The 57671-nt window shown below is 72.2% G+C and carries 39 protein-coding genes (1 of these 39 running past the window's edge); 21 read left to right on the top strand and 18 right to left on the bottom strand.

Annotation, left to right across the window (positions count from 1 at the left end; translation table 11 throughout):
• On the top strand, positions 1 to 122 hold the end of the coding sequence (truA, locus tag BCD48_RS24410; protein WP_071050707.1) for a tRNA pseudouridine(38-40) synthase TruA. It extends 715 nt beyond the left edge of the window; only the last 122 of its 837 coding nucleotides appear in the window; the start codon falls outside the window, past its left edge; its stop codon occupies positions 120 to 122.
• Between the two features lie 25 nt (positions 123 to 147).
• Here the strand turns inward: truA and BCD48_RS24405 are convergent, their stop codons facing one another.
• On the bottom strand, positions 148 to 1749 hold the full coding sequence (locus tag BCD48_RS24405; RefSeq protein ID WP_071050706.1) for a hypothetical protein: 1602 nt from the start codon (positions 1747 to 1749) through the stop codon (positions 148 to 150).
• A 300-nt stretch (positions 1750 to 2049) separates the two neighbouring features.
• Here BCD48_RS24405 and rplM point away from each other — a divergent pair, with 300 nt between their 5' ends.
• The 4 genes from rplM to glmS all read left to right on the top strand — a co-directional run bounded on the left by rplM (position 2050) and on the right by glmS (position 7098).
• Positions 2050 to 2493: a 50S ribosomal protein L13 gene (rplM, locus tag BCD48_RS24400; RefSeq protein ID WP_071050705.1), complete on the top strand. Its 444-nt coding sequence runs from the start codon at positions 2050 to 2052 to the stop codon at positions 2491 to 2493.
• Positions 2494 to 2709: 216 nt separating this feature from the next.
• The gene (rpsI, locus tag BCD48_RS24395) at positions 2710 to 3117 is read left to right on the top strand and encodes a 30S ribosomal protein S9 (protein ID WP_071050704.1); all 408 of its coding nucleotides are present in this window, start codon (positions 2710 to 2712) and stop codon (positions 3115 to 3117) included.
• A gap of 490 nt (positions 3118 to 3607) precedes the next feature.
• A complete protein-coding gene (gene glmM, locus BCD48_RS24390; RefSeq protein ID WP_071050703.1) occupies positions 3608 to 4975 on the top strand; it encodes a phosphoglucosamine mutase in 1368 nt (455 codons plus the stop codon).
• 143 nt (positions 4976 to 5118) lie between these two features.
• Entirely contained in the window at positions 5119 to 7098 is a 1980-nt protein-coding gene (gene glmS / locus BCD48_RS24385; RefSeq protein WP_071050739.1) for a glutamine--fructose-6-phosphate transaminase (isomerizing), read from the top strand.
• Between the two features lie 72 nt (positions 7099 to 7170).
• Here glmS and BCD48_RS24380 read toward each other — a convergent pair whose 3' ends face one another.
• On the bottom strand, positions 7171 to 7695 hold the full coding sequence (locus tag BCD48_RS24380; RefSeq protein ID WP_071050702.1) for an SWIM zinc finger family protein: 525 nt from the start codon (positions 7693 to 7695) through the stop codon (positions 7171 to 7173).
• A gap of 561 nt (positions 7696 to 8256) precedes the next feature.
• Here BCD48_RS24380 and BCD48_RS24375 point away from each other — a divergent pair.
• From BCD48_RS24375 to BCD48_RS24360, 4 genes are all read left to right on the top strand, one after another.
• Positions 8257 to 8748, top strand: coding sequence for an Lrp/AsnC family transcriptional regulator (locus BCD48_RS24375; protein WP_071050701.1), 492 nt, complete (start codon positions 8257 to 8259; stop codon positions 8746 to 8748).
• Complete coding sequence (locus BCD48_RS24370; RefSeq protein WP_071050700.1) at positions 8745 to 9899, top strand: aminotransferase class I/II-fold pyridoxal phosphate-dependent enzyme; 1155 nt, start codon at positions 8745 to 8747, stop codon at positions 9897 to 9899. Before BCD48_RS24375 ends, BCD48_RS24370 begins: the two co-directional genes overlap by 4 nt.
• A 197-nt stretch (positions 9900 to 10096) precedes the next feature.
• Entirely contained in the window at positions 10097 to 12598 is a 2502-nt protein-coding gene (gene alr, locus BCD48_RS24365) for an alanine racemase (protein WP_071050699.1), read from the top strand.
• A gap of 479 nt (positions 12599 to 13077) precedes the next feature.
• Complete coding sequence (locus tag BCD48_RS24360; RefSeq protein WP_071050698.1) at positions 13078 to 15609, top strand: D-alanine--D-alanine ligase family protein; 2532 nt, start codon at positions 13078 to 13080, stop codon at positions 15607 to 15609.
• A 132-nt stretch (positions 15610 to 15741) separates the two neighbouring features.
• On the opposite strand, the gene BCD48_RS24355 is transcribed toward BCD48_RS24360, so the two are convergent.
• Complete coding sequence (locus BCD48_RS24355) at positions 15742 to 17340, bottom strand: hypothetical protein (RefSeq protein ID WP_071050697.1); 1599 nt, start codon at positions 17338 to 17340, stop codon at positions 15742 to 15744.
• A gap of 232 nt (positions 17341 to 17572) precedes the next feature.
• On the opposite strand from BCD48_RS24355, the gene BCD48_RS24350 reads away from it, so the two are divergent.
• From BCD48_RS24350 to tsaD, 5 genes are all read left to right on the top strand, one after another.
• The gene (locus tag BCD48_RS24350; RefSeq protein WP_071050696.1) at positions 17573 to 17869 is read left to right on the top strand and encodes a hypothetical protein; all 297 of its coding nucleotides are present in this window, start codon (positions 17573 to 17575) and stop codon (positions 17867 to 17869) included.
• Between the two features lie 138 nt (positions 17870 to 18007).
• Positions 18008 to 18544, top strand: coding sequence for a tRNA (adenosine(37)-N6)-threonylcarbamoyltransferase complex ATPase subunit type 1 TsaE (gene tsaE, locus BCD48_RS24345; protein ID WP_071050695.1), 537 nt, complete (start codon positions 18008 to 18010; stop codon positions 18542 to 18544).
• Positions 18545 to 18644: 100 nt separating this feature from the next.
• Positions 18645 to 19349 carry a tRNA (adenosine(37)-N6)-threonylcarbamoyltransferase complex dimerization subunit type 1 TsaB gene (gene tsaB, locus BCD48_RS24340; protein WP_071050694.1) on the top strand — a complete coding sequence of 235 codons (705 nt, stop codon included), beginning with the start codon at positions 18645 to 18647 and terminating at the stop codon, positions 19347 to 19349.
• Positions 19346 to 19972, top strand: a complete 627-nt coding sequence (rimI, locus tag BCD48_RS24335) for a ribosomal protein S18-alanine N-acetyltransferase (RefSeq protein ID WP_083419125.1) — start codon at positions 19346 to 19348, stop codon at positions 19970 to 19972. Before tsaB ends, rimI begins: the two co-directional genes overlap by 4 nt.
• Positions 19969 to 21054 (top strand): tRNA (adenosine(37)-N6)-threonylcarbamoyltransferase complex transferase subunit TsaD, encoded by a 1086-nt coding sequence (gene tsaD / locus BCD48_RS24330; protein WP_071050693.1) that lies wholly within the window; start codon positions 19969 to 19971, stop codon positions 21052 to 21054. Before rimI ends, tsaD begins: the two co-directional genes overlap by 4 nt.
• Here the strand turns inward: tsaD and BCD48_RS24325 are convergent.
• The 3 genes from BCD48_RS24325 to BCD48_RS24315 form a co-directional block, all read right to left on the bottom strand.
• Positions 21031 to 22251, bottom strand: coding sequence for an alpha/beta fold hydrolase (locus tag BCD48_RS24325; RefSeq protein WP_083419124.1), 1221 nt, complete (start codon positions 22249 to 22251; stop codon positions 21031 to 21033). The two genes, tsaD and BCD48_RS24325, sit on opposite strands and share 24 nt — an antisense overlap.
• 128 nt (positions 22252 to 22379) lie before the next feature.
• Positions 22380 to 24026, bottom strand: a complete 1647-nt coding sequence (locus BCD48_RS24320; protein ID WP_071050691.1) for a bifunctional ADP-dependent NAD(P)H-hydrate dehydratase/NAD(P)H-hydrate epimerase — start codon at positions 24024 to 24026, stop codon at positions 22380 to 22382.
• 43 nt (positions 24027 to 24069) lie between these two features.
• Positions 24070 to 25737 carry a hypothetical protein gene (locus BCD48_RS24315; protein ID WP_131804099.1) on the bottom strand — a complete coding sequence of 556 codons (1668 nt, stop codon included), beginning with the start codon at positions 25735 to 25737 and terminating at the stop codon, positions 24070 to 24072.
• A gap of 216 nt (positions 25738 to 25953) precedes the next feature.
• Between BCD48_RS24315 and BCD48_RS24310 the strand changes: the two genes are divergently transcribed.
• Positions 25954 to 26658 carry a DNA alkylation repair protein gene (locus BCD48_RS24310; RefSeq protein WP_083419123.1) on the top strand — a complete coding sequence of 235 codons (705 nt, stop codon included), beginning with the start codon at positions 25954 to 25956 and terminating at the stop codon, positions 26656 to 26658.
• Positions 26659 to 26926: 268 nt separating this feature from the next.
• Positions 26927 to 29500 carry a DNA helicase PcrA gene (gene pcrA, locus BCD48_RS24305; protein ID WP_071050689.1) on the top strand — a complete coding sequence of 858 codons (2574 nt, stop codon included), beginning with the start codon at positions 26927 to 26929 and terminating at the stop codon, positions 29498 to 29500.
• Between the two features lie 252 nt (positions 29501 to 29752).
• Here the strand turns inward: pcrA and BCD48_RS24300 are convergent, their stop codons facing one another.
• On the bottom strand, positions 29753 to 31033 hold the full coding sequence (locus BCD48_RS24300) for a threonine ammonia-lyase (protein WP_083419122.1): 1281 nt from the start codon (positions 31031 to 31033) through the stop codon (positions 29753 to 29755).
• Between the two features lie 582 nt (positions 31034 to 31615).
• Positions 31616 to 33199, bottom strand: a complete 1584-nt coding sequence (guaA, locus tag BCD48_RS24295) for a glutamine-hydrolyzing GMP synthase (RefSeq protein WP_071050688.1) — start codon at positions 33197 to 33199, stop codon at positions 31616 to 31618.
• A gap of 614 nt (positions 33200 to 33813) precedes the next feature.
• On the opposite strand from guaA, the gene BCD48_RS24290 reads away from it, so the two are divergent.
• From BCD48_RS24290 to BCD48_RS24275, 4 genes are read left to right on the top strand one after another with little or no spacing between them, the layout of a single operon-like run.
• Positions 33814 to 37662, top strand: coding sequence for a nitrate- and nitrite sensing domain-containing protein (locus tag BCD48_RS24290; protein WP_071050687.1), 3849 nt, complete (start codon positions 33814 to 33816; stop codon positions 37660 to 37662).
• Entirely contained in the window at positions 37659 to 38081 is a 423-nt protein-coding gene (locus BCD48_RS24285) for a roadblock/LC7 domain-containing protein (protein WP_071050686.1), read from the top strand. Before BCD48_RS24290 ends, BCD48_RS24285 begins: the two co-directional genes overlap by 4 nt.
• 55 nt (positions 38082 to 38136) lie before the next feature.
• Complete coding sequence (locus BCD48_RS24280; RefSeq protein WP_035925779.1) at positions 38137 to 38484, top strand: DUF742 domain-containing protein; 348 nt, start codon at positions 38137 to 38139, stop codon at positions 38482 to 38484.
• Positions 38465 to 39061, top strand: coding sequence for a GTP-binding protein (locus tag BCD48_RS24275; RefSeq protein WP_007518658.1), 597 nt, complete (start codon positions 38465 to 38467; stop codon positions 39059 to 39061). Before BCD48_RS24280 ends, BCD48_RS24275 begins: the two co-directional genes overlap by 20 nt.
• A gap of 199 nt (positions 39062 to 39260) precedes the next feature.
• Here BCD48_RS24275 and BCD48_RS24270 read toward each other — a convergent pair whose 3' ends face one another.
• From BCD48_RS24270 to BCD48_RS24240, 6 genes are all read right to left on the bottom strand, one after another.
• On the bottom strand, positions 39261 to 40799 hold the full coding sequence (locus BCD48_RS24270; protein ID WP_071050685.1) for an ABC transporter substrate-binding protein: 1539 nt from the start codon (positions 40797 to 40799) through the stop codon (positions 39261 to 39263).
• Between the two features lie 165 nt (positions 40800 to 40964).
• Positions 40965 to 42416, bottom strand: coding sequence for a hypothetical protein (locus BCD48_RS51530; RefSeq protein WP_071050684.1), 1452 nt, complete (start codon positions 42414 to 42416; stop codon positions 40965 to 40967).
• Positions 42417 to 44951: 2535 nt separating this feature from the next.
• A complete protein-coding gene (locus BCD48_RS24255) occupies positions 44952 to 46601 on the bottom strand; it encodes a hypothetical protein (RefSeq protein WP_071050682.1) in 1650 nt (549 codons plus the stop codon).
• A gap of 77 nt (positions 46602 to 46678) precedes the next feature.
• A complete protein-coding gene (locus BCD48_RS24250) occupies positions 46679 to 47803 on the bottom strand; it encodes a GuaB3 family IMP dehydrogenase-related protein (RefSeq protein WP_071050681.1) in 1125 nt (374 codons plus the stop codon).
• 477 nt (positions 47804 to 48280) lie between these two features.
• Complete coding sequence (gene guaB / locus BCD48_RS24245; protein WP_071050680.1) at positions 48281 to 49921, bottom strand: IMP dehydrogenase; 1641 nt, start codon at positions 49919 to 49921, stop codon at positions 48281 to 48283.
• Positions 49922 to 50161: 240 nt separating this feature from the next.
• Positions 50162 to 50569, bottom strand: a complete 408-nt coding sequence (locus BCD48_RS24240) for a DUF5319 domain-containing protein (protein WP_116271645.1) — start codon at positions 50567 to 50569, stop codon at positions 50162 to 50164.
• Positions 50570 to 50967: 398 nt separating this feature from the next.
• Between BCD48_RS24240 and BCD48_RS56835 the strand changes: the two genes are divergently transcribed.
• Positions 50968 to 51453, top strand: coding sequence for a WhiB family transcriptional regulator (locus BCD48_RS56835; RefSeq protein ID WP_083419120.1), 486 nt, complete (start codon positions 50968 to 50970; stop codon positions 51451 to 51453).
• Between the two features lie 645 nt (positions 51454 to 52098).
• On the opposite strand, the gene groL is transcribed toward BCD48_RS56835, so the two are convergent.
• From groL to BCD48_RS24220, 4 genes are all read right to left on the bottom strand, one after another.
• Complete coding sequence (gene groL, locus BCD48_RS24235) at positions 52099 to 53742, bottom strand: chaperonin GroEL (RefSeq protein ID WP_071050679.1); 1644 nt, start codon at positions 53740 to 53742, stop codon at positions 52099 to 52101.
• Positions 53743 to 53953: 211 nt separating this feature from the next.
• Entirely contained in the window at positions 53954 to 54259 is a 306-nt protein-coding gene (groES, locus tag BCD48_RS24230) for a co-chaperone GroES (RefSeq protein ID WP_007517139.1), read from the bottom strand.
• A gap of 522 nt (positions 54260 to 54781) precedes the next feature.
• Positions 54782 to 55780, bottom strand: a complete 999-nt coding sequence (locus BCD48_RS24225; RefSeq protein ID WP_083419119.1) for an alpha/beta fold hydrolase — start codon at positions 55778 to 55780, stop codon at positions 54782 to 54784.
• 100 nt (positions 55781 to 55880) lie between these two features.
• Positions 55881 to 57527, bottom strand: a complete 1647-nt coding sequence (locus BCD48_RS24220) for a carboxyl transferase domain-containing protein (protein WP_198543369.1) — start codon at positions 57525 to 57527, stop codon at positions 55881 to 55883.
• Between the last annotated feature and the right edge of the window lie 144 nt (positions 57528 to 57671).

The following is a 57671-nucleotide window of genomic DNA, read 5'->3' as shown; positions in this document are numbered from 1 at the left end:
TCACCGTCCTCCCCGCGCACGGGCTCACGCTCGTCGAGGTGCGCTACCCGCCCGACTCCGCGCTGGCGGCCCGCGCGGAGGCCACCCGCGCGTTCCGCGTCTCGCCGACCCTGTCGGGCTGAGGGCGCGGGGGCTGAGGGCGCGGGGTCAGCCTCGGTAGCCGCGGCCGAGCAGCATCCGCTCGTCGAGCGGCTGCTTCGCCAGCGCGTGCAGGGCGGTGGCGGCGTCGGATGGCTGCTTGTCGTTCGCCGCGCCCTGGCTCCCGTCGGAGTAGGCCAGCTGAACCATGATCGCGTAGTGGCCGTCCCGGTACGAGGCCCGCAGCTCGTTGTCACCGTTCGGCCCGGTGATCTTCGCGCCGGGCAGCGCCCCGTCGGGCAGCGGCAACGGGCTCACCCCGCCCTGGCGCGTCCCGAGCATCTGGGCGGTCTGCTTCGCGGTGTCGGCGTTGTCGACGACAAGGACACTCACGCCGGCGAGCAGCCGCCGCCCGTTCTTGTCGGGCTCACCGAGGTAGAGTGCCCGGACCTCCTGGCGGCAGGCCGGCCCCGTGAGCGTGGGCGCCGCCGAGGGCGGCGCGGCCGACGCCGGCCCGGCCGACGCCGGCCCGGCCGACGAGGCGGGTGCCGCTGCGGCGGCCACGGAGGTGGGCCCGGGGGTCGGGGCGGCGGCCGGCATCGGCGCGGCCGGGTGGTCGAGCGCGCTCCCGAGCTGGCCGGTGAGGTCGGGACAGCCGGCGTCGAGCTTGCGGGCGATCCTGGTGTAGGTGTGGCTTCCAGCTGTGACCGTGGCGTCCCGGAAGAACTCGTTCTCGGTCACGGGGTCGGCATCCGTCGCGGCGGAGTTCAGGAAGTCGGCGGGAACCGCCTTGGCCGTGGGAATCGGGGCCGCCGGGGTGTCATCGCCCTGGGAGCCCGTCATCGTCCGGTACGTCACGCCGGCCACCGCCAGGACAGCGGCCGCGATGAACAGGAGCTGCCACTTCCGCCGCGGCTTCCCGCCGGCCCCTTCGGCACGCGGCTCATCCGCGTCGCCATATGAGTCCTCGTCGGACGGGCCGTCCGACGAGCGCTGGGCCGCGAAACGCGCGCCACGGGCGCCGAACCGGCCGCCGGTCCTGGACCGACCACCGAGACTCCCGCCGCCTGTTCGGACGTACGGGTTTTCGTCCTCGTCATGACCCTCGTCGAAACCGGTTACGCGCGAGGCTGTCTCGCCGTCGAACTCCTCGTTGGCGAACGGTTCGTCACCGAAGCCGTCCTCATCGAAACCGTCGTCTCCAAAGCCGTCGCCGCCCGGCCCGTCGTCAGCGAACCCCTCGTCGAGGCTCGCCTGGTCGTCCTGGCCCTCGTCGCCTCGGCGGAGGCCGCCGCGGTTGTGCCAGGCACGGGCGAAGCCGGGGCCGGCTTCGCGCGGTCCGTCGGGCCTGGCACGGTCCCCGCCGGCGACCGCGTCGCCGCCGAAGCGGCCGGGCGTCCTGGGCAGGCCGCCCGTGGTGGGTCCTGAGGGCATCGGGCCGAACAGCGGGTCATCGCCCGGCGTCCAGCCGCCGGGCGGAGCCTGGTGGCCCTGAGACGCCACCCACCTGTCTCGCCGGGCGTCCCGCGAGGCCCGGCCGCCGCGCGGCGACGGCCCGCCCATCGGGTTCTGGTCCGCGGAGGCCGCCGTGTCGTAGGTCCCGCCGCCGTGACCGACAGGTCTCGCGCTGTCGTACCGATCGGCGTCCGGCCATGGATCCGTGCCGCTCATTCGACTGACGGTAGCTGACGATTCTGATCATTCAGACGTCGGTTCCGCTGCCGGACATGTCCGGCGATGGCTCGCGCCGGCCATCGAGCACCGGATCGAGCACCGGAACGGGCGGCGCGGGAGACGCCGCCGGCAGGAGATGTCCGAAGCCTGGTAACCTCAAAGACTGCGACGCGTGACATGACTGTCGACGTGTCCGTTCCTCACATTCTCGACGCGCTCGCCGCCGGGGCGGCAGATCCAGTTGGGTCGGACCCGGGTGGATATCGCGAGTGTCGTCCCGACCAAGAAGGCAGATCTGTGCGCACGTACCAGCCCAAGCCCGCGGATGTCCAGCGTGCGTGGCATGTCATTGACGCCAGCGACGTCGTCCTCGGCAAGCTGGCGAGCCAGGCTGCCCAGCTGCTGCGTGGCAAGCACAAGGCGTACTACGCCCCGCACCTCGACACGGGTGACTTCGTGATCATCATCAACGCCGGCAAGGTGTCGCTGTCGGGGGCGAAGCGGGAGCAGTCGCAGTACCACCGCCACTCGGGCTACCCGGGCGGTCTGCGTAGCACCAGCTACGGTGAGCTCCTCGACACCCGGCCGCAGCTGTTGGTCGAGAAGGCCATCAGGGGCATGCTCCCGAAGAACAAGCTCGGCCACGCCCAGGTGCGCAAGCTGAAGGTCTACGCGGGTCCGACGCATCCGCACCAGGCGCAGCAGCCGCAGCCGTTCGAAATCGTCCAGGTCGCGCAGTAACCGCGGACCGAGCCGGCCTGCCCTGTTCGCCGAAGGGGTCCCCGCTGATCAGCGAAGCTGATCTGTTGGGGAACGCTCGCGGTCAGTTTCGCGGGGGGCCGCAATGTCTGCCCGGGGGAGCACCTCCCCCGGAGATCCGCTAGCGCGGATCCCCGGAACCCCGGACCCCCGATGTCGCGCCTCGCGCGACCACCAATCGTAAGGAAGGAACGCGACGTGGCTGTCGTGACCGACGTCCAGGGCAACCCGCGGGCGACCGGCCGCCGCAAGGAGGCCGTTGTCCGCGTACGCCTGCTGCCAGGCACGGGGAAATGGTCCCTCAACGGGCGCACCCTCGAGAACTACTTCCCGAACAAGGTGCACCAGCAGCTGGTCAACGAGCCGCTGAAGGCTCTCGACCGGGCCGAGACGTACGACGTGGTCGCCCTGCTGCACGGTGGTGGCATCTCCGGCCAGGCCGGCGCGCTGCGGCTCGCGGTGGCTCGGGCGCTCCTCCTCGCCGAGGAGGAGTCCCGGCCGACCCTGAAGAAGGCGGGCTTCCTCTCCCGCGACTCCCGGGTCAAGGAGCGCAAGAAGTACGGCCTCAAGAAGGCCCGCAAGGCCCCGCAGTACAGCAAGCGCTGAGCCCGGCCTGTTCGTCGCGCTGAGAGGCGCTTCGGCGGGCTTGTGGCCATATCGCTTGCTGGGTGTTCGCTCCGAGGGTTCGTTCCCGTCGGTTTCGAGGCTGGGATCGACAGGACACCCAGATCCCGCCGAGTCTCGCTCGACGGGCAGGGCGCGGATCGGCCGGGACGCAGGCGGCACGGTCTACAGGCACGGCAAAACCGCCCGTCGCTCGACGGGCGGTTTTGCTATGCCTGCCACCGGGTCTGCCCGCGTGACGCGACTCGTGGCGGGGCTCGGTAGGAAGCGGGAGCCAGGTCGGCGAAGATGTGGCGAGCCTGGTTCCGCCCACGGTTCCAGCGTGGGCCCTGACGTCAGGGCCCGACGGGGCGGGCCGGGCTTCGGGACGGGCCGGCGAGAGGCGCGGGCGCTGCCACGGATGCGGCAGCCCGCGCGCCGCCGGTGTCCTTGAAGGTGCTCGGCGATGTGCGACTGGTTTTGGGGGACCCCCATGGGGCGGCTGTTCGGTACCGATGGCGTTCGTGGCGTGGCCAACGCGGACCTGACCGCGGAGCTGGCCCTGCGGCTGGCGGAGTCAGCGGTCGAGGTACTCACGGAACACCGGGCGCCGGACGCGGACCGGCCCGTGGTGGTGGTCGGGCGCGACACCCGGCCGTCGGGCGAGTTCCTGGAGGCGGCGGTCGTCGCCGGGCTCGCGTCCAGAGGCGCGGATGTCGTCCGCGTCGGCGTAGTGCCGACGCCGGCGGTCGCGCACATCGTCGCCGCGACCGGCGCGGACCTCGGCGTGATGCTCTCCGCCAGCCACAACCCCATGCCCGACAACGGGATCAAGCTGTTCGCCGCGGAAGGGCACAAGCTGCCCGACGAGGTCGAGGACGCCATCGAGGCCCGGCTCGCGGCCCCGCCAGCGCGGCGCCCGACCGGGGCCGCCGTCGGGCGCGTCCGCGACGAGCCCGGCTACATCGCCAAGGTCGTCGACGGCTATGTCGAGCACCTGCTGTCCACCTTGCCAGTCCGGCTCGGCGGCCTGCGGGTCGTCGTCGACTGCGCCCAGGGAGCCGCGTCGGCGCTCGCGCCGCGGGTGCTGCGTGCCGCCGGCGCCGAGGTCGTCGCGCTGCACGCCGACGGCGACGGCGAGCGGATCAACGACGGCTCAGGCGCCACGCACCTCGACAGCCTGCGGGCCGCCGTGCTGGAACACGGCGCGGACGTCGGTATCGCGCACGATGGCGACGCGGACCGCTGCCTCGCCGTCGACGCCCTGGGCGAGGTCGTCGACGGCGACCAGATCATGGCCGTGTGCGCGCTGGCGCTGGCCGAGCGCGGCGAGCTGGCCGACCGTCGGGTGGTCGTGACCGTCATGTCCAACCTGGGCTTCCACCACGCTATGCGGGAGGCCGGGATCGAGGTGCTCGCCACCCCGGTCGGCGACCGGTACGTCCTCGCCGAGATGCGCCGCCAGGGCATCGCGCTGGGAGGCGAGCAGAGTGGCCACGTGGTGTTCCTGCGCCACGCCACCACCGGCGACGGCCTGCTCACCGCGCTCGTGCTGCTCGGGCGGATGCGCGAGACCGGCCAGCCGCTCGGCGAGCTGGCCAAGACGATGACCCGGCTGCCGCAGATCCTGGTCAACGTGCGCGGGGTGGACCGGGCCCGCGCGTCGACGTCCCCCGGACTCGCCGCCGCGGTCCGTGCCGCCGAGGCGGAACTGGGCGACGAGGGCCGGGTGCTGCTTCGCCCTTCCGGCACCGAGCCGCTGGTGCGGGTGATGGTCGAGGCGCCCACCGATGCCCAGGCCCGCGCGATCGCCACCCACCTCGCCGAAGCGGTCGAACGGGAACTCGCGATCATCGCCTAGGGGCTATGGCGGCGGGAGCCGTAAGAAAAGTGACGGACACGACTGGGGTCTTCGCCGCTTCTGGTCCGGACTGTTCGTGGAACCGCTCGCAGACTCGCGGGTCCGTCGGCGCGGCGGCGGCCAGGCTGCGTACGCTGAGCCGCATGTGCGGGATCATCGGCTACGTGGGGGAGCAGTCCGCTCTCGAGGTCGCCCTCGGTGGACTGCGCCGGCTCGAATACCGAGGGTACGACTCGGCGGGAATCGCCGTGGTCGGCGCGGGCGCGCTGCGGGTCGTCCGCCGCGCCGGGAAGCTGGCCAACCTCGAGAAAGCACTCGCTGAGAGCGACGACGGCGCCGTCGTCGGCGACAGCATGGCCGGCACGACCGGCATGGGCCACACCCGGTGGGCGACGCACGGCGGCCCGACGGACGTGAACGCCCACCCGCACACCGACTGCACCGGAGCCATCGGCGTCATCCACAACGGCATCATCGAGAACTTCACCGCGTTGCGCGCCGAGCTGTTCGCCGCCGGGCACGAGCTGGTCAGCGAGACCGACACCGAGGTCGTCGCGCACCTGCTGGAGGCCGAACTCGGCCGGCCGGGCTCGGGCGAGACGAACCTCGCCGCGTCGGCTGGCAGGCTGGCCATCGGCCAGTCGGCGCGGGGCTCCAACGGTATGGCCGCGGCGGCCGAGGGCGCCGACGGCGGGCGCCACCCGCTCACCGAGGCGGTGCGCCGGGTCTGCCAGCGGCTGTCCGGCGCGTTCACCCTGGTGGTGCTGCACCGGGACTTCCCGGACGTGGTCGTCGGCGCCCGGCGCAACAGCCCGCTGGTGATCGGGCTCGGCGAGGGCGAGACGTTCCTCGCCAGCGACGTCTCCGCCTTCATCGCGCACACCCGCGACGCGCTGGAGATCGGGCAGGACCAGATCGTCGAGGCCCGCCGCGACGGTGTGAGCGTCATCGACTTCAGCGGTGAGCTGGTCGAGGGCCGCCCGTACCACGTCGACTGGGACGCGAGCGCCGCCGAGAAGGGCGGCTACCCGTACTTCATGCTCAAGGAGATCAGCGAGCAGCCGGCGGTGCTCGCCGACACCCTGCGCGGGCGGCTGTCGCCCGACGGGGCGATCGTCCTCGACGAGGAACGTCTCTCCGGCGAGGACTTCCGCGACATCGACAAGGTGTTCATCGTTGCCTGCGGCACCGCCTACCACGCCGGGCTGATCGCCAAGTACGCGATCGAGCACTGGACCAGGCTGCCCTGCGAGGTCGAGATGGCCTCGGAGTTCCGCTACCGCGACCCGGTGCTGGACCGTTCGACGCTCGTGGTGGCGATCAGCCAGAGCGGCGAGACGCTCGACACGCTGATGGCCGTCAAGCACGCCCGCGAGCAGAAGGCCCGGGTCCTGGCGATCTGCAACACCAACGGGTCGACCATCCCACGCGAGTCCGACGCGGTGCTCTACACCCGCTGCGGCCCCGAGGTCGGCGTCGCCGCGACCAAGACGTTCCTCGGCCAGGTCGCCGCCTGCCTGCTCGTCGGGCTCTACCTCGCGCAGGCCCGCGGTGTGCTCTATGGCGACGAGGTCGGCGCCTACGTGGAGAAGCTGCAGAAGATGCCCGACCTGGTCGCCCGCACGCTCAGCACCGTCGGCCCGGTGCGCGAGCTCGCGCGCAGCCTGGCCGGCGCGAAGGCGGTGCTCTTCCTGGGCCGGCACGTGGGCTACCCGGTGGCTCTGGAAGGCGCGCTCAAGCTCAAGGAGCTCGCCTACATGCACGCCGAGGGCTTCCCTGCCGGGGAGCTCAAGCACGGGCCGATCGCCCTGGTCGAGCAGGGCGTGCCCGTGGTCGTCGTGGTGCCGTCGCCGCGCGGGCGGGCAGTGCTGCACGACAAGATCGTCTCGAACATCCAGGAAGTCCGCGCCCGCGGCGCCCGCATGATCGTGATCGCCGAGGAGGGCGACCACCAGGTCGAGCCGTTCGCCGACCACCTGATCCGGGTGCCAGCGACACCGTCCCTGTTCGCCCCCCTGGTGACGACGATCCCGCTGCAGGTCTTCGCCTGCGAGCTGGCGCTCGCTCGCGGCCTCGACGTCGACCAGCCCCGAAACCTGGCCAAGTCGGTCACGGTCGAGTAAGGCGCGGTCCCGCGGCCGGGCGCGGAGCGCCCGGCCGCGGCCCTCGGCCGCGGGCCCGACCTGGGCTGGTCGCTAGTCGGCCGCTTCGCTGGTGGCTCGGTCGTGGTACCAGCGGACGGTCTCGTCCCAGAGGGCGTCCGCGAGCTCCTCGTTGTCGTCGGCGAGGCCGAGCACGAGATCGACGAGCTCTGCCTTGGGCAGGCTCTCCAGGAACACGCCGACGGCGGCGCGCACGTAGTCGTCCTGGTCGTCCTCGTCGTCGTCGGCCTGGATCAGGCCGGTCGCGGCCAGCGCGACCGCGACACCGTGCTGGCACAGCGCCGTCGCGGACGCGAGCTCGCAGGTGCAGTCCTGGTGCGCCCCGTCCTCGCCCACCGACAGCTTGACGGTGAACTCGCGGCTGTCATCGACGGTTCCGGAGGCGTCGCTCGGCCGGATCCGCAGGTCTGCGACCCTGCCCAGGAGCGCGAGCCCGACCCCGCGGCTGAAGGTCTCGGCGCCCGCGAGCTCCGCGCAGGCGGTCTCGGTGAAGGCCGCCTCGAGCGGCGTGAGGATGACCTCGTCGTGCGGACCGTCCCCGGAAACCCTGATGATCACCGCCCAATCCTACGCACCTGCCGCACGGTCCGTTTCCGTGGGTTACTCGTTCGGCGACACGATCTCGAGCCGGGGCGAGGCGCTAGGCGCGCTCGCCCCGTGTCGGGCGCTGGGCGCCCTCCTCGCGTGGTGCCGGGCCCTGGCATATGGCGGTGGTGGGGCTTGGACCGGGCTGACGACGTGGTCGGGCTGGTGCTGCGCCGATGCGCTGTCACCAGTTGTGGCCGAGTTGCGCTTACTGGTCGATGGAACGGCGTCGCGGGCTGCCGCGCGGCTGGGCATCCGAGCCCATGGGAGGTCCCTAAGAGCAGGGCGGGCCGGATGGGGCGCACCGTCTGGGGGATCGTTGGGACCGGGGCTGCCGGAGGGCGGCCGGCAGGGCGCTGAGAAACGCGCACCTTCGATGGCTGGCCTGGGCGGCGCCCTCCATGGTCAGTCGCCCATGGCCGGATGACCCTGTCCGCGAAGCCCAGCTCGGGCCGCGCGCGGGGTCGTCCGTGCTCCATGGCCAGCCGTCCCGCGTGTGGGCCGCCGTCGTGGGCTCCGGAGTACGCTGGTCCGGTGCTGGAAGTGTTGGAGATTCTGCGGTCCGACGCGCAGGCAAGCCCCGAGCGGATAAGCGATCTCACGGGTCTGCCAGTCGAACAGATTCGTGCCCAGATCGCGTCGTGGGAGCAGAGCGGTGTGATCCGTCGCTACAAGACGGTCATCGACCATGACAAGTTGCGGGAGCTCGAGGGCACGGACACGGTCACGGCCCTGATCGACGTCTCCGTCGCCCCGTCGCGGGGTGTGGGCTTTGACGATGTCGCGGCCAGGATATCGCGGTTCTCTGACGTGCGGGCAGTATATTTGATCTCCGGTACCCAGGACCTGCGGTGCATCGTGTCGGGAAACACGATGCGCACGGTGGCGGACTTCGTCGCGCAGAAGCTCGCGACGATCGAACGAGTGAGATCGACGTCGACTCACTTCGTGCTGAAGACGTACAAGGACGACGGCGAGCTCTTCCTTGATCCCGAGCCCGACCGTCGCCTCCCGGTCATTCCATGAAACCGCTGAACTCGATCGTGGCGGCCTGCCCGCCGTCGGGTATCCGTCGATTCTTCGACATCGCGGCCAACATGGACTCGGTGATCTCGCTCGGCGTCGGCGAACCCGACTTCACGACACCGTGGAATGTTCGCGAAGCGGCCATCTACGCATTCGAGCACGGCTACACGAACTACACGTCGAATGCCGGTCTGATCGAGCTCCGAGAGGCTGTCTGCCTCGACCTCGAGAGGCGGTGCGGCGCGAGCTATCAGCCCGACGGAGAGTGCCTCATCACCTCGGGTGTCTCTCAGGGCCTCGATATCGCGCTGCGCGCGCTGCTGGACGCCGGCGACGAGGTCATCATCCCGGAGCCCTGCTACGTCGCGTACGGTCCGTGCGTCTCGTTCGCCGGGGGCGTGCCGGTGCTGGTGCCGTCCGCCGACTCCGCCTTTCAGGTCGACGTGGACGCGATCGAGGCGGCTGTGACGGAGCGGACGAAGGCGATCCTCGTCGCGTCCCCGGCCAATCCGACGGGCGCGGTCCAGACCATCGACTCGCTGACCGCTCTGGTCGAGCTCGCGGTGCGCCATGATCTCTACATCGTCTCGGACGAGATCTACGAGCAGCTGGTCTACGGCGTTCCCCATGTCAGCGTCCCCAGCCTGCCGGGCGCGCGTGACCGCACCGTCCTGCTCGGCGGCTTCTCGAAGGCCTACGCCATGACCGGGTGGCGCGTCGGCTACCTCTGCGCGCCAGCCGAGATCGTCGAGCTCGCGGGCCGCATCCACCAGTACACGATGCTGTGTGCCCCGCACGTGTCGCAGCTGGCGGCTCTCGAGGCACTGCGCGGTGGCCGTGAAGAGGTGACCGAGATGGTGGTCGACTACGACCGCCGCCGACGGTTCTTCGTGAAGGGCCTTAATGATCTAGGACTGAGCTGCGAAGAACCGCATGGCGCCTTTTACGCGTTCCCATCGGTGGCGTCGACGGGACTGAGCTCCGACGAGTTCGCGGAGCGGTTGCTGGTTGAGCAGCGGGTGGCCGTCGTGCCCGGCCATGTCTTCGGTCCCTCAGGCGAGGGGCATGTCCGTTGTTGCTACGCGACGGCCCTGCCGCTGATTGAGGAAGCCCTGGAACGGATGGATCGTTTTCTGAGCACGTTGCGCTGAATCACGGCCGCCATCCGTCGTGGCGACTACCGCCCTGCTGCCGACCGCGGTCGTCGAGGGGCCGCTCTCCTCATCGGTTGCCTGCAGGTGACTACTACCCGTGGTTGATCCGTGCCACCCGTTGCTTCGTCGCGGAGGCTGAGTCGCCGCCTTCGTGGACGCGCTCTAGTCTTGCGGTAGAGGGTGAAGGAGGGCGAATGGATCGGATCCCGTTGGGAATGCTGGTCTCGATCGTCGAGGGTGAGCTGCTCGCCGCCGGCGATGACGACGACCTGTCCATCAACAGCGTGGCGATCCATTCCGAGCGGCTTCAGTCGGACAGCGTGTTCTTCGCCCTGCGGGGCCGTCTGGACGGGCACCAGTTCGTGTCGAGAGCGCTGGCGGGCGGCGCGGTCGCCGCGGTCGTCTCGGCCGGGTTCCGCCTTCCCGACCCTGTGTCCGGTCCGCTGATCGTGGTGCCGGACCCGCTCGCCGCGCTGCAGCGGCTGGCGGCTTGGTGGCGTTCCAGGCTGGCCGCGACAGTGGTAGCGGTCATTGGAAGCAACGGCAAGACGGTGACCAAGGATGCCCTGGTTCACGCCATCGGCGCGACGCGGCACGTCTACGGCAGTTCGGGCAGCTACAACAGCCAGCTTGGAGTGGCGCTCGCCATGCTCGACTGTCCGCCGGATGCCGAGATCGCCGTGTTCGAGGCTGCCGCCACCCGCACTGGTGAGATGGAACGCCTCCGACGGATGGTGCGGCCGGACATGGCCGTTCTCACCAACCTGGGAACGCGGCATTTGCAGAACTTCGGGGACCGCGAGTCCTACGCGCGCGAGCTGCTCTCCATGGTGACGGAGCTGCCGGCCGGCGGGTCGGTGCTGCTCGGGGCCGACGACGCCGAGCTGCGGGGCTGGGCCGAGGCGTCGGCCGGGGTTCCCGTCGTGGTGGCCGGCGAGTCCCCCGAGCTGCCAAGGCTGTCCCAGCCCACGCATGTCCGGCAGGGCCTGCTGGTCACGGCCACCCTCCCTGATGGGCTGTCGCGCGATCTCGTGCTGCCAACGCCTTCGCGCGAAGTGCTCGGCGACATCGGGCTCGCCATGTCGGCCGCGACACTGCTGGGCGCCGAGCCTCGTTCGCTGCTCGACACGTTTGCGGACTACACACCGACGTCGACGCGGATGGAGATGTGGCGTCGCGCCGATGGCGCCACGGTCGTCGGTGACGTGGCGACCATCGACCCGCTGGCGCTCAGCAGCGCGATCCGGACCGCGCGAACGTTGCTGGGCGCGACGGGCCGTCTCTTCGTTCTGCTGGCCGACCCTTTCGACCGGGAGGTCGCCGAGGAAGACCTGCGCCGGGTGGGATCTATCCTGCTCGCGGAGCGGGTGGACGTTGTCTGCGGTCTCCAGGCCAAGGCGCACGAGGCCGTGACAGCCGGGCTCGGAACCGAGACCGGCGGCCCCCGGGCGCGGTTGTTCGCCGACACGGACCGGATGAGGGAGTTCGTCGCAACCGAGCTCACACCGGACGACGTCGCATTCGTGTACGCCGTGCGGGAGACCCTCGTCACCGGAGTATGGCGCCGGCTGGTGGAGAACACGGCACCGACCCGAATGTTCGTGGACCTCGCGGCGGTAAGAAGCAACGTCGCCGCCTTCCGCCAGATGGTCGGCTCGCACACCAGGCTCATGGGCGTGGTCAAGGCCGACGCCTACGGCACCAATCCGGTCAGCCTGGCGCACTGCCTGCGCGAGACGGGTGTCGACTGGTTGGGCGTGGCGACCACTGATGAGGGGATCACGCTGCGCCGGGCCCGGGTCCAGATGCCCATCCTTGTTTTCCTCGGGCTGCCCGAGGAGATCGAGAAGATGGTGCGGCACGGCCTGACGCCGCTGGTCTACTCCCAGGAGGTGCTGGACGCGGTCGTCAGCACGGCGGGCCGCCTTGGCCGCCCCATCGAGGTGCATCTGGAGGTCGACTCCGGGATGCACCGCACCGGTCTTCACCCGGACCTGGCCATCGACGCCCTGAAGCGCATCAGCGGAAGTGGTCTGCGTCTGACAGGCCTGATGACCCACCTCGGATGCGCCGACGACCCCAAGGACGACGGGCTCACCCAGGAGCAGCTCGACAAGTTCCAGAAAGTGTGGGCGGCGGCCTCCGAGCTCGGTTTCCGTAACGTGCTGCGACACGCGGCGGCGACGGCCGGCACGGTGCGCTTTCCCGAGGCGCGGCTCGACATGGTCCGCATCGGTCTCGGCCTATATGGGATCCATCCGTCGGCGGCGACCGCGTCGATGGTCAGTCTCACGCCGGCGATCGGCCTGGTGAGTCGGATCGTCGAGATCCACGACATGGAGCCCGGTGACTGGGCGGGCTACGGCGGTCGGTACCGCGCCACGGTGCCCGGACGGCGTATCGCCCTCATTCCGGCGGGCTACTACGACTCGGTGCCTCGGTCGTTCAGCAACGTCGGGTTCGTCCTGGTCAACGGCCGGCGATGCAACATCGCGGGCTCGGTGTCGATGGACTCCATGGCGATCGACATCTCCGAACATCCCGATGCCCATCTCGGCAACGACGTCCTCGTCTTCGGCCAGTACGCCGGATTTTCGCTTCCAATCGAACAGGCGGCCGAGGCGATGGGGACCGTCCCGCACGAACTGCTGACCGGCGTCGGTCCGCGGGTGCAGCGGGTCTTCACACAGCACTAGTCAGCCGGGCTCCGTCCAGGCGTGGCGGACAGCGCCAAACCGGGGCGGCACCATCTCGAGCTGGAGAACGCCGAAGGTGTCCGCTGTCACCTTTTGCCTCGTTTCCGTATCCATCCACCGTGCAGTGCTACCCGGTCTTTCTGAACGGTACGCGGTGCACGGCTTGGCGTAGATCTCCATCAACCTGAACGGGATCGGCCCTCGGTGCTTGAAACCGTGCTGTACCGCTGCCACTCGCGGGCACGTTTCGACATCGACGACCCGAGCCGCTTTGAGAGGTCCGTTACCATCGGTAACGGAAGTAGCGCACTCCCGCAAGGTGTCGGAGCGGTCTTCATCTGGCGGACCTAGGATCGTGCGAGCGGGCCCGGGGGTGTGAACCTGGGAGCTGGGACGCCTGTGAGCTGGCCTAGGCCGATCTCACGCGACTGACCCCGAGCGGATGGACGGCCCCAGGGCCACACTCGAGACGAGGAAAGATGATCAACGTCGCGTTGCTTCTGGGTGGTCCGTCCGAGGAGCGCGGAATCTCGCTCAACTCGGCACGTTCGGTGGCTGACCATCTGGCCGACGGGACCGTCCGTCTGGGTGAGGTCATTTATTTCGACCGCCGCTGTGACCCGTACGCGATATCGCCCAGCCTGCTGTACTGCAACACGCCGTCGGATTTCGATTTCAAGCTTGACCCCGGCTCGAGGCTTTCGCCGGAGGCGCTGGCGGACAGGCTGCGCACGGTCGATCTGGTGTTCCCGGCGATGCACGGCGCCTTCGGCGAGGACGGGCGGCTGCAGGCGCTCCTGGAAGAGGTCGGCGTCCCGTTCGTCGGCTCGGGTTCCGCCGCATGTGAGGTGGCCTTCGACAAGTTCCGCGCCTGCCAGGCTCTCGGTGCCCATGGCATCAGGACCGTGCCATCCACGCTCTTCACCCGTGACATGCCGGACGCGGACGTTGACGCCACCCTGGCCGCGGCGTTCGAGCAGTCCGGGAAACTGGTCCTGAAGCCCGCCCAGGGCGGGTCCAGCATCGACGTTCACGTCGTCGCCGGCTTGGCCGCCGCGGGCGGGGTTCTCCGTATGCTGCTCGGGCGGTACGAGCGGGTCCTGGCGCAGCCGTGGATGTCGGGGACCGAGGTCACGACCGTCGTGGTCGACGGGCTGTCCGGACCGGTCGCTCTCATCCCGGTCGAGATCCAGCTCAACAACATGTCGAGTGACGACGAGATCTTCGACTACCGGCGGAAATACCTGGCCAGCGACGACGTCCACTACCGCTGCCCGCCGTCTTGGGGCCTGGACGTCACCGCGGAGGTGCGAGGCCTCTCGGAGGACGTCTTCCGGGTGCTCGGCCTTCGGGACTTCGCGCGGATCGACGGCTGGCTGCAGCCCGACGGCACGCTGGTGGTTTCCGATGTGAATCTGATCAGCGGGATGGAGCAGAACAGCTTCCTGTTCGTCCAGGCCGCTCAGATCGGGCTGACCCACGGCGACATCCTTCGGCTCGTCCTGCGTACGGCCGCCAGGCGTGCGGGAACTACCTGGGAGGAGCCGGAACCAGCCGATACGGCCGCGACCGGCCAGCGGCGTCCCGTCGCGGTCCTGTTCGGCGGTGCGACGGCCGAGCGGCAGGTCTCGGTCCTGAGCGGGACGAACGTCTGGCTCAAGCTTCTGGGCTCCAGCCGCTACCTGCCCCGGCCCCACCTGCTCGACCCCGACGGCTCGGTCTGGCGGCTGTCGTACTCATCGGCGCTGCGTCATTCCGTCGAGGAGATTCTTGAGGCGTGCCGGAGCGGGCAGCGGGACGAACCGAAGCGGCACGCGCTCGCGGACCCGATCCGCAAGCGTCTCGGACTCGCGGACGCGGCCCTGAACGCGCCCGCGAGCCCGCCCGAGCGCATGACCATGGACGAGTTCCTCGACCGAAACGACCTGGTCTTCATCGCGCTGCACGGCGGAATGGGCGAGAACGGCACCCTGCAGGCGATGCTCGACCGCCGCGGGGTCCGGTACAACGGCTCGGGCCCGGAGGCGTCCCGCCGCTGCATGGACAAATACGCGACCGGGGAGATCGTCGGCGAGCTTGCTGACGAGGGCATCTACACCGCGCGCAGGCTGCGGATGGAGACTCCCGCGGCGGCGGATGCCGAGGCGGTGGCCGCGCTGTGGGGCGAAATCCTCGATCACTGCGGCGGTCAGCGGGTTATTGTCAAGCCGCTCGACGACGGCTGCTCGGCCGGGGTCGTCCCGCTCGGCACGGCGGCCGATCTCGGCCGGTATCTCCGGCTCCTGAACGCGGGCGCCACCCGCCTGAGCGGCGACGAGTTCTCCCTGCTGACCTCTGGGCAGATCATCGAACTTCCGACCCAGCGAGGCGGCCATCTCCTTTTCGAGGAATTCATCGAGACGGACGACGTGCGCGTGGCCGACGGCCCCGACGGCACCGACGGCACGGGCACGGGCGGCACGGGCGGCACGGGCGCGAGCAGGCTGACCTGGGGCCGGCAACGGGACACCGGCTGGATCGAGGTCACCGTCGGGGTGATCGGGCCCGAGGGACACATGGCCGCGATGAATCCCAGCCTGGCGATCGCCGACCTGGGCATCCTCAGCCTGGAGGAGAAGTTCATGGGCGGTACGGGCATCAACATCACTCCACCGCCGACCGCTCCGCTGGGACGGGTCCAGCCCGAGGCCGTCGAGACGGCGAAGACCCGCATCGCGCGCGTCGCGAATGCTCTTGGGATGGCGGGTTACGGCCGCATCGACGCGTTCATGCACCGGGAGACCGGCGAGATCATCGTTATTGAGGCGAACAGCCTGCCCGGCCTCACCCCGGCGACGGTCTTCTACCACCAGGGACTGGCGGAGGAGGAGCCGGCCACGCCGCGCGAGCTGCTGGAGCGCATCCTTGATCTTGCGGTGGCGCATGAGCCGTCCGGCGCACAGGCGGGGCGGGTGCCTCGCCCGTCATCGGCGCCGGCTGAGCCGGACCGTCACACGGCGGTGACCCACTGACACGACTCGCGTGAGCTGGGCGAGCATGGTGGCCGCCACGCCGCAAGCGCGCCGGCGACGTAGACGATCGACAGCGACACGGGTACGTCGCCGACCGGGTCGCCAGCCCGCGGAACCGCGCGGCACCTGCCGCTATGCGGCGAGGGCCACACGGGCCAGGCGGGCGAGGGCGGCCGGGTCGCCGACCACTCCCGAGGTGGTCGACGGCGGCGTCGGCGTGGACGGCGAGGGCTGGTTCGGGTCGGGCAGCGGCGCGGAGCACAGCTCGACGTGGACGACCTTCATACCGGCCAGGGCGATGAGCCTGCCCGGTGTGCGGACCGCGTCGTCGCCCAGCCCGGCGACCGGGACCGGGACCGGCGCCAGGCTCCCGGCGGCCGACCCCGGGTCGCAGTCGAACAGGGCTGGCTCGCTCGTGAGCAGCGCCCGCTGGGCCTCGAACTCGGCGCGGGCGGCGTCGACGTCCCCGAGCTCCAGCAGGGCGACGTCGAGATTGCCCCGGCCGTAACGGTCCGGGTCGGCCTGCCAGGCGCAGGACACCCCGCGCGCCAGCCGGCCGGAGGCGCCCACGGCGTCGCTCTCCAACGCGTTGGTCTGGAAGAACGGGACGGAGTCGGCTGTCTGCCAGCCGAACGCGGCCGCGATCTCGGTGGACGGCAGCAGCGGGCAGACCGGCTGGGCGGCGCCCAGGGGAAGCTCGGCCGGCTGCCAGCGGCCCTCGAGGTAGCGGTACGGGGTGAGCATCGTCGACGACACCGTCCGGAACGGCGGTTGCCCCGGGTTGCTATCCGCCGGGCCGAGACGGGCGCCATCCCGGCCGACCGTGACCACCTGCCGCTCACCGTCCACCACCAGCGAGACTTCCAACCGCCACCGGCAGTCACAGCCGCCGGCGAGGCCTGCGACGAGGATCGACTCGGTCCGCCCCGGCGCCACCTCGACCGTGCGCGGGGATGGCGGGACGGTGACGGCGGCGACGTCCGGCCGCGGCGGGATCAGCTCGGACGTGGTGCGCGCGAGGTCGAGCAGCACCGCCTCGGACCGGGCCAGCGCCCGCGCCTGCGGGAGCTGATGGACAGGGTGGGAGTACCGGTCCGGCCGCGCCGCACCCGTGCATGTGAGCAGGGCGCCCTCGGGCTCGTCGACACGGCTGGCGTCGATGTGGACCGCGAAGCCGAGCACCTCGACCGGCACATCCCGGCGGGCGCTGACGTCCAGTCGCACCGGCGAGATGTCGGCCTGGGCCGCGCCGACCGATGCGGCCCAGGCGGCCCGTCCCGCGCAGTCGTCCCGGCCGCCGGAGGGCGGCGGCGGCAGCGAGTCGACCGGACGGGTGGTCACGTAGCTCTCGCCGACGGCGCCGGCGCCGGCGACGGCGGGGGCGCCGGACAGGTTCAGAATGGCGCGGTCAGGGTCCGTCTGGGCGGCGAACCGCGCCGTGCGGGAGCAGACGACGCCGGCTCCGTCGCAGCTGGGGCCGGTGGGCGGCGGGTCGGCCGTGGCGAACCAGACGGCGCCGCCCGCGCCCGCGAGCAGCACGACGGCGCCCACCGTGACCAGGATCCGGCCGCCCGGCCGGGCGAGCAGCCGGCGCGCCGCCCCGGACGCGGCGGTCAGCAGGCGTGTGAGTGGGCCGTCCGGGTCGTCGGGGTTTCGCGCCGAGCCGACGTGATCCCGTTCAGGAGCGCCGGCCGGGTCGTCGGGCCGCCAGTGACCGTCCGTGCCCGCCACGTGATCCCTCCTTCCGGGAAGGACGCGATCAGCATCCCGATCAGCATCTCCGGGCCGCGCACGGTTCGCCAGATCTGTGGCGGAACGCCGCGGCGTCCGAGGTCGGCGAGACGAGGCGGTGGAAGTGACCTACCGTCGAGCTGGAAGTGCGCCCGGTCCGACGGGCGATGGGGCCGGGAGTCATAGCTGGACAAAAGTCCGTAGCGGGACGAGAAGGCGGAGGTAGCGCGACGTGAGGCTCTGGCGACGAGACGGCCGGCACCCGACCACGGCGACCGGCCCGGCCGGTGGGATGGACCTTGAGGAGCTCGACGGGCTCGACGGGCTCGATGAGTTCGACGAGCCCGAGGCGGTGGGTGGGCCGGGCGGGGCCGGCGCGCCGGTGATGCTCACGCTGACCACCCGTGAGCAGATCGAGAAGGTCGCGGTGGCCGAGGCCGCCCCGAAGGTGATCAGGGTGCGTCCCGGCCGCGGCGCCTTCGGCGGCGTCGCCAGTGGCGGCGGCTGCGGGCCTGGCTGCTCCCACTGACCACCCCTGGCCGCCGGGTATGCCGGCCAGCGGGGCGTTGGGTGTTCCGCCGCGCCGGCGGGCCGTCATCCGCCCGCTGACCCCGACCGCGGGGCGGCCCCGGCCGGCTGGCGGCACGGGCGGATGGATGATGGGCCGATGACGACCTCACGCTCGTCTGACGCGTCACCGGGCACCGCGCCACCCGCCTGGGCGGACCCGCTCGTGGTCGAGACGCCAGAACAGATGCGGGCGCTGGGCGCCCGGGTCGCGGATGCCGCGCGGCCGGGGGACCTGGTCGTGCTGGCCGGTCCGCTCGGCGCGGGCAAGACCGTGCTGGTGCAGGGGATCGCCGCCGGGCTCGGCGTGCGCGGGCCGGTGACGTCGCCGACGTTCGTGCTCGCCCGGGTCCACGCCGGCGGCCGGCTGCCACTGGTGCACGTCGACGCCTATCGGCTCGGCGGCGTGGCCGAGGTGGACGACCTGGACCTTGACGCGGACACCGACGTGGCGCTGACCGTCGTCGAATGGGGCGCGGGCCGGGTCGAGCAGCTCACGCAGGAGCACCTGCGCGTCGACATCGAACGCCCCGAAGGCGACGAGGCCGGCGAAGCCCGCCGCGTCCGCCTGACGCCCACCGGCCCCGACTGGTCGACCCGCCTCTCCGCCGTGCTCATCGCTAACCCGACCGGCTGACCCGGCTGACCGGCGGACCGGCGGACCGGCGGACCTAGCCGACCCGTGGGGCCATTGGATCGGTGCGGAGCTCGCCGGTCTCGGTCCGTAGGCTGGATGGGTGTTGGTGCTCGCCCTTGACACCTCGACGCCGGCCTGCTCGGTGGCGCTCGTCCAGATACCGGACGCGGCTCCTCGACCTGGAGCGATGCGTCCACTGGCCTCCCCTCAGGTCGTCGACGCTCGCCGGCACGGGGAGCTGCTCAGCCCGCTCATGCGGGACACGCTCGCCGAGGCAGGCGTCAAGCCGGCGGATCTCGCCGGCGTGGTCGTCGGGCTGGGGCCCGGCCCGTTCACCAGCCTCCGGGTCGGGATCGTCACGGCCGCGACCTTCGCGGCCGCCCTGGGCCTGACCTGTCACGGCGTTTGCTCGCTGGACGGAATCGGCGCCGTGACGAGCGGACGAACCGGCGTGGTCACCGATGCCCGTCGCCGGGAGGTGTTCTGGGCGGGCTACGCCGACGGCGAGCGGATCGCCGGCCCGGCGGTCGACCGGCCGGGCCGTGCCGCCGAGCTGCTGCGCGCCGATGGAGTGGACGTTGTCGTCGGGCCTGGGCTGGCGCTCTACCCGGACGTGTTCCCGAACGTCGTCGCGGCCGGCGCCGGCGCCGGTGTGGCGGCGGCCCAGTACCCGGATCCCGCGGTTCTCGCCGCGCTCGCGGCGCCCGACCTGCTCGCCGGCCGCGCCCCCGCGCCGCTGACACCGATCTACCTGCGGCGGCCGGACGTGGCCGAGCCGCACCCGGCCAAGGCGGTGACCGGGTGAACGCCGGCGGTGGGCCACCCCCGGGCGGGCCCGCCGTCGAGCTCGCGCCGTTGCGTTGGTGGCACCTCGCCGAGGTCGCCGAGATGGAGCGGGTCGTCTTCGACGTCGACCCGTGGACGCCGGAGATGTTCTGGTCCGAGCTGGCCCAGGGAGCGAGCCGGCACTACCTCGCGACTCTGGTGGATGGCCGGATCGTCGGCTATGCCGGGCTCGCGGTCGCCGACGACGAGGCGTACATCCAGACCGTTGGTGTACACCCGGCCTGCCGGGGCCGCGGGCTCGGTGCCCGGCTGATGGTCGCGCTGCTGCTGGAGGCACGCCGGCGAGGGGCACGCAGCTGCGGACTGGAGGTGCGTACCGACAACCTGGCCGCCCGCGCCTTGTACACCCGGCTCGGCTTCGTCGACATCGGGCTGCGCCGCAACTACTACCAGCCGTCCGGCGGCGACGCCTACGTCATGCGGGCCCGCCCTATCGACACCCCCGGCTACGGCGCCCAGCTTGAAGCGGCCTGGGCCGCGCTTGCCCAGAAGGACGGCGCCGCGCCGGCCGAGACGACGGGCGCGGACGCGGTGGGCGCCGGCGGCACGTCGGCGAGCAGACCCACGGAAGGAGCGACATGACTCGGCCGGCACCGAACGGGACGGCCTCGGGCACTCCGGTCCCGCGTACGCCGGTCTCGCGCACACCGGCCCCGCTGGTCCTGGGGATCGAGACGTCCTGCGACGAGACGGGTGTCGGGCTGGTGCGCGACGGCGTGCTGCTCGCCGACGCGCTCGCCTCGTCGGTCGACGAACACGCCCGCTACGGCGGCGTCATCCCGGAGATCGCCGCCCGGGCGCACCTGGAGGCGATGGTGCCGACGATCGAGCGGGCCTTGGCGACGGCGGGCGCGAAGGCGTCCGACATCGACGCCGTCGCCGTCACCGCCGGCCCCGGCCTCGCCGGGGCGCTGCTGGTCGGCGTAGCGGCCGCCAAGGCGTACGCACTCGCTCTCGGGGTGCCGCTCTACGGCATCCACCATCTCGCCGCGCACGTCGCCGTCGACACCCTCGAACATGGCCCGCTGCCGTCGCCGTCGGTCGCGCTGCTGGTGTCCGGCGGCCACTCGTCGCTGCTCCTCGTCGAGGACCTCGCGGCCGCACCGGTGGTCTCGCTAGGAGCCACCGTCGACGACGCGGCCGGCGAGGCCTACGACAAGGTCGCGCGGCTGCTCGGGATGCCCTTTCCCGGCGGCCCGCCGATCGACCGCGCGGCCCGCGACGGGACACCGACGATCCCGTTCCCGCGAGGCAAGGCCGGCGACGGCACCTTCGACTTCTCGTTCAGCGGGCTGAAGACGGCCGTCGCCCGCTGGGTGGAGGCGCGGCGCCGCGCGGGCGAGCCGGTGCCGGTCGCCGACGTGGCCGCGTCGTTCCAGGAGGCCGTCGTCGACGTGCTGACCGCGAAGGCGGTCGCGGCGGCGAGGACGCACGGCGTCGACACGCTGGTCATCGGCGGCGGCGTGGCCGCGAACAGCCGGCTGCGCGTGCTCGCCGCCGAGCGCTGCGAGGCGGCTGGCATCACGCTGCGCGTGCCGCGGCCCGGCCTCTGCACCGACAACGGCGCGATGGTCGCCGCCCTCGGCTCCCTGAAGGCGGCTGCCGGCGTCGCCCCGTCCCCGCTGGACCTGCCCGCCTCGTCAACCCTCCCGCTGGGAGCCTGACCAGCCAGCGGCGCGCTGCCACAGCCGGGGCAGTCGAGAGGGGCGGGCCGGGTGCGCGCGGGCGATGAGGGCCCGGATCTTTTCGTTGACCGCGTCCGGTCGTTCCAGCGGCAGCGCGTGCCCCGCGCCCTCCTCGACGGCGAGCTCGGCCTCGGGCAGGGCGTCGGCGAGCGTGCGGCTGTGCGGCAGCGGGGTCATCAGGTCGTGGTCGCCGACCATGAGCAGCGTGGGGACGTGGCGCAGCACGGCCGCGGCGGCCAGTTTGTCGTGGGAGAGCAGGGTCGGCAGGAACGACCCGATGACCGAGATCGGCGTGCCGGCGATCTCGTCCTCCAGGAACTCGACCACGGACGGCGGGACGTCGGTGGTGCCGAAGCCGACCCGCCGGGTGATCGAGTACGCCAGGTCGGTGCCGCGCAACCGGGCGCGCTCGAACAACGACGGGGTGTGGCGCATGCCTACGGCGAGCCCGGGCAGCACCCGACGGACCGCCGCCGTCACCCCGGCCGGGAAACCGAACGTCACCCGCGCCAGATCGCTGGCGCTGGTCGACAGCAGCGCCACCGCGACGACGCGGTCGTCGAAGAACTCCGGGTGGCGTTCGGCCAGGCCGAGGATGGTCATCCCGCCCATCGAGTGGCCGACCAGCACCACCGGTCCGGTCGGCACCGTCGCCTCGAGCACGGCGTACAGATCGTCGGCGATCTGGTCGATCGTGCAGCGCGACACCTCGGACGGCCCGGAGTGGCCGTGCGCCCGCTGGTCGTAGAACACCATCGGGCCGAGGTCCACCAGCGCCCGCTGCTGGAAGCACCACGACGCGGAGGTGTTGCAGAACCCGTGCGCGAACACGAGCGTCGGGCTGTCCGGCGCCAGGCGGCCGGCGCGGCGCGCGTTGACGTCATCCGGGCCGCTCACGATGACGTGCAGGGGAACGCCGTCGGTCGCGATCACGGTCGTGGCGCGGCCGGTGACCGGGCCCGGCCGCTGCTCGACGGGGACGTCCGGTAGAGCTCTCGCCCGCTTGACCGCGTGGCGCTCGGCGATCAGGCCGGCGGCGATCACCGCCCCGGCCAGGCCCAGACCGCCGCCCGTCCGCCTGACGGCCTTCGAGCCGGCCGCCGCGCCCACCAGATCCGCGGCGCCTGTCGCGGCGCCCCGCACGAGACCGCCGACTCCCGCTGCCGCGCCCGCCACCGCCCACCTCGCCGCTCGCCGACCCAGCTGGTTACCAGCCGGTCGCGACCGGCCTCATCCGATGATGCACCGGCGAGTATCCAGTTATCCGCCCACCGGAGCATCAACCATGCCCATCGGCGTGATACCTACCCGGCGAGGACGCGCGCGATCGCGGCGGGAAGCGTCGTGGGAAGGTCCGAGGCCGACAGCGGGCGGGGGGCGAGCTGGCCGGCCACGCCGTGCAGGTAGGCGGCGGCACTGGCCGCGTCGAGCGGGCCGAGACCGGTGGCGAGCAGGGAGCCCGCGAGACCGGTGAGGACGTCGCCCGTGCCGGCGCTGCCGAGCCAGGGCGTGCCCGTGGTGTTCACCCGGGCCGCGCCGTCCGGGCCGACGATGAGCGTCCGGTTGCCCTTGAGCAGCACCGTCGCGCCCAGCGCCGCGGCCGCGCGGCGGGCCGTGCCGAGCCGGTCGCCGGCCAGTTCCCGCCGGGTCTCGGCGGCATCCCAGCCGAGCGCCGTCGCGGTGAGCCGGGCGAACTCGCCCTCGTGCGGCGTCAGCACCACCGGCCCGGCGCGCTGGGCCAGGACGTCGCGGCCGGTCGACGCGTCGGTGCCGCTGCCCGTCGCGCCGCCGCCCCCGGCGAAGCCGGAGGTGAAACCGACGCCGACGCCCGCGCCGGCCCGGGCGGGGAAGCCGGCGGCGAACGCGTCGGCGAACAGGTCGAGAGCGCCGGCGTCGAGCAGCAGCGGCAGGTCGGTGGCGACGAGGGCGTCCAGCAGGCGGCGCGCCGCCACGTCGGGCACGACTCCCGGGCCGAACGCCCAGGCCTGCACCCGCCCGGCCGCGAGCATCGCGTCGGCGTCACCCGGCTCGATGACGGTCACCACCGTCTCCGGATGCGCGCCGCGCACATGCTCGGCCGCCCGTGCCTCGGCGACGACCCGCAGGTAGCCGGCGCCACCGCGCAGCGCCCCGCCGGTCGCGAGCACGGCCGCTCCGGGGTACCGGTCGCTGCCGCCGACGAGGCCCAGCACGCCGCGCGTGTACTTCGAGTCCGCCGGCCCCGGCTCCGGCAGCAGCGCGGCGACGTCCGCGTCGTCGAGCGCGACCAGGTCGGGGGCCGGCAGGTCCAGGCCGATGTCGACGAGTGCCAGCTCCCCGGTGTGCGCGGCACCGTCGCCGAGCAGCAGGCCGGGCTTGTACGTCCCGAACGTCACGGTCAGGGCCGCCCGCACGGCGGTGCCCGGGGCGGCCCCGGTGTCCGCGTCGACCCCGCTCGGCACGTCGACGGCGATCGTCCGCTCCGGCGCGGCCAGCTCCGCGAGCCGGGCGTAGGCCCCGCGCAGCCCGGCCCGACCCCCGATCCCCAGCAGCCCGTCCAGCACGAGGTCGGCCCTTGCCAGCAGCGCGGCGGCCGCGTCATCCGGCAGTGCCTCTGAGCCGTCCTCGGCCGGCTCGGCTGGGACGTCGCCCGGCGCGACGACGCGGTGCAGCCGGCCGCCGGCGGCGAGCAACGCGGCCGTACCTTCCGGGTGGGTCCGACCAGGGACCAGCGCGTCCACCCGGGCGCCGCGCGCGGCCAGGCGCGCCCCGGCCCACAGCGCGTCCCCGCCGTTGTCCCCGCCGCCCGCGAGCACGACGACGCGTCGTCCGTAGACCCGGCGGCCGAGGTGGCGCACGGCGTGACCGAGCAGCCCGTGCACCGCCCGCTGCATAAGAGCCCCGGGCGGCAGGCCTTCCAGCAACGGCGCCTCGGCGGCGCGTACCTGGGCCACGGTATGAGCAGCACGCATGCCGTCATCCTCCCGCGCCAGCACCCTTCAGGCGCTCGTCACGTCACCACGTGCTGCCCAGGACCGCCTGCGTCACCATGCGCAGCCCCGCCAGGTCGCCGGGCGCCGCCGGCGCGCGAGCCGGATCGCCGTCGCCGCCCGCGGGGGCGCACACGCTGGCGCGGACGATCCGGTTCCCGGCCCGGGCGACCAGCCAGCCAGGATTACCGGCCGCCTCGTCGCCGACATCCCCGACCGCCGCGAGGCCGACCGGAGGGTTGCTGGACAGGAAGCCACATTGATCCACGATGGCGTCCGAGAATGAAAATGCCTGCTTCCACGCGGCGAACACGGTACGTGCCGCCGCTTCGTCCACCGTCGTGGCGCCCACGAGGATGACGGCGCCCAGATCCGTCGACGCGGAGGGGAGCCGCCACGAGCAGACCGCCGTCTCCCGCGTGCCAGGGTCGTCCGTGTCCTGGTTTGCTCCGGCGCTGAACCGGGTGGTGCTTCTCGCCGTCACGCCCACCGAGTCCAGTGCCGCGATGACCTCGGAGGTGGACGCGAGCGGGCACACGGGAGTGGACGGATACGGATATGACGTGGTCGGCTCGTTCCCCCGGTCGTACTGCCACCGTCCGGCGACGTAGTGGACAGGGAGACCGGTGTAATCCGCTGTCGTCGTCTCGAAGGACGGCTGGTCGGGATTGTCGGCCGCGGTGCCGGGGCGAGCGCCGTCCGGGCCGACGGTGACCACCTGCCGCTCGTCGCCGACCAGCAGTTCGACTTCGACCCGCCAGCGGCAGTCACAGGTCGATGTCGTCGTGGTGACCGCGAACGATGTGGTTATGCCGGGCGCGATCGGTAGAGCCTGCTCTCCTGACGTGGCGACGACCGGATCCTGAGAGGTGATCAGGCGGCTGTCCAGGTCCAACGTCGTCACTTCGGCCGGTATCACCTCGGTCGGCTGCTCCGAGGTCGGCCGCTCCGTGCCAGGCTGCCGCGCCGTCGGCCGCTCCGCGTCCGGCGATGTGGTGCAGGTCAACGAAAGTCTGGCGGGAGAGGCATCAGCGGAGGGAGACTTGATGTCCTCGCCGACTCGGAGCGTGAAGCCGACCACGCGCACCTGGTCCTGCCCGGTCGCGGCAACGTCGAGGCGCAACGGCGTGGCGCCCGCCGATGCCGCGCCGATCGAGGCCGCCCAGGCGGCCCACCCGCGGCAGTCCTCCCGGCCGTCCGGCGGCGGCCCGAGGTCACGCGTCTCACCGCTGAACACGTAGCTGGCGGTCCCCGGGGCGTCGGTATCGCTGGGCCCAACCGAGCCTGGGTCGGCCTGTACCGCGATCCGGAACGGTGGGGGGCACCCCAGATCGAGCTGGTCGCAGGCCCAGTCCCTGCCGGCGGGCGTGACCGTGAGGGCGGTCGTCGTCGCCACCACCAGTGCGAGGGCTGTCCCGGCCCCGAGCAGCGTGCGGGCGCGTGGGCGTGCCCAGGTGGGCATTCGGACCCAGGTGGGCGTTCGAACCCAGGCAGGTATCCCACCAACCCAGTTGCGCGGCGGCCTGGTCGGCTGCCGCGCCGACCCGATCTCGTCCCAGGTCCCTGTTCCAGGAGGCCACGACGAGGTCGGGCGCGCCGACGGGTCCATCCCTGCCGGGATCTCGTCGTCGGCATGGCCGTCGTCGACGCTCGGACTCCCGCCGACCCGCCACAGCCGACGCCAGCTCCCCATGCGGCCCACCCATCACGCTTTGTCAGAGATCCGTGACAAGTATGGCGCTTCGCCAGGTACGCCGTGTACGCCGCGCATGCTCGCCTTCCGCCGAGGCGGGCGCGGGCAGGCGGGCTTGCGTTGGGTGCCGCCGTTTGGAGGTATGGCGCCCTGTTCGGCGCGGGTCCGCGGCCTGCCGATACCTGGCCCGTCCACCTCGTGGACGACAATTCGGCCGTGGACTCCTCCCCGGCGGTGGACCGGCTGGTCGACGCGGTACGAGCGGCCCTGGCCGCGGCGGCGGACCCGGCGAAGGCGCCGGGGATGCAGGCCTACATGAAGTCGTCGATGCCCTACCTCGGTGTCCCGAAGCCGCCGAGGGAGCAGGCGCTGCGGCCCGCCCTCGCCGCGCACCGGCTGGAGACGGTGACGGACTGGCAGACGGCGGTGCTGCGGCTCTGGCGGGAGGCGGGGTTCCGCGAGGAGCGCTACGCCGCCATCGCGCTGACCGGCCACCGGCCCTACCTGGCGTACTGGACCCCTGACGTGCTGCCCCTCTATCAGGAGATGATCGTCACCGGCGCCTGGTGGGACTACGTCGATGAGGTCGCCTCGCGCCGCGTCGGGCCGCTGCTCGCCGCGAGCCCCGAGATCCTGCGGCCGGTGATGCTGCGCTGGAGCCGCGACCCCGACCGCTGGCTGCGCCGCACGTCGATCATCTGCCAGCTCGGCGCGAAGAAGAGCACGGACCTGGACCTGCTCTACGCCTGTATCGAGGTGAACCTCGACGATCCCGACTTCTTCCTCCGCAAGGCCATTGGCTGGGCGCTGCGGCAGTATGCCTGGACGGACCCCGACGAGGTCCGCCGCTACGTCGCCACGCGGGCGGACCGGCTCTCCCCGCTCTCCCGGCGGGAGGCGCTGCGCAATGTCGGTCCCTAGTCACGCAATGGTGAGCCGTAGTTACTTGACGGCTCCAAAGCTACGTAGTGTCGACAGATGGCATCGCTTGCATCGCGCCCAGCGGTGCTGAGCGCCCCGAGGTCGCCGCGTGGTGCCCTAGTTCAGTCAGAAGCCGCTGGGGTCCCCGTGGATTCGATCCGCCCCGGCGGATCGAATCCACGGGGCTATGCCTAGTTCGCCAGCGACCGACCCCCGATTTCCGTGCCGGCCAGGGCGAACGGCCTCTCGAACGTACGATCGAGGAATCATGAGCACCCTTTTCGACGACATGACCCCTGGCGCGGGTGCCCCCGGTGCGGGTGTCCCGGCGGGCGATGCGGCCTACGAGCCGTACGACCCGTACGACATGTTCGCCCCCGCCGTGCTGGCCGCTGCCCCGGTCACCGCGCCAGCCGCGGAGGGACGGCGGCCGACGCCGCGCCTGGACCCGGACGCGCTGCTGGCCGAGCTGAACCCGCAGCAGCGCGCCGCCGTGGTGCACGAGGGCTCGCCGCTGCTGATCGTCGCCGGTGCCGGCTCCGGCAAGACCAGGGTGCTCGCCCACCGGATCGCCTACCTGCTCGCCGCCCGCAAGGTGCACCCCGGCGAGATCCTCGCGATCACGTTCACCAACAAGGCCGCGAACGAGATGAAGGAGCGGGTCGGCGCGCTCGTCGGCGGCCGGGTGCGGGCCATGTGGGTCAGCACCTTCCACTCGGCCTGCGTGCGGATCCTGCGTAACGAGTCGAAGCGGCTCGGGTTCGGCTCCTCGTTCTCGATCTACGACGCAGCCGACGCGCAGCGGCTGATCACGCTGGTCTGCCGCGACCTGGACCTCGATGCCAAGCGCCACCCAGCCCGGGGGCTCGCCGCCCAGATCAGCACGCTCAAGAACGAGCTGATCGACCACGAGACCGCGCAGGCCAAGGCCGCCAGCCACCCCGAGCGGACCGTCGCCGAGGTGTACGCGCTCTACCAGCGCCGGCTGCGCGAGGCCAACGCGCTGGACTTCGACGACCTGATCATGACGACGGTGAACCTGCTGCAGGCGTTCCCCGACGTCGCGGAGCACTACCACCGCCGGTTCCGCCACGTACTCGTCGACGAGTACCAGGACACCAACCACGCCCAGTACACGCTCATCCGCGAGCTCGTCGGCAGTGAGCGCAGGAGCAAGCTCGCGGAGTGGACGTCCGACGAAGGAGGACGGCCTCGGAGCGAGGGCGGCGACGGAGTGAACCCGGGGCACAGCTCGGTCTCGACGGCCGGCCGGGCGGCCGACGAGGGCATGCCGGGGCCGGCCGAGCTGTGCGTAGTCGGCGACGCCGACCAGTCGATCTACGCGTTCCGCGGCGCGGACATCCGCAACATCGTCGAGTTCGAGCAGGACTTCCCGGACGCGAGGGTCGTGCTGCTGGAGCAGAACTACCGCTCCACCCAGACCATCCTGTCCGCGGCCAACGCCGTCATCGCCCGCAACAGCCAGCGCAAGGCGAAGCGGCTGTGGTCGGACGCCGGCGACGGCGAGAAGATCGTCGGCTTCGTCGCCGACAACGAGCACGACGAGGCCGCGTTCGTCGCCGAGGAGGTCGACAAGCTCACCGATGACGGCCACGCCCGCCCCGCCGACGTGGCCGTCTTCTACCGGACCAACGCGCAGAGCCGGGTCTTTGAGGAGATCTTCATCCGCGTCGGCCTGCCCTACCGAGTCGTCGGCGGTGTGCGCTTCTACGAGCGCAAGGAGATCCGCGACCTGCTCGCCTACCTGCGGGTGCTGGCGAACCCGTCTGACACGGTCAACCTGCGACGCATCCTCAACGTGCCCCGACGCGGGATCGGTGACCGGGCCGAGGCGATGCTCGCCGCGTTCGCCGAGCGGGAGCGCATCCCGTTCGCCGAGGCGCTCGGCCGGGTAGGCGAGGTGCCGGGGCTGGCGACCCGCTCCGCCAAGGCCATCCGCGAGTTCGCCACGCTGCTCGACGAGCTGCGCGAGACCGCCGCCGGCGACCTGGTCGAGACGGCCGAGGCCATCCTGGAGCGAACCGGCTACCTCGCGGAGCTGGTCGCCGAGGACACCATCGAGGCCCAGGGCCGGGTGGAGAACCTCCAGGAGATGGTCGAGGTCGTCCGGGAGTACGTCCAGCGCTTCCCCGAGGGCACGCTCGCCGGTTTTCTCGAGCAGGTCTCGCTCGTCGCCGACGCTGACCAGATACCGTCCGACGACGGCTCGGACGGCGTCGTCACACTGATGACCCTGCACAGCGCCAAGGGCCTGGAGTTTCCGGTGGTTTTCCTCACCGGGCTCGAGGATGGCATCTTCCCGCACATGCGCACGCTCGGCGACCCGACACAGATGGAAGAGGAACGCCGGCTCGCCTATGTCGGCATCACTCGGGCCCGCCAGCGCCTGTACCTGACGCGCTCGCTGGTCCGCAGCGCCTGGGGCCAGCCCGCCTACAACCCGCCGTCGCGTTTCCTCACCGAGGTCCCTGAGCACCTGCTGGACTGGCGCCGCCTGGCCCCCGCCCCGGCGAGCCCCAGCGGCGGCTTCGGCTCGGGCGGCGGCGGGTTCGGTGGCGCCGGCCGCGGCGCGGGCGGGACCGCCGGCGCCAGGAGCGGCTCGCCCGCCGGTTCCCCGGCAGGGCAGGCCCGTTCCCGTCCGGCCAGCCGCCCGATCATCCAGCTCTCGGCCGGCGACCGGGTCACCCACGACGTGTTCGGCCTGGGCGTGGTTATCGCCACCAGCGGCGTCGCCGAGTCTTCCCAGGCGAAGGTCGACTTCGGCGAGGGCACCGGCACCAAGGACCTCCTCCTGCGCTACGCCCCCCTCACCAAGCTCTGAGGCGGGCGGGCCCGGGTCCCTGCCGGATTGACTCCGTAAGCTCCGTCGATCCGGCAGGTCCGGGACGTGCCGAACGGGCGGGCGGTCCACCCGCGCCAGCACTGCAAGTGACGGCGCCTTCAGCGCAGCGCCAACTCAGCCCCGTCCTCAGCCCGGCACCACATCAACCACGGCCATACGCCTGTATCCGGTACCACGCTGGGAGGACGCTCAGCGTCCGACAGGCAGGGCGCGCGTCCAGCGCCGCACGCCTCAGCAGGTGCGGGCGACGGGGATGGTGGCGGCGGTGGCCAGGGAGGTGACGCGGTCGGCGGTGGCGAGATCGAGGTTGCCGCCTGAGAGGACCACCGCGGTCGGGCCCTGCGCGAGGTCCGGGTGGCGCAGCAGTGCGGCGACGCCGGCGGCGCCGGCTGGCTCGACGACGTGCCCGCCCGTGCGGCGCAGCAGCACCATCGCCTCCCAGAACGCGTCCTCGTCGACGGTCACGACGTCGTCGAGCAGGGACGCGGCGAGCGCGAGCGTGAGCCGGCCGGGAGTGCGCACCGCCATCCCGTCGGCGACGGTGTCGGCGGCGACCGACAGCAGCCGGCCGGCGTGGAACGAGTCGGCGAACGCGGGCGCGCTCCGCGCCTGCACGCCGATGACCCTGGTGTCCGCGTCGCGGGCTGCCAGCGCCGCCGCTATCCCGGTCCCGAGCCCGCCGCCGCCGATGCCGACGATGACGGTGCGCAGACCGGGTACCTGCTCCAGGAGCTCCAGCCCGACCGTGCCCTGGCCGGCGATCACGGCCGGATCGTCGAAGGGGTGGACCATCAGCCGGCCGCCGTCGGCGGCGAACGCCTCGGCGGCGGCGAGCGCCGCCTCGACACCGCCGTCCACGTGCTCCACGCGGGCGCCCCAGCGGCGAGTCCTGGCCACCTTGACCGGGTTCGCGCCGCTTGGGACGAAGATCGTCGACTCGACGTCGAACTGAGCCGCCGCGTACGCGACACCTTGGGCGTGGTTGCCGGCGCTGGCCGCGACCAGGCCGCGGGCCCGCCGCGCCGGGTCGGCCTGCGCCACCCGGTTGTAGGCGCCGCGCAGCTTGAACGACCGGGTGTGCTGCTCGTTCTCGCACTTCAGCCAGATCGGCGCGCCCGCGCGCAGGCCGAGTCCCGGGTGCCGGACGACCCTGGTGAGCCGGGAGACGCCGGCGAGAGTGGCGGCGGCCCGCTCGACGTCGACCGTCCGGAGCAGGGCCGCGGCGTCGACGACCTCGGCGTCATCGTCTGGCTGGCTTGTAGTTCCCTCTACGTCGTCGGCTTGGTCGATGGGCGACGCCTGGGCCGGGGTTCCTGCCGGATCCGGGGTTCCTGCTCGATCGGCGAAGCCGATCGGGGAGGTCTGGGAGCTTGCGGAGCCCGGGGTTCCTGCTCGATCGGCGGAGCCGATCGAGCAGGTCTGCTGGGAGGTCCGGGATGCCCTGGTCGCGCCCGGTTTGCTGGCGGCGTCGGAGGCGCGCGGCGACGGCGTTGTCGCTGCTGGCTTGGTCATCGGGGCTGCTCCTGGTGGCTGGGCGGCCACCTGTGCGCCGTGGCCGCGGCAAACAAAAAAGCCCCCCGCAGACGCGGAAGGCTGGGCGCGCGGCCTGATCGTCGTGACGATCTTAGTCGCGCGCCCACGTAATGGCCATGAGGTGCTGCTGCACCTCTCCAGCCTGCTCCGCCACCCCTACCCCCGTCAAACCGACTACTCATCGTCGCATAACGGCTACTATAACCGTTTACAGTAGCGGCAAGTTCGACCCGTGGTCCCGTGCCGGGGTGGTCATGGTGAGCGAGTCGCGCGACCTGGCCACATCCGGTGACGGCGCCTTCAGCGCAGTACCAACCCAGCCACATGGTCCGCCGGGTCCAGCCCGGCCACCGCCAGCTACGTGGCGGTCGGGCTGTGGGGTGGTCGTGGTGAGCGAGTCGCGCGACTTGGCCACATCCGGTGACGGCGCCTTCAGCGCAGTACCAACCCAGCCACATGGTCCGCCGGGTCCAGGCGAACCACCCCCATATACCTGGACCCGGAACCAACGCGGGGAGGGCGCTCAGCGCCCGACAGAGTGATGGCGCGTCCAGCGCCCCATCACTCCCATTCGATGGTGCCCGGGGGCTTGGAGGTGATGTCGTAGACGACGCGGTTGACCTGGGGGACCTCGTTGACGATGCGGTTGCTGATGCGCTCCAGGACGTTCGCCGGCAGCCGCGCCCAGTCCGCCGTCATCGCGTCCTCGCTGGTCACCGCGCGCAGCACGACGGGATGGCCGTACGTGCGCTCGTCGCCCTGGACGCCGACCGTGCGCACGTCGGCCAGCAGGACGGCGAACACCTGCCAGATCTCGCGTTCGAGCCCCGCGCGGCGGATCTCGTCGCGGACGATCTGGTCGGCGGCGCGCACGATGTCCAGCCGCTCCTGGGTGACCTCGCCGATGATCCGCACGGCGAGCCCCGGGCCGGGGAACGGCTGGCGCCAGACGATCTCCTCGGGCAGGCCGAGCTCCTCGCCGAGCCGGCGCACCTCGTCCTTGAACAGCATCCGCAATGGTTCGACCAGGCCGAACTGGAGGTCCTCCGGCAGGCCGCCAACGTTGTGATGCGACTTGATCTTCGCGGCGTCCGGGGAACCGGACTCGATCACGTCCGGGTACAGGGTGCCCTGGACGAGGTACTCGATGCGGCTGCCGGCGGCCTCCGCGCGGGCCTCCAGTTCGCGGGCGGCCTCCTCGAAGACTCGGATGAACTCGCGCCCGATGATCTTGCGCTTCTGCTCCGGGTCGGTGACCCCGGCCAGCGCCGCGGCGAAGCGGTCGGCGGCCTTGATGTGCACCAGCTCGACGCCGGTGGACGCGACGAAGTCGCGCTCGACCTGCTCGGCCTCGCCGGCCCGCAGCAGGCCGTGGTCGACGAAGACGCAGGTGAGGGCGTCGCCGACGGCCCGCTGCACGAGCGCGCCCGCGACCGCGGAGTCCACGCCGCCGGACAGCGCGCAGATCAGCTTCGCGTCGCCGACCTGGGCGCGAACCGCGGCGACCGCCTCGTCGACGATGTTGACCATCGTCCACGCCGGGCGGGCACCCGCGCCGTGCAGCAGGAAGCGCCGCAGCACATCCATGCCGTGCTCGGTATGCAGCACCTCGGGGTGGAACTGCACGCCGAACAGCCCGCGCCGGACGTCCTCGAACGCGGCGACCGGAGTCGACCGTGTCGCCGCGGTGAGCTCGAAACCGGCGGGCGCCGCGGTGACGGCGTCGCCATGTGACATCCAGACCTGCTGCTGGACCGGCAGGCCGTCGAAAAGCACCCCGGGGCTGGTGACGGCCAGCTCCGTGGCGCCGTACTCGGCGGTCCCGGTGCGCTCGACGGTGCCGCCGAGGGCCTGCGCCATCACCTGGTGGCCGTAGCAGATGCCCAGCACGGGGATGCCGGTGTCGAACAGCGCCGGGTCCACCCGCGGCGCACCGGGGGAGTACACGGACTTGGGGCCGCCGGAGAGGATCACGGCTGCCGGGCGGCGGGCCAGCAGGTCCGCCACCGGCGTGTTCCACGGCACGATCTCGGAGTACACGTGGCACTCCCGCACTCGGCGGGCGATCAGCTGCGCGTACTGGGCGCCGAAGTCGATGACCAGGGCGGTGTCGTAGCCGGTTCGGCCGGCGGGGCCTCCTGGCACGGGTCCTGCCGGTTGGCCTGAAGGCGGCGACTGGCCTGAAGGCGGCGACTGACCTGAAGGCGGCGATGTCGGCCTGTGGGGAGCGCTCACCTGCCAAGTCTACGGAGACGCGCCCATGGCGGGGCCGCGCTGGCGTGCCGCCGAGATGCTCGAGGGCCGGCCGCGGCCGCGGCGAAGAGCCGGGCCGAATTTTCGGGATTGACAAATCCCGACAATCTGTATCTGACTTGGAACGTTCGGCGACCACATAGGGGGATTGATGGAGGGGAAGTTCCTGTGGCGCCCAGATCGCCCCGTACCGTTACCGACATGCGCCACGGTCGGCGACCAGGGTCGCTTCGTGGGTGACCTGTGGGTAAGCGAGCGGTGACGCGTGCGACATCGTCCTCGGATCTCGGGGGTGTCCGGCGCGTCTCCGGGCCTCATGAGGCGCGCATCAGGGGCACAACTCGTGGCTTCCTAGTACATGGCGTAAGGTAGCCGCCTTTCACGCACTAACGCGGTACCGCTATGGTGCCGACCGAGGGACATCCGGTCCGATACCGAACCATCCTGGGAGTGCCCTGTTCCGGGAGGCCGGCGGAGAGGTTGCGAAGTACGTGCGCAGACAACCGATGGCCAGCAGCACGGGCATCGCCGCGGACTCGATGCCGATGCCGGCACCGGGATCCCCCGTCGTGGACGACGGGGGCCACGGCGAGCGGCCCGCCGCGGCCCGCCCCCCCGACGACGGTAACGGGACGCGTGCGCGCGGTGGCGTCCTGACCAGCCCGACGAGTTGGCGGGTCCGCACCAAGCTGATCGCGATCCTCGCGATCCCGGTCGTTGCGATCATCGTGAACGCGCTGATCGACGCGAGCTCGGTGCTCACCAGCACCCGTGACATCAACCGGGTGTCCAGCCTGGTCACCATCAACCAGGCGGCCGTCAAGCTGACCTACGAGCTCGAGCGCGAGCGCACCTTCACGGTCGACTATGTCGCGCTGCAGCTCAGCCCGCGCAAGTCGACGACGGCTAGTCTCGAATCGATCAAGACCATTCGTGGGACCGTCGACAGCGACTTCAAGGCATACCAGGATGTGGCCGAGGGCAAGCGCGGGACTTTCGGTGACCAGGTAAACGAGGCGCTCGACGCCGTCGCCCTGCACATGGACGACCTGAAGACCAAGCGCGACGTGCTGATCAAGATGACCGAGCCGGTCTCCGTGATGCAGGCCTACGACGCCATCATCGAGCCGCTCCTCGACCTGGTCGCCGTCATCCCGCAGGGCAACGACGACCGTGAGCTCGACAGCTCGGTCGAGGCGACCTCCCACCTCGTGCTTGCCACCGACCTGCTGGCCCAGCAGCAGTCGCAGATCGAGATCTACCTCGCGTCGCAGCAGCCGTTCAGCAGCGACGACTTCCGCGCGGCGCTGACTCTCGACTCCCAGCGCAGCACCGAGCTGGACCAGTTCGCCAAGATCGCAACGCCCGAGCAGCTGGCGCTGTACGCGACGACGGTCAACCAGCGCACCAACCGCGACGTCGTCAAGACCCAGCAGTACACCGCCCTGGTGCTGAACGCCCTGCCGGACAGGCCCCTCACCGGCGATCAGGGAACGCTGACCGGCGTCAATGGCATCGACCCGACGAAATGGCTGCAGAACACCCGCGCCACCATCGAGCTGAACTACGACGTCGTGGACAAGCTGCTCAGCCAGATCGACAAGCGGGTCGACAGCCTACGTGGCGACATCCAGCGACGGGCGCTCCTGTCCGCGCTGTTCACCGTCCTGATCCTGGCGGCTGCCCTCGTCATCACCCTGGTCGTGGCGCAGTCGCTGATCCGCCCGCTGTTCGCGCTGCGGACCGCGGCGCTCGACATCGCCGAGCGGCGTCTGCCGGAGGCCGTCCGCCGGATCCGAGATTCGTCCGAACAGGTGATCGACGACGAGATCGAAACCGTCGGTATCGATACCGACGAGGAGATCGGCGAAGTCGCCCGGGCGTTCGACCAGGTCCATCACGAGGCGGTCAAGCTCGCGTCCGAGCAGGCGGTGCTGAGGAACAACGTCAACGCGATGTTCGTCAACCTCTCCCGGCGAAGCCAGGGCCTCGTCGAGCGGCAGCTCCGGCTGATCGACGACCTGGAGAACCGCGAGCAGGACCCGGACCAGCTGTCCAACCTGTTCAAGCTGGACCACCTCGCGACCCGTATGCGCCGGAACAACGAGTCGCTCCTGGTCCTCGCCGGCACCGACACCGCCCGCCGCTGGACCCACCCCGTCCCGCTCAACGAGGTGGTCCTCGCGGCCATCTCCGAGGTCGAGCAGTACACCCGGGTCAAGCAGACCACCGCCGCGTCGGTGTCGATCGCCGGTAACGGTGTCAGCGACGTCGTCCACCTCATCGCCGAGCTGCTGGAGAACGCCACGGCGTACTCCCCGCCGGCGACGGACGTCGTCGTCACCAGCCACTCCCTCGGCCCCGGCGCCGGCGCGATGATCGAGATCGTCGACCAGGGCATCGGCATGCCGGCCAAGGACCTGGAGCGGATCAACGAGCGGCTGGCGAACCCGCCGGTCGTGGACGTCTCCGTGTCCCGGACGATGGGCCTGTTCGCCGTCGGCCGGCTGGCCAGCCGGCACGGCATCCGCGTCCAGCTGCGCGAGTCGCCGACCCGCGGCATCACCGCCGTCATCCGGCTGCCAGCCAAGCTGGTCACCGGCGACGGCGCCGGCGGCACCAGCCCCGCGGGGGCAGCCCGACCGGCGGCGATCGGCCGGCCCGGCGGCGAGGCTCCGGCCCGGCCGGTCCAGGCCTTCGGCGCCTTCGGCCCCGGGCAGGGCGGCCGGCCGGAGCTTGGCAGCGGTCCCATCCCGGGCGCGCTGACCGGCCCGTCGCGCCAGCCGTCCTTCAGCGGGCCACAGCAGTACGGCCCCCCGTCCGGCGCCGAGGGTGGACGTGGCGGTCCTCGGCAGCGTCCGGACGACCTGCTGGAGGAGATGACCGACCAGAACCAGAACCGGTTCGGGCCGCCGAGCGGCCCCCTACCGGCCCTGACCTCCCGGCAGACCCCCCAGCCTGGCCCCGCCGACCATCCAGGTCCGGGAACAACTCAGGACGCCGGACGGTTCGGGCCGCCGCCACTGGCGATCGGCCCGGCTGGCGGTCAGCGCGAGGGCACACCGCCGGCCCCGATGACCGGCCCGCTGCCGACTCGGGAGACGGTCAGCCGTTATACCGAGCAGGACACGCAGCGGCTCGGCCCAAGCCCGTTCAGCGGCGGGCAGCCAGTCGCCAGGTCCGGCCAGCAGCCGGGCCCCGACGGGCCCGCCTACGCCGAGCCGGCCGGCGGGCCGAGGACCGGCCAGCCGGACACCCGCGGCCCGCGTGACGACTGGAGCGGCGATTTCCAGCGTCCGGACGGGCCGGAGCCCCTGGACCAGACCGGCCCGATGCCCCGCCAGGGCGGCTACGCGCCGAACGGCGCGGGTAGCTACCGGGCACCGGGGCAGCCCGGCCAGAACTACGCCGAGCCGCCGAACTACGCGGACACGCGTAACTACGCGGGCCAGCCGGACTACTCGGGCCCGCAGGAGAACGTGTTCGCCAGGCCCGCCCACCGGCCTGAGCCGGCGCCGGTGGACGTGCCCCAGCCAAGCTGGGACGAGCAGCCGGCGACGGGCGGCTACCCGCGGCCGCAAGCCGACGACACCGGCGAGATCTACCTCGGTGACGGCGAGGACCTGGACACCACGCCGATCTTCGACTCCGTCTCTGCCTGGTTCCAGCGCCGCTCGCCCAGCGACGAGCCCCGTGCCGCCGCCGCGCCGGACCCGGTTGTCGCCGCCGCGCCGGACCCGGTTGTCGAGGTCACGCCGCCGGCCGCGTTCACCGCGCCGCGGGCCTCGGCCGGCATGCGCATCATGGGCAGCGGCGCGGGTGGCAGCACCGCGGAGCACCCGGTCCAACGGCAGGAGGCGGCGCCAGCCGCCATGCCGGTCCGGCCGGCCGCGGCCGTCCGGACACCGGCGCCCGGGCCCGGTCCGGACGCCGGGTACCGCCAGCCCGCCGCATATGGCGACAACGTCTCGAACGGTTCCGCGACTGGCCCTCGGCCCGTCCAGGCGCCCGTTGAGCCGCTGCCGAAGCGCGGCGGCGGCGCGGACAACGGCTGGGAGTCGGCCGGCGATGCCGGCTGGCGGGCAGCCGAGGCGTTGCGCGAGCCCGGTGGGCAGGACTCGTCCACGACCAGGGCCGGACTTCCGGTGCGGGTGCCGATGAGCAACCTGGTCCCCGGCACCGCCGAGCCAGCCAGTAATCGCAAGCCCCAGCAGCCGCGGCCAGCCGACGCGACAACCAGGTCCCCTGAGGCGGTTGGTGGGCGTCTCGCCAGCTTCTACCAGGGTGTTCGGCAGGGACGGGACATGGGTGCCGAGACAAGAAGCGCCCGCCGTGACGGGCAGGAGGAACGGTGAGACCGGTGAGCGCAGCGGCGCAGAACCTGAACTGGCTGATCAACAATTTCGTCGACCGGGTTCCGGGTGTCGCGCACACGGTCGTCGTGTCGGCCGACGGTCTGCTGCTCGCGGTGTCGGACGGGTTCCCACGCGACCGGGCTGACCAGCTCGCGGCCGTGTCCTCCGGGCTCGTCAGCCTGACGCAGGGTGCGGCCCGGGTCTTCGAGGCCGGCTTGGTGACCCAGACGGTCGTCGAGATGGAGCACGGGTTCCTGTTCATCATGGCGATCAGTGACGGGGCGAGCATGGCGGTGCTGGCAGCGCCGTCGTGCGACATCGGCCTCGTGGGCTACGAGATGGCACTGCTCGTGCACCGGGCGAAGGACGTCCTTACGCCGCAGCTGCGCCAGGAGCTGCAAGGGACGCTTCCTCGATGAGCGCGGGTACCACCCCAGATCACTCCGGGCCTAGGGGGAAGTCAACGTGAGCGACATGGGGGGCCCGCCCGGGCCTGTCGTCCGGCCGTACGCCATGACCGGCGGGCGGACCCGGTCGCGTTACGAGCTCGCCATCGAAGCGCTCGTCATCACCACCCAGTACGGCGAGGAACGCGCGATCGGCCTCAGCATTGAGCAGCAGTCCATCGCCGCCATGTGCCGTCAGGTCCGGTCTGTGGCGGAGATCGCCGCCGGCCTGCGGGTGCCCCTCGGTGTCGCGAGGGTGCTGGTCGGCGACATGGCGGACGAGGGCTTCGTCCGCGTACACCAGCAGCCGGACCGCGACGAGGCACCGGATCTCGCGTTGCTCGAAAGGGTTCTCAGTGGCCTACGAAAGCTCTGACAACAGAAGGGTCAACTCCTCGGTCGCGACCACCTCGGTCAAGATCGTGGTTGCCGGCGGTTTCGGCGCAGGGAAGACCACTTTCGTGGGCTCTGTATCGGAAATCGTCCCGCTTCGCACCGAAGCCGTCATGACCGAGGCCGGTGCGCACGTCGACGACCTGACTCACCTGGTCGACAAGACGACGACCACGGTGGCGATGGACTTCGGCCGGGTGTCGCTCGACGAGGACCTGATCCTCTACCTGTTCGGGACGCCGGGACAGTACCGGTTCTGGTTCATGTGGGACGACATCGTCCGCGGTGCGATCGGCGCGATCGTGCTCACGGACACCCGCCGGCTCGCGGACTGCTTCGCCGCCGTCGACTACTTCGAGCAGCGCCAGCTGCCGTTCGTCATCGGTCTGAACTGCTTCGACGGGGTGCTGCGGCACTCGATCGAGGACGTGCGGGAGGCGCTGCAGATCGGCCCGTCGGTGCCGATCATCACTTGCGACGCGCGCAACCGCGACTCGACGAAGAGCGCGCTGATCGCGGTGGTCGAGCACACGATGTCCCGGGCCGCCCTGCGCGCCTAGCGCCTGGGGCGACGCGGCCGGAAGGATGAAGGGGAGGGCATCGTGCCCTCCCCTTCATTGTTGGTAGGCGCGGGGTGTCCGGCGTCACCGTGCGAAGTCGTCGCGCGCGGACCGCGACAGCCAGCCCGTCAGCGTCACGAGAAAGCCGTCCCCGGCGAACTTCGCCGGGGACGGCTTTCTCGTGCGGGGGGGGGGCGGCTTAGGCGTCCTGGTTGAGCTGCCTGAGGGTGCCGGTGTTCGGGATGTTCCCGTCGCCGGAGTTGTTGACCTGCTCCAGGTCGAACGTGAACGTGTCCGCGTGCCAACGCCACTGCCCGCCGTTCAGCGGAATCGTCGCGACGTTCTGCGGCAGGTCCTTGCGGGCGCCGAACTTCACGTCGCCGACGATGGTGCGGGCCGTGAGGGTCTTCAGGACGTCCGCGATCGCCTTCCGGTCGTCGAGCGAGTTCACCTTGGCCAGGGCCTGCGCCGCGACGTCGAACAGCGCGAGCGAAGTGCCGAGCTGCTGCGACCCGCTCGGACCACTCGCTTTCTGGTACTGGTCGGCGAGCTGTGCCGACGTCCAGTTGGTCAGGAAGCTGCGGGTCTGGCGCTTGTTCGACCAGAACATCTCCGTGGTCAGCCCGTCGGCCACGGTGCCACCAAGGACCTTCAGATCGCTCTCGAACAGCAGCCCCTTGGACAGGGTGATGATCCGCGGGAAGAACTTCTGGTTGATGGCGTCCCGCTGGAACTGGATGTAATCCGCGGCGCGCGCGATGCCGGTGACGATCTGGACGTTCTGCTCCTGGAACTGGGCAATGATGTCGACGAAGGACTTCGTGCCCGGCGTGTACAGGAGGTAGTCCGAGAATCCGACCGGGGTCCCGGCGCTGGCCAGCTCGAGGTTCGTGGCCGCGAGACCCTGGCGGAACCGCAGCTTCGGGTTCGCGAAGGTCCGGCCGTCGGTGTCATCCGGCCACAGCGCGCCGACCGTGTGGTTGTTCGGAACCTCGGCGGTCTGCCCCCACATCGAGGAGTAGGCGTTGAAGTACTCCGCGAGACCGGGGAAGAAGTGGTAGGTCCAGTTGGAGGTCTTGAGGTTTCCGCTGGGATCGACATACCGCGATTCCCAGGGCGCCATGGTGGAGATGCATGGGACGCTGTTGACCTCGCACTGGTCGGCGACCGGGTTGACGGTGTCCGACGTCGAGCCCACCAGGACGATGTCCACCTGGTCGTCGGAGATCAGCTGGCTCGCCGCCTTGGCCGCTCGGGCGAAGGTCGACTGGCTGTCCCGGATGTAGATCTCGACCGGATGGGTGGTGCTGCCGACCGACAGTCCGCCGTTGTTCGCGAAGAAGTCCTTCAGAACGTCGGTCACGAAGAGGTCGGCGTCAGCGAAGCTGCTGAGCGCACCGGACTGTGGCGTCACGAGGCCGATGCGCACGGGCCGGATCTTCGAGCTCGTCGATGATCCGGAGCCGCTGCACGCCGCGAGCAGGCCACCGGCTGGCGCGGCGAGGGCGGCGGTGCCCGCGAGCCGCAGCAGCGCGCGCCGGTCGACGAACCGGAAACCCTGGCCGCTTGCCGCGGCGGGCTCCTCCCGGCCAGTGGCGGCGGGTGCGGCGAGGCCGTGATCGGTGTCGGCCGCCGTCGTGGGGGACGAAGCAAGCTGAGGACGGGCTGCGGCGTCGTTGCCACCGGCCGCTTGGAAGATCGGCCGCTTCTTGCCCGTCGAACGGTCAGACCTGCGCATGGCCTCTGATCCTGCCGCACCCCGGTCCAAACTCGTCAACTGGGTCCATTTCGGTGCAGCTATCGCGGGCTACGCTCGAACGAGCAGATCCGCTGCGTGGTGCGGAGTGAACGTGTCGCAGCCACGTCTGACGTATCGCACAGGGGTGGTGACCCTGGACACCTTTTAGTTGAGAGCGCAGGACATGTTGCCACCCTTGGTGACGTACACGGTGGCCTGCGCTCGGCCGCCGACGGGCCAGACGGCGATGCTGTTACCCACCTGCCCTTGGAGCGGGCCGCTGGTGAATGCCACGGCGGCGATGACATTGGAGGCGTCATCGAACGTCGGTGTGGCGATCGTGTAGTCGCCCTGCTGCCCGTTCCACTGGTATTTCCCATTCGTGGTCGGGACGACCAGGACGCCGGCGTGAGCGCCTGGCGCGGGCCCGGCGGCGGCTGACGGCCCCGCGGCGGCCGGGGTCGTGCCCGTCGACGCGGCCGTGCTGGCGGAGGGGGCGGCCGGAGCGGCACCCGCTACGCAGCTGTAGGTGCCGTCGGCCAGCGCCTTGCCGACCCTCGCGTCCGGGTTGGTTCCGGCGGGCGAGAGCGTGGCGCTTGCCGCGGTGTCACTCGCGCCCGAACGGCCGCCGCCCCCGCGTCCCATGACCAATACGTAGATCCCCAACGACACCAGCGCCACGATGACCGCGACCGCGAGCGGACCGAGCCAGCCGTGCCGGAACCACGCCAGTCGATCGTCCGCCGCGGCGTCACCATCCGCGGCGGGCCCCCGCCGCGATGTCGGCGGGCGCTCGTCTTCGGCCTCGCCCAGCTCCAACGCGTCCTCGATGCCGTCGGCGGCGAAGCGACGCCCAGAACCGCCCGGTCGACCTTTCGAGTCCGCCGTGCCGCTCTGGGAGCGCCCCCGGCTCGCCAGCCGCGCGCCATCACCGGAACCAACGGCTTCCTGGGCGCCTCTGCCCTCAGGGCCGGTGAGTGGATCCAGGCCCGCCGCGGGGCCGCTGAGCCGCGACCGCGGCCCGTCCTCGTGCTGCCCGCCCCGGGCGCCACCTGGGTCAGCACCGGGCTTTGGGCCGCGGGGCTCCCCGGTGAGACCGGCCGCGGGGCCTCGGTCGGCGAGCGGCTCGTCGGACCCGCCGGCGTCGCGCGTCCTGCGGGCGGCCTTCGGGCCGGTTCTGGGGCCGGGCCTCGACCCGGTCGCTGTGCCGCTCTGGTCCTGGCCACCGCGCGCCCGCCGGCCCCCCGAGCGCTCGGGAGCATCGGCCAGCGCCTCGGGCGTGACCGCCTGCAGGCTCATGGAGTCGGTGATCGGGTTCGGCGTCCGGCGCCGGTCCGCCGGCACGCTGCGCGTCGCGCCGCGGCGGGGCAGACTGCCGGCCGTTCTGGACAGGATCGACGTCGTCTCGACCGGCGCGAGCCGCCGCGACGCCGTCGCCCGCTCGCCCGTCGGCGTCGACGGACTGCCCCCGCCGCCTCGAGCCTCCCGCGGGACCGCTGAGGCGCCTGCCGAGGATCCGTCGGCCCGCGGCGCCAGCGGTGTGGGCTGCCGCCCCGTCCCGGCCCGCTCGGGCGCCGGGAACCCCGTCGGCTCCGCCGCTCCCCGGGGGCCTGTCACTCCCTCACGGCGGCGGGCTCGCCGTCGTCCGCTGCCTGACTGGGCCTCGTCCCGCGCGGCCGGCGCGATCTCGCCGCCCGTCCGTCCCCGCGGCGCCGGGGCGGCCGCTCCCGGCGGCAGCCCCCGCTCCGCCGGCCCGGCGCCAGGACGAAGCGTTCCAGCGCTCTGGGCCCCGCTGAGTCCGTCGATCCGCCGGCCGGGCGGCGGTCCGCCGGGAGCCGGACCGCCAGGGACGGGGCCACCGGCTACTGGGCCGCCAGGGATTTGGCTGCCGGGCAGCGGACCGCCGGCGGCCGGGCGGCTGGGCATCGGGCCGCTCGGCGCGCCGGTGGCATGGGAAGGGCGCCGGGGCAGGCCGGCGAGGTCGCCGGTGCCCAAGGGGTCGCGTGGGTCGATGATGGGCCTGCCCGCCGGCGTGCTGGCGGCGCGTGCGTGTGGCACCGGTGCCCGCGTACCGGTCCGATCGGTGACCGGCGGGGCTGGCGAGCGCCAGCCTGTGCCTGGCGGGCCTTCGGAGCCTCGCCCGGTTGGGTCCGGCGGTGTCCCGGTGAACGGCGCTGCCCACCCGGTGCCACTCACGGGCGCGGATGCCCCGGAGGAAGTGGGGTCCGCCCCTGGTGCCCTCCAGGGGGACGACGGTGGTGCCCCGGCGGCACGGTCGCCCGGGCCGCCGCCGTAAGGCGAGCGGCCCTCCTCAGGACCGCCGTGGGTGCGCGGACCGCCGGGCGCGCCGACCGGCATACCCGCTCCAGGGAAGCCTGGCGCGCCGGGAGCGGGCGTCCCGGTCGTCGGCCGAGGAAGCCCCCGCGCCGGGGTGAAGAAGATGTTCGGCGGGCGTTCGTCGCCCGCCGCGCCCGGTGGCCGGGAACCAAGGCCGGCGCCCGCTGGGGACGCGGGAGCCGTGGACACGGGGGACACCCGCGCCCGCGGAGCGCCCGCCCCTGCCGGACCGCTGACAGCGACCACGCCCGTGGCCGGGGTTCCCGGAACGGGCGCTCCGGCGGCCCGCGGTCCGGGCTCCCAGGGCGAGGCGCTCCCCGCGGCCGGGTAGCCGCCACCTGGCGTGCCGGCTGGCCGGCCGCGCGGGTCGCCGCCGACGCGCACGGACCCCGAGGTCCCTCCCGGGCCGGCGAGGCCTGGGGTGCCTGGCTGGCCGGCGAGATTCGGGGTCGCTCCCGGATCCGCGATCGGGTCCCTACCGGAGCGGCCAGGCCCGGGGTCCCTGCCGGACTGGCGAAGCCCGGGGTCCCTGCCGGATTGGCGAAGCCGATCTGGGAGGTCTGCCGGGAGGTCTGCTGGAAGGTCGGCGATCCGAGAGGTCTGCCAGGAGGTCTGAGACGGCCCCAGCTGGAAGGGACCGCTCGCCGGGCGGGGACCGGGTACCGCCGCGGCCGCGCCGCTGGCCGATGCTTCCCCTTGACCAGGCCGCGCCGACCAGGGCGATGACGACGGCGCGGACGGCGATGTCGGCGACGGTACGGCGGCCGGCGGCGGGGGCGGGGGCGCGGCGGTCGATGACTGGTAGGGAGTCGCGGTCGGCGACGGCCTCGGTGGAAGGTATGGCGCCGGGGCGGCCCGCGCGCCGTAGTCCGGCCCGCCGTAGTCCGGCCCGCCGTAGTCCGGCTGGCCATAGTCCAGCCGGCCATAGTCCGGCGCTCCGTAGCCCAGCGCTTCAGGATGAGCCGGGCCTGGCTGATGGCCGGTGGCCGGCTGGGGGCCTTGGCTCGCCGCCACCGGCGGTGGGACGGCGGCGGGTGTGTCCGGTCCGACGTCGATTGCCGTGACGGACAGCCCCGTGTCCCTGCTGCCGTAGGAGCCGTTCCAGGGGGAGTCGACCGCGAACGGGTCGAGGTCCGCGCGCGGTTCGATGGGCGAGGGCGTCCCGCTCCAAGCGGCGCCGGGCTGCGCGGCGGGGGCCGGATGGCTTGCCGCGCGCGGATTCCACTCGGACGTCGCCGCGCCCGTGGCGTCGGGCGTCGCGGCCGGGCTGGTGTGGGAGGACGGCTCGGGCGTGTTGACCCGCTCGACCGCGAAGAAGTCGTCGCGGCTCGCGGTCACCGGTACGACGGGGACGGCAGGCTGTTGCGCCCGTGGAACCCATTGATGGGACGCGGCATCCCAGGCCCAGACACCGTCATCGCTCAGCAAGCGGCCGTGGTCGTCGGTGGGCAACCCCTGCCCCCCTGCTCAGTGCCACGACGCGTCTAGCGGCCGTGGAGCGCGGATGTCGTATCTCTCGAAGGCGGGAACGTCACGAGTCCCGGCGAAGCCGACTAAAGGTCATTAACCAGTATGACCTGCCCCGTCCAGCGCCCGAACCCGGACCCACCGGGCGCCCCGCATCCCACCACCGCACGCTGGGAACATCCCGACCGATACCGGACGGAGCGCTCCCGTGCGGGGTCCTCATGACCTGACCGGCCACCTCCACCGCCCAGGCGAGCCTGATCAAGGTTGCCCCGCTGTCTACACCGGCCCGGTAACCAGATCGGTCGGGCGGAGTGTCCGACGGCTGAGGCGTTCCGCGCCCCAGCCCTACTTGAGCTTTTCGCAGGCCTGACGAATATCCTTGATCACACGCTGGGCCGCGGCCGACTGGACGTCGGCGTTCAGTCGCAGGAAATCGTCCTGGCTGTAGCCAGCCTCGAGCTTGTCCAGGGTGCAGTTGCAGTAGTTCGTCATCCCGTTGTTGCCCCCGACGCAGGTGTCGAGGTAGGTCTTGCGGACCGAGTCGTCGTACTTGCGGCCGGCCGTGGTGGACGTGCCGCTGTCCCCCTTGGGTGAGCTGTCGCCACCGCCGGTCACCTTCAGAAGCAGGATGACAGCGACCAGCACCACGACCAGCGCCGCCGCGCCGAAAACGAGAGTCCGGCCACGGCCCGTCTTCAGCTTCCCGGCGAGGCCACCGCGGTTCTCCTGGCCGACCTCGTCGTCGTCCTCGTCATCCTCATCGTCGAGAATGTCCTCATCGCGGGCGGAGCCGAGCCGCCCACCGGTCAGGCCCCGCAGCCGGTCGCGCGCGCCCCGCCAGGCGGGGCCGTCCGCTGGGTCGACGTCCTCGTCGTGGTCGTCGTCATCGAGCAGACCGGGTGCGTCGCGGTCCAGGTCGCGGGCGCGGCCTCGGTCGAGCGTGCGTCCCTCGGGGGGAGAGGCTGCGCGCGGGCCGGTGCCGACGCCGGTCTTGGCGGGCGACGCCGCGACAAACCGGCCCGAACCTCCCGAACTGGCGTCGCTGAGCCGGGAAGAACCTCGAGCGCCGGTGCGTGCCGGATCCTCCGGCAACGGATCGGTCATGCCCTGCCGGCCGACCACGGGAATGGTCGGTCGGTTCATCGCCTCGGTGCCGGGGCTGTCGAGCGGCCCGGTCAGTGCCGCGCCACCGCGGCTCGCGCTGGGGCCCGTGCCCGGGCCGCCTCGGCTTGCCCCCGGACCGGTACCAGGCCCGCTTCGCCCGGGGCCGCCCCGGCTCGTGTCGCGCGACCAGCTGCCGGTACTGGACCCGGTGCCGAGCGGGTCGGCACGGCCGAAGGGTCCCGTCAACGGGTCGGCGCGGTCGTAGCCGCGACCTGTGCCGGTGGCGAGCGGGTCGGGCCGGTCATAAGGCCCGGTGCCCAACGGGTCCCGGGCCGGCCAGGCACGGGACTGGCCGGTCGAGCCCACGCCGCCACCCACTGAGCCGGGGGAAGGCGGCCCGCCCGGCTCGTGGTCAGCGGGAGATCCGCCGCGTGCCGGCGTCCCGCCTCTGGCCGGGGCCGGGCCGCCGCGCCACTCGGTGCCAGCGTCCAGCGGGTGGCTGTCGGCCGCGAAGCCGCCAGTTCGGCCCGGCTGGGGGTAGGGGCCGGTGACGGGAGACCAGGTCGCCTCCCGGTCCCTGCCGGTGCGCTCCTCGGCGCCGAACAGGGGGAAGCTGCCAGTTCTCGGCTCGTTGTAGGCCTGCTGGCCCGCTCCCGGCCGTCCGCCGTAGCCGCCCGCGTCCGCCTGCGTGGCCGGTCGCTGGCCGGGGTCGGCGGAGCCATAGGCGCCGGTCACGCCAGTGGCGCCGCCCGGGCGGGCCGCGGGGTTGACCGCTCCGGAGGCCGCCGCACCGCCTGGCGCGCGGGACGTGGGCTGCCAGGTCTGGGCGCTCTCGTCCCACACGTAGGCGCCGTCGTCGCTGACCCAGCGGCCGTGCTCGTCGAGGCGCATTTGTGATCCTTCGGAGTGGAGACGGACCCTCCAAGGGTGCCACGAAGGGTGCGAGTCCAGCGCTGGGGGGCTTCCCTTTAGCCGATGGGCGGGGAGGCGAGCATGATCTCGGCCTTCTGGAACTCCTTTAGGGTGGCATAGCCGGTCGTGGCCATGGCGGCCCGCAACGCGCCGGCCAGGCTGACCCCGCCGACGGCTCCGGGCGGGTCCGCCCCGACCAGGATCTGCTCGACCGTGCCAGCCCGCTCCACCGGCTCCCACCGGCCGCGAGGCAGGTCGGAATGCAGGATGTCCATCGACCACAGGCCACCCTGCCCTGGGGCGTCGGCGGCGGCGGCGAGCGCGCCGTCGATCATCACCGCGTCGGCGCCGCAGGCCACGGCCTTCGCGATGTCCCCGCCGGTGCGCAGATCGCCGTGCGCGATGACATGGACGTACCGGCCGCCGGACTCGTCGAGGTACCGCATCCGGGCCCCGGCGGCGTCGGCGATCGCCGTCGCGAGCCCCACGCCGATTCCGAGCTCCGCGCGGTTCGCGTCGCCACCGCCGGTGCCGACGCCGACGATGACGCCCGCCGCACCGGTGCGCATGAGGTGCAGCGCGGTGGAGAACGACGCGCAGCCACCGACCAGTACCGGGATGTCGATGTCGCCGATGAAGCGCTTGAGGTTCAGGGGCTCGGTTCGCGTCGACTGGTGCTCGGCCGAGACGGCCGGGCCGTGGATGACCAACAGGTCCACCTGGGCGGCGAGGATGTCACCGAACAGCGCCCGGACCTTCTGAGGCCGCAGTGCGGCCGCCGTGACCAGCCCGGCGTCGCGCACCTGCCCGAGCCGCTTGGCAATCAGCTCTGGGTGGATCGGCGCCTGGTAGAGCTCGCGCAGCCGGCGGGTAGCGGCCTCTGCCGGGAGTTCCGCCAGTTCGGCGACCAGGGGCAGCGGATCTTCGTGCCGGGTCCAGAGTCCTTCCACGTGCAGAATCCCGAGGCCACCAAGCTTGCCCATGGTGATCGCGGTGTCCGGCGAGCTGACAGCGTCGGCGGCCGCCGCGACGATGGGCAGGTCGAAGTGGTAGGCGTCCACCTGCCAGGCCAGTGAGACGTCCGCTGGGTCCCTGGTCCGCCGCGACGGGACAATGCCGACCGCCGCGAGGTCGTACCCCACCCGCGCGCTCTTACCGATGCCGATCTCAACCTCAGCCAACGCTGGCTCTCTTTCTGGTTCGCTCCGTCCGGGCTGTTTCTCTGGTTCGCTCCGTCCGGGCACAGCCCTCCGGCAGCCTGCTCGCCTGGGGGCTCGCAGGCTACCTCCGGGCTGTGTCCTCCTGCGCTCACGTGCCCTGCGGCGACCTCGCTGCGGCCCAGCCCACGTCGCTGCGCTCGTGGGCCGGGCCTCCGCGAGGCGCGCCTCCGGGCCAGCGTGGTCACCCACCGCCGCGCCTCACCAAACCGAAACAGCGGGGACCGTGGGACCACCTCGCTTCGCTCGTGGTGGGCTTCGCAGAAGCAACTAGAACGTGTAAAGCAACCACAACGGGTGACGGCGCCTTTAGCGCTGCACCAACGCAACCACGTCCCAGGTCGGCGCCACTCCACCACAGCCATACACCTGTATCCGGAACCAGGCCCGGAGGACGCTCAGCGTCCGACCGGCGGGTGGCGCGTCCAGCGCCCGCCCGCCTTACCTGCCCGTGTAGTTCGGCGCCTCTACGGTCATCTGGATGTCGTGTGGGTGGCTCTCGATCAGCCCGGCGGTCGTGATCCGAACGAGCTGGCCGTGCTCCTGCAGGTCGAGGACTGTCTGCGCGCCGGCGTAACCCATTCCGGCGCGCAGCCCGCCGACCAGCTGGTGGGCGACGGCGGCGAGTGACCCCCGGTAGGGCACCTGGCCCTCGATACCTTCGGGGACCAGCTTGTCGTCGGAGAGAACGTCGTCCTGGAAGTAGCGGTCCTTCGAGTAGGAACGCGCGCCGCCGCGGCTGCGCATCGCTCCGAGCGAGCCCATGCCGCGGTAGGACTTGTACTGCTTGCCGTTGATGAAGATCAGCTCGCCAGGGCTCTCGTCGACACCGGCGAGCAGGCTGCCGAGCATGACGGTGTCCGCGCCGACGGCGATCGCCTTGGAGATGTCGCCGGAGTGCTGCAGGCCGCCGTCGCCGATCACCGGCACACCCACCCGCCGGGCCGCCCGCGCAGCCTCGTAGATGGCGGTGATCTGCGGCACGCCGACGCCGGCCACGACCCGGGTGGTGCAGATCGAGCCCGGCCCGACGCCGACCTTGACGGCGTCGGCGCCGGCGGCGATCAGCGCCGCCGCGCCGGCGGCCGTGGCCACGTTCCCGCCGATCACGTCCAGCGGGCGGCCGTCCGGACCGGTGGGCATCTCCGTCTTGATCCGCCGGACCATCTCGGGGACGGCCCGCTGATGCCCGTGCGCGGTGTCGACGACCAGGAAGTCCACCCCGGCGGCGACCAGCAGCTGGGCCCGCTTGAACGCGTCCTCGCCGACGCCGACCGCGGCGCCGACGACGAGACGGCCGTCCGCGTCCTTGGTCGCCAGCGGGTAGCGCTCCCGCTTGGTGAAGTCCTTGACGGTGATCAGGCCCCGCAGCCGGTCCCTGTCGTCGACGATCGGCAGCTTCTCGATCTTGTGCCGACGCAGCAGGTCCAGGGCCTCGTCGGCGCTCACGCCGACCGGCGCGGTGATCAGCGGCATCGGTGTCATCACCGCCCTGACCGAGCGGGAGTAGTCACGCTCGAATCGGATGTCGCGGTTGGTGACGATGCCGAGCAGTGTTCCGTCCTCGGCGGTCACGGGCACGCCCGAGATCCGGTAGCGGGCCATAAGCGCGTTCGCCTCTTCGATGGAGGCGTCCGGGCCGCAGGTGATCGGGGCGGTGATCATGCCGGATTCCGAGCGCTTGACCATGTCGACCTGCTGCGCCTGGTCCTCGATCGAGAGGTTGCGGTGCAGCACGCCGACGCCGCCCTGGCGGGCCATCGCGATCGCCATCCGGTGCTCGGTCACCGTGTCCATCGCGGAGGAGACCAGTGGGATCGCCAGCCGGATGTTGCGTGACAGCCGGGTAGAGGTGTCGACCTCGGCCGGCACGACGTCGGATGCCGCGGGCAGCAGCAGGACGTCGTCATAGGTGAGGCCGAGCATGGCGAGCTTCGGCGCCGGGATGCCCACGGCCTCGCCGTCGAGCTGTACGGCGAACATCGAGTCCGCGACGGCGGGCGGGAGCGAGTCCCGGGCCGTGTCCGGCGCGGTCGAGGCCGAGGCCGCGATCGGGGTCGGGGTGGCGACGGGAACGTCCATGGCACCTTCCGTTCTGGTTGCGCCGACCAGCGGCGGGGAGCCGACCCCGCATAGACATCATGGCCCCCGGCGGGGCCCTCCACGCCAGGTAGGCAGGCAAGACCACAGGGTTCCATTCGGCACACCCAGTGCCTGCTGGGGATACGGCGTTACCCGGCGGCAACAACATGGGGAACATCACCCATGCCGGCCGCTGGCGTCGTCCCCCCTGGCCATCACTCACGGTGACGGCCCTCGGGATCACGCCTCCGATGCCTCGGAGGCCTCGCAGACGCCGTCCGCGTAGCCACGGGCGTAGTCCCAGGAGACGTAGCAGCTCGGGTCGGGGGCGAACGCCGGCTCATGTACCCGGGTTCGCCCCTCGTTGAGAAGCTGGCGCAGGTTCCCGGTCAGCAGGTCCCAGTCGAAGAAGTGCGGCTCCGCGCAGCCTTCACAGTCCACCACCAGGCCGCGGTAGCCGCGCGGCTCCAGCAGCGTCCTGAACACGTCCAGATCCCCGAGCTCGGCGAGGACCTCTTCCCGCTCGTGCAGCGACAGTGGCTCGAGCAGGTCGACGTCCTCGACCGGGTCCAGCCGGGAGAGCTCGGACGCCGGGTCCTCCGGGTCGCCCGCGAACGGGTCGATGGGCTCGTCGCTCACCTCGCCCACGCTACGCCCAGATCTCTGGCTGGGTAGCGGCCGCGGGCGGCGTTGATCGGTAGGTGGCCGGGCGGTTCGCCCGTGGATGCGCCCTGATCTGGGAAAACTCCCTCCCGGCTCGCCGATTGGGCAGGTCGGAGGGGGGTAGCGACAGGACCGTTGCTCTCGGGGGCCGTTTTCTGGGCTTGGTGACGCCAGGACGGGTTGTCGCCCGCGGGTCTGGCCGCCCCTCGAGCGCGGTGCGCGGCCGTGGCCGCGCGCGGCGCGCGGCATCACCGGGGGGTGAATTTCCAAGATCGATTGAAGGGGTGAGCCGGCCTACGGTGTGCGGGCGGCGCGGGTCGCCGCCCGGGGCGAGCGCGTACCCGCGTGTGCCTTCGGCTCGTCGCAAGGGGGGGCTCAGGCCGATGACCGACGTCCGACGTCTACCAGGTCCCGGCGCGGAAAAGTGGGAGTGGCAGCTGCATGGCGCCTGCCGGGGTGAGAGTACCGAACTGTTCTTCCATCCCGAGGGAGAACGCGGCCCGGCGCGGGCCGCCCGCGAGGCGGCGGCGAAGGCCGTCTGTTCCCGCTGCTGTGTCATCAAGGAGTGCGGCGAACACGCGCTGTCCGCGCGCGAGCCCTACGGAGTCTGGGGCGGAATGAGCGAATCGGAGCGTGAGGCGATCCTGACCGGCCGCACGCGCCGTCGGGGCTCCTCCCCGCTCGTCGAGGGGGTTCCTGCTCGATCCGGGGTTCCTGCCGGATTGGCGGAGCTTGCGGAGCCGATCGGGGAGGTCCGGGAGCCGGTCCGGGAGGTCGGAGATCGAGGGGGTCCGGGCACCCGCCAGACCCCTGTCCCAGCCGGCTCCACCGCGGGCTCGATGGCCCACCAGACGCCGAGTGTCGCCTGAGGCCGGCTGACGCCGTTGCGCCGCTCGGCTCAGCCACAGGAGGTGACGGCGCATTGGCGCAGTGCCAACTTGGCTCCGTCCTCGGCCCGGCATCGGGTGGACCACGGCCATGTGCCTGTATCGGGCACTACGCAGGGGAGGACCCTCGGTGTCCGAACAGGAGGTGACGGCGCATTGGCGCAGTGCCAACTTGGCTCCGTCCTCGGCCCGGCATCAGGTGGACCGCAGCCATGCGCCTGTATCCGGCGCCACGCAGGGGAGGACGCTCAGCGTCCGACACGAGGCGAGCGCGCCCAGCGCCTCGCCTCGACAGACGGGCAGTGGTGTCAGATGCTGACATCGCCCGCGCGGAGGGCGGGTCACCCGCGACGGGTGCCGGCGGCAGGTAGGCGCCGTGAGCATGGCGACGGGAAACCGGAGCGGTTATGCTCCCGGCCTTTGCTCGGCGGGCATGCCGCCGCTCACGGGCTGTGGGAGGCCAGGCCCGTCGCCGGGGACGACGAGGAAGAGGCCCGTACCGGACCGACCGCACGAGAGCACGCCAAGACGGATCCGGGCAGAGCGGGTCCGGCCAGGCGACGAAGGCCAGGGCAACGAAGGAGCCCGACCGGTGGGACCGGTCGGGCTCCTTCGTCCGTGCGAGGGCTAGAAGCCGGGGCCGTGGCTGTGCCCGTGCCCATGACCGTGCCCGTGACCGCCGCCGGCGGCGACCGGCTCGGCCGGCTTCTCCACGACCAGCGCCTCCGTGGTCAGCAGCAGCGCCGTGATCGACGCCGCGTTGGCCACGGCCGAGCGGGTGACCTTGACCGGGTCGATGACGCCGTCCGCGAGCAGGTCGCCGTAGGTCTTCGTCGCCGCGTTGAAGCCGTGGTTGACCGGCAGTTCGGCGACCTTGAAGACGACGACCGGGCCGTCCAGACCGGCGTTGCGCGCGATCCAGTAAAGCGGAGCGGACAGCGCGGACCGCACCAGGTTGACCCCGGAGCGCTCGTCGCCGGTCCTGCCCAGGCCACCGTCGAGCACCGAGGAGGCGTGTACCAGGGCGGAACCGCCACCGGCGACCACACCCTCGTCGATCGCGGCCCTGGTGGCCGAGACCGCGTCCTCCAAGCGGTGCTTCTTCTCCTTGAGCTCGACCTCGGTGGCCGCGCCGACCCGGATGACCGCGACGCCGCCGGCGAGCTTCGCCAGCCGCTCCTGCAGCTTCTCCTTGTCCCAGTCGGAGTCGCTGGCCTCGATCTCCTGGCGGATCTGCTTGACCCGCGCGGCGACCGACTCGCTGTCGCCCGCGCCGTCGACCAGGGTGGTGCTGTCCTTGTCGATGACGGCCCGGCGGATGCGGCCCAGGTCCTCCAGCGTCACCGCCTCCAGCTTCAGGCCGACCTCCTCGGCGACGACCTGGCCGCCGGTGAGCACGGCCACGTCCTGCAGCATCGCCTTGCGGCGGTCGCCGAAGCCGGGCGCCTTGACGGCGACGACCTGGAAGGTCTTGCGCACCGAGTTGACGACCAGGGTCGACAGCGCCTCGCCCTCGATGTCCTCGGCGATGATCAGCAGCGGCTTGCGGGACTGCACCACCAGCTCGAGCACAGGGAGCAGGTCGTTCAGGGCGCCGATCTTGCCGGGGTGCAGCAGGACGTAGGCGTCCTCAAGGACCGCCTCCATCCGCTCCGGGTCGGTGACGAAGTACGGGGAGATGTAGCCCTTGTCGAACTGCATCCCCTCGGTGAGCTCGAGCTCCAGACCCATGGTCTGGCTCTCCTCGATGGTGATGACACCATCCTTGCCGATCTTGTCGATCGCCTCGGCGATCAGTTCGCCCACCTGGGTGTCCTGCGCCGAGATGGCGGCGACCTGCGCGATCGTCTCCTTGGAGCTGACCTCGATCGCCGAGTCGAGCAGCGCCTTCGAGACGGCCTCGACGGCCGCTTCGATGCCGACCTTCAGTGACACCGGCGCCGCACCGGCGGTGACCTCCTTGAGGCCCTGGCGGACCATGGCCTGCGCCAGCACCGTCGCCGTCGTCGTACCGTCGCCGGCGACGTCGTTGGTCTTGGTCGCGACCTCCTTGACGAGCTGCGCGCCAAGGTTCTGGTGGGGGTCGTTGAGCTCCACCTCGCGGGCGATCGTCACGCCGTCGTTGGTGATCGTGGGCGCGCCGTAGGACTTGTCGAGGACGACGTTGCGACCGCGCGGGCCGATCGTCACCTTGACCGCGTCGGCCAGGGTGTTCACCCCGTGCTCGAGTGCGTGGCGCGCGTCCTCGCGAAAACTGAGGATCTTGCTCATGTGATTGGGGGTCCTCCCGCTGCCGTTACCGGCACAACGTCGAGGGGGTGTGCCGGAGCGGTGTCACTGTGTCTTCCCGTCGCGCCGGCCACAGGCCGGCACGGGGGTTCCAGGGGGTCGCCCCCCTGGGCAGACATAGCGCGGGAGCCCGGGAGGCGGCCGAAGGCCGCCGAACAGGACCGTCCCGATCGCGGGCACACCCCCCACTCGACTACTTCTCGATGACCGCGAGCACGTCGCGGGCGGAGAGGACCAGGTACTCCTCGCCGGCGTACTTGACCTCGGTGCCGCCGTACTTGCTGTAGAGCACCACGTCGCCGACCTTCACGTCGAGCGGGACGCGCTTGCCATCCTCGAACCGGCCGGGGCCGACCGCGAGGACGGTGCCCTCCTGCGGCTTCTCCTTGGCCGTGTCCGGGATGACGATGCCCGAGGCGGTGGTCGTCTCCGCGTCCGACGGCTGGACCACGATGCGGTCCTCGAGTGGCTTGATGGCAACCTTGGTGGCGGTCGTCACGATCGACCTCCCCTTCCTGCGCTGGATGAGAGAGCGACCCTGGCGGCCTGCCGTCGCGGGTGAACAGGCGCCTCTGTCGCTTATCGTTGGCACTCTCACGTGCCGAGTGCCAACTTAGCATCAGTGTCGAACTCGTCAACCGACCCGGTCACATCTGTGGCCGTCCCGTGACGGACGCTTCGCGCCCGCCACCGGGCGCGGCCTGTCGGGGCGAGGCGCTGGGCGCGCTCGCCCCGTGTCGGGCGCTGGGCGCCCTCCCCGCGTGGTTCCGGGCCCTGGCATATGACGGTGGTAGGGCTGGGACCGGGCTGGCGAGGTAGCTGGGTTGCCGATGCGCCGTCACCGGCTGCGGCCGGGTTACGCGCATTGCTCGCCAGAACGACCTCACCCAACAGGACCGGTTGGCGCCGGCGCTGGGGCGCTGTCGCGAGCTGTGGCTGGGTCGCATGTGTTGCTCGCTTGGACGTCGTGCCCGCCGCAGGGCATGACCTCGAAACCCGGGGATGCCTGTTGGGCGGTGTCCTAGGAGTTCGCCGAGGGCTTTCGGGCCTGTGGTGCGGTCCGTTGGGTGGGTGGTTCGTATGGCCAGATGACCGGGCCGTCGAGCCGGGCGAGGGCGACGGCGATGCCGTGGGCGACGTCTCCGTTGAACGGGAGCGCGTGGTGGCCGAGGCCGGGGATCGTCACATTGCGCGTGGCGAGATCGGGATGGCTCAGCGCCGCCGACTCGGGGCGCACCACCGAGTCCTGGCCGCCGCCGATCGCGAGGAAGCGGGTGCGGCAGCCCGGCGCGGGCTGGGCGAGCTCCGTGAGCAGCGGCGAGCCGGGCCGCAGCGAGGCGATCAGCCGGTACGGGACGGCCCGGGGCACCAGGTGGGCGAGCCTCGTGCCCGCGTGCGGCGTGCCGAGCGTGACCAGCGTGTGGACCTGCTCGTCGCCCCGGAGCCGCTGCACGTAGTAGCGGGCCACCACCCCGCCGAGCGAGTGGGCCACGATGTGGACCTGCTGGTAGCCGGTCCTGGAAAGGACATCGCCCACGGCGGCCTCGAGCATGACGGCCGCCTGCGGGACACCGGTCGCGTACAGCGGAAGGTTGATCGTCTCGACGCGGCTGAACCCACGTCGGCGCAGTGTGCGCTGCAGCCGGGTGAAGATCGAGCGGTTGTCCACCAGCCCGTGCACCAGCAGGATCGGCATGCCGGCGGCGGCCGGGTGGCCGACCAGCAGGCCGCGCTGCAGCGGGCCGAGCCTGGCCAGGCTGTACCGGTCGGCCACGGGGGCGCGGCCCGCGCGGACGCCGGCCGGGTAGAAGGCGGCGTGTGTGGCGATGCTCGCCGCCTCGGTGACGAGGCCGCGCACGGCGGCTGGAGCCGCGCCGATGCGCCGCGTCAGCACCCGGCCGACGCCGAGCGGGGCCGTTGCCACGTCGCGGGTGTACCGGCCGGCGACCGTTCCGAGCTGGCGCAGCCACGGCCGGGTGCCCTCGCGGCCCTCTAGAGGGAGCTCGGTGTCCGGTCGCACGCCAGGCAGTCCGTTGGTGCCGGCCCCGCGAGGAGGCCAAGCCGGGAACAAATAATCATGATCCGTATGGCGAGTAGTCGGGGTGGGAGGGACCGTGACGTTACAGGTGGCCGGGTAGTGCTGTCGACCACTTCCTCTGCCGGGTGGACAGGCGAATGCCCTGGTCAAGGGGGGTGAGCCGGGCCAGCGTCGTGGCGACGCCGCGGACGATGGCGGCCGGGTCGCTCGAAGGGAGCACCTCGTCGGCGAAGCCCAGCCGCAGCAGGTCGGTGGGCCGCAGGCCACCGAGGCCCGCGGCCCGCTCGGCGGGGATGCGCAGCGTGGCGGCCGCTCCCTCCGGCGAGAGCGCGGTCAGATAGCTGTCCGGCGTCATCAGCACGGCGTCGGCGCAGGCCGCCGCGAGCGCTCCACCGGAGCCGCCCTCACCGACGACGACGGACACGGTCGGGCTCGGGCAGCGCAGTACCGCCTCCATGGCGGCGCCGATCGCCGCCGCGACGCCGCCCGCCTCGGCCGGCGGGCTCGGGTCGGCCCCCGGGGTGTCGACGAACAGGACCAGCGGCAGACCCAGCTTCCCAGCGAGCCGAGCCGCCCGCGCGAGCAGCCGGTAGCCGGCCGGGCCGGGAGCACCCCGCGGCTCGGCCGCGACCGCCACCCCGACGACACCCAGTGCCGCTGAGCGCCCCGGGGCGTCCGGTCCCGCGCCGTCCGGTACGCCGGGCGCCGGGGCGGCGGCGAGCAGGCCGAGCCGAGCCCGCACGGCGGGGTCACCGCCGGCCAGCTCGACCCCGCACACCGCCACCGCGTCGAGCGCCGCGCCGCCGCCCGCCCGGCCCGCCGCTCGGGCGGCGAGCACCTGGGCCCAGCCCAGCCCGCCGTCGGCGGCCTTGCTCCCATTTCCCGCGGCGACGCCGCCGCCCGTCGCCCGGATGTCCATCGCCGCGTGACCGTCCGAAGAGCCGGTGGCGGCGTCGCCGGCACGGGCGTCATCGCGCGCGGCGGGCGCGGTGGCGTCCACCGCGGGCTTGGCGGCCGCCGCGACGAGGGCGGCCGCGAGCCAGGCGCCCATGTCATCCGGTTCGACGACGGCGTCGACCAGCCCGGCCCGCCATGCGGCCTCGGCGGTGTGGCTGTCGGCGCCGGGCGGCGCGCCGGTGACGGCTTCGACGACCCGCGGGCCGGCGAAGCCGACCGTCGCCCCGGCCACCGCGCAGCGCAGGTCGGCCCTGGAGGCGATCGTCACCCACACGCCACCGGTGGTCGGGTGGTCGACCACGGCCACGTGGGTCACGCCGGCCTCGTCGAGCCCGGCGGCGGCGAGCGTCGCCCTCGGCAGCCCGACCAGTCCGGCTACCCCCTCCTGCAGGCGCGTGCCGCCGCTGCGCAGGAAGGACAGCAACGGCCGACGAGTGGTGGCGGCGTGCTCGGCCGCGGCGGCGAACGCGGCGGCGTCGACCTCGCCGAAGCTCCCGCCGTACACGCCAAATTCCCAGACCGCGACAACGCAGTCGACGCCGGCCACCGGGCCCTCGCCCCACCAGACCGCCTGGATACCGGCGTAGCCGGGCCAGCGCAGACGGTTCGGTGCCGGATCGCTGCGTGGCGATGGCGTTACGCTGGCGAGGAGCTTCGCGCGCCAGTCGGTGTGCGCGAACCGGGGCGGCACAGTGGCGTCGGCAGTGGCACCGGCGAGCTCCTGCCCGGGCGGGCGGGACGGGCCTGTCGGCGACGCGGCGTGATCGGGCATGTCCGCATCGTCGGACCCACCGAGGTGCTGTGTCGTCGCACGGAGCGGAATGTCACTGCGCGCACCATCCTGCGGTGCGCGATGTTCGCGCCGTCCCGTTCTGGGCCGGCCGCGGCCGGCCCAGAACAGCGGCCGGCCCAGAAC

Origin of the sequence: Pseudofrankia coriaricola (assembly GCF_001854805.1) — a bacterium.
Taxonomy (GTDB): Bacteria; Actinomycetota; Actinomycetes; order Frankiales; family Frankiaceae; genus Pseudofrankia.
Note: the sequence above shows the minus strand (reverse complement) of the source record. Positions and strands in the feature narration are given on the sequence as shown.

Coding starts and splice junctions, on each gene's coding strand:
- BCD48_RS24255 (WP_071050682.1), bottom strand. CDS start 46,601: ATGCGCCTCGACGAGCACGGCCGCTGGGTCAGCGACGACGGCGCCTAC.
- BCD48_RS24320 (WP_071050691.1), bottom strand. CDS start 24,026: ATGCGTGCTGCTCATACCGTGGCCCAGGTACGCGCCGCCGAGGCGCCG.
- glmS (WP_071050739.1), top strand. CDS start 5,119: ATGTGCGGGATCATCGGCTACGTGGGGGAGCAGTCCGCTCTCGAGGTC.
- guaB (WP_071050680.1), bottom strand. CDS start 49,921: ATGGACGTTCCCGTCGCCACCCCGACCCCGATCGCGGCCTCGGCCTCG.
- glmM (WP_071050703.1), top strand. CDS start 3,608: ATGGGGCGGCTGTTCGGTACCGATGGCGTTCGTGGCGTGGCCAACGCG.
- BCD48_RS24315 (WP_131804099.1), bottom strand. CDS start 25,737: ATGGGGAGCTGGCGTCGGCTGTGGCGGGTCGGCGGGAGTCCGAGCGTC.
- BCD48_RS24370 (WP_071050700.1), top strand. CDS start 8,745: ATGAAACCGCTGAACTCGATCGTGGCGGCCTGCCCGCCGTCGGGTATC.
- alr (WP_071050699.1), top strand. CDS start 10,097: ATGGATCGGATCCCGTTGGGAATGCTGGTCTCGATCGTCGAGGGTGAG.
- BCD48_RS24405 (WP_071050706.1), bottom strand. CDS start 1,749: ATGAGCGGCACGGATCCATGGCCGGACGCCGATCGGTACGACAGCGCG.
- BCD48_RS24290 (WP_071050687.1), top strand. CDS start 33,814: ATGGCCAGCAGCACGGGCATCGCCGCGGACTCGATGCCGATGCCGGCA.
- BCD48_RS24360 (WP_071050698.1), top strand. CDS start 13,078: ATGATCAACGTCGCGTTGCTTCTGGGTGGTCCGTCCGAGGAGCGCGGA.
- tsaE (WP_071050695.1), top strand. CDS start 18,008: ATGACGACCTCACGCTCGTCTGACGCGTCACCGGGCACCGCGCCACCC.
- pcrA (WP_071050689.1), top strand. CDS start 26,927: ATGAGCACCCTTTTCGACGACATGACCCCTGGCGCGGGTGCCCCCGGT.
- BCD48_RS24300 (WP_083419122.1), bottom strand. CDS start 31,033: ATGACCAAGCCAGCAGCGACAACGCCGTCGCCGCGCGCCTCCGACGCC.
- BCD48_RS24270 (WP_071050685.1), bottom strand. CDS start 40,799: ATGCGCAGGTCTGACCGTTCGACGGGCAAGAAGCGGCCGATCTTCCAA.
- BCD48_RS56835 (WP_083419120.1), top strand. CDS start 50,968: ATGACCGACGTCCGACGTCTACCAGGTCCCGGCGCGGAAAAGTGGGAG.
- BCD48_RS24220 (WP_198543369.1), bottom strand. CDS start 57,527: ATGCCCGATCACGCCGCGTCGCCGACAGGCCCGTCCCGCCCGCCCGGG.
- groL (WP_071050679.1), bottom strand. CDS start 53,742: ATGAGCAAGATCCTCAGTTTTCGCGAGGACGCGCGCCACGCACTCGAG.
- tsaD (WP_071050693.1), top strand. CDS start 19,969: ATGACTCGGCCGGCACCGAACGGGACGGCCTCGGGCACTCCGGTCCCG.
- BCD48_RS24280 (WP_035925779.1), top strand. CDS start 38,137: ATGGGGGGCCCGCCCGGGCCTGTCGTCCGGCCGTACGCCATGACCGGC.